This is a genomic window from Pseudomonas sp. UME65 (assembly GCF_014170225.1).
GTDB lineage: Bacteria > Pseudomonadota > Gammaproteobacteria > Pseudomonadales > Pseudomonadaceae > Aquipseudomonas > Aquipseudomonas protegens.
The window spans coordinates 561,486-616,691 of record NZ_LZZQ01000014.1 but is presented as its reverse complement, the minus strand read 5'-3'; the positions used below and the strand labels follow the sequence as shown (position 1 = coordinate 616,691).

The 55,206-nt window shown below is 62.4% G+C and carries 56 protein-coding genes (1 of these 56 cut by a window edge); 26 read left to right on the top strand and 30 right to left on the bottom strand.

Annotation, left to right across the window (positions count from 1 at the left end; all coding sequences use genetic code 11):
- Positions 1-4: the 5' portion of a bacterioferritin gene (bfr, locus tag A9971_RS22975; protein WP_011063113.1), read on the bottom strand. Its footprint begins 470 nt before the window's first position; 4 of the gene's 474 nt are visible here — the first part of the coding sequence; its start codon is at positions 2-4; its stop codon lies beyond the left edge, outside the window.
- Positions 5-216: 212 nt separating this feature from the next.
- Complete coding sequence (locus A9971_RS22970; protein WP_011063112.1) at positions 217-435, bottom strand: bacterioferritin-associated ferredoxin; 219 nt, start codon at positions 433-435, stop codon at positions 217-219.
- Between the two features lie 324 nt (positions 436-759).
- Between A9971_RS22970 and A9971_RS22965 the strand changes: the two genes are divergently transcribed.
- A complete protein-coding gene (locus A9971_RS22965; RefSeq protein WP_011063111.1) occupies positions 760-1,362 on the top strand; it encodes a peroxiredoxin in 603 nt (200 codons plus the stop codon).
- Between the two features lie 70 nt (positions 1,363-1,432).
- Here the strand turns inward: A9971_RS22965 and rnt are convergent, their stop codons facing one another.
- Together rnt and pyrC are read right to left on the bottom strand one after the other, a co-directional pair.
- Positions 1,433-2,104, bottom strand: coding sequence for a ribonuclease T (gene rnt / locus A9971_RS22960; RefSeq protein WP_183000031.1), 672 nt, complete (start codon positions 2,102-2,104; stop codon positions 1,433-1,435).
- A complete protein-coding gene (gene pyrC, locus A9971_RS22955; RefSeq protein WP_011063109.1) occupies positions 2,101-3,147 on the bottom strand; it encodes a dihydroorotase in 1,047 nt (348 codons plus the stop codon). The genes rnt and pyrC overlap by 4 nt, the downstream gene beginning before the upstream one ends.
- A gap of 156 nt (positions 3,148-3,303) precedes the next feature.
- Between pyrC and A9971_RS22950 the strand changes: the two genes are divergently transcribed.
- The 3 genes from A9971_RS22950 to A9971_RS22940 all read left to right on the top strand — a co-directional run bounded on the left by A9971_RS22950 (position 3,304) and on the right by A9971_RS22940 (position 6,578).
- On the top strand, positions 3,304-4,218 hold the full coding sequence (locus A9971_RS22950) for an OmpA family protein (protein ID WP_011063108.1): 915 nt from the start codon (positions 3,304-3,306) through the stop codon (positions 4,216-4,218).
- 129 nt (positions 4,219-4,347) lie between these two features.
- Positions 4,348-5,565: an argininosuccinate synthase gene (locus tag A9971_RS22945; RefSeq protein ID WP_011063107.1), complete on the top strand. Its 1,218-nt coding sequence runs from the start codon at positions 4,348-4,350 to the stop codon at positions 5,563-5,565.
- A gap of 386 nt (positions 5,566-5,951) precedes the next feature.
- Positions 5,952-6,578, top strand: a complete 627-nt coding sequence (locus A9971_RS22940) for a response regulator transcription factor (protein WP_011063106.1) — start codon at positions 5,952-5,954, stop codon at positions 6,576-6,578.
- Positions 6,579-6,725: 147 nt separating this feature from the next.
- On the opposite strand, the gene A9971_RS22935 is transcribed toward A9971_RS22940, so the two are convergent.
- The 8 genes from A9971_RS22935 to metG all read right to left on the bottom strand — a co-directional run bounded on the left by A9971_RS22935 (position 6,726) and on the right by metG (position 13,794).
- On the bottom strand, positions 6,726-6,905 hold the full coding sequence (locus A9971_RS22935) for a PA3496 family putative envelope integrity protein (RefSeq protein WP_011063105.1): 180 nt from the start codon (positions 6,903-6,905) through the stop codon (positions 6,726-6,728).
- A gap of 107 nt (positions 6,906-7,012) precedes the next feature.
- Positions 7,013-7,651, bottom strand: a complete 639-nt coding sequence (nth, locus tag A9971_RS22930) for an endonuclease III (RefSeq protein ID WP_015636814.1) — start codon at positions 7,649-7,651, stop codon at positions 7,013-7,015.
- A 7-nt stretch (positions 7,652-7,658) separates the two neighbouring features.
- Positions 7,659-8,255 (bottom strand): Rnf-Nqr domain containing protein, encoded by a 597-nt coding sequence (locus A9971_RS22925; protein ID WP_183000030.1) that lies wholly within the window; start codon positions 8,253-8,255, stop codon positions 7,659-7,661.
- A complete protein-coding gene (locus A9971_RS22920) occupies positions 8,248-8,859 on the bottom strand; it encodes an RnfABCDGE type electron transport complex subunit G (protein WP_125062121.1) in 612 nt (203 codons plus the stop codon). The genes A9971_RS22925 and A9971_RS22920 overlap by 8 nt, the downstream gene beginning before the upstream one ends.
- Positions 8,856-9,848 (bottom strand): RnfABCDGE type electron transport complex subunit D, encoded by a 993-nt coding sequence (locus A9971_RS22915; protein ID WP_183000029.1) that lies wholly within the window; start codon positions 9,846-9,848, stop codon positions 8,856-8,858. The genes A9971_RS22920 and A9971_RS22915 overlap by 4 nt, the downstream gene beginning before the upstream one ends.
- Positions 9,835-11,040: an RnfABCDGE type electron transport complex subunit B gene (locus tag A9971_RS22910; RefSeq protein ID WP_183000028.1), complete on the bottom strand. Its 1,206-nt coding sequence runs from the start codon at positions 11,038-11,040 to the stop codon at positions 9,835-9,837. The genes A9971_RS22915 and A9971_RS22910 overlap by 14 nt, the downstream gene beginning before the upstream one ends.
- Positions 11,037-11,618, bottom strand: coding sequence for an Rnf-Nqr domain containing protein (locus A9971_RS22905; protein ID WP_183000092.1), 582 nt, complete (start codon positions 11,616-11,618; stop codon positions 11,037-11,039). The genes A9971_RS22910 and A9971_RS22905 overlap by 4 nt, the downstream gene beginning before the upstream one ends.
- A 130-nt stretch (positions 11,619-11,748) precedes the next feature.
- Positions 11,749-13,794: a methionine--tRNA ligase gene (gene metG / locus A9971_RS22900; RefSeq protein WP_015636808.1), complete on the bottom strand. Its 2,046-nt coding sequence runs from the start codon at positions 13,792-13,794 to the stop codon at positions 11,749-11,751.
- A gap of 162 nt (positions 13,795-13,956) precedes the next feature.
- Between metG and apbC the strand changes: the two genes are divergently transcribed.
- On the top strand, positions 13,957-15,051 hold the full coding sequence (apbC, locus tag A9971_RS22895) for an iron-sulfur cluster carrier protein ApbC (RefSeq protein WP_011063097.1): 1,095 nt from the start codon (positions 13,957-13,959) through the stop codon (positions 15,049-15,051).
- Positions 15,052-15,152: 101 nt separating this feature from the next.
- On the opposite strand, the gene A9971_RS22890 is transcribed toward apbC, so the two are convergent.
- On the bottom strand, positions 15,153-15,911 hold the full coding sequence (locus A9971_RS22890; RefSeq protein WP_183000027.1) for an SDR family oxidoreductase: 759 nt from the start codon (positions 15,909-15,911) through the stop codon (positions 15,153-15,155).
- Positions 15,912-16,075: 164 nt separating this feature from the next.
- Between A9971_RS22890 and A9971_RS22885 the strand changes: the two genes are divergently transcribed.
- The 4 genes from A9971_RS22885 (at position 16,076) to groL (ending at position 19,589) form a co-directional block, all read left to right on the top strand.
- Positions 16,076-16,807, top strand: coding sequence for a HugZ family protein (locus tag A9971_RS22885; RefSeq protein ID WP_015636806.1), 732 nt, complete (start codon positions 16,076-16,078; stop codon positions 16,805-16,807).
- A 66-nt stretch (positions 16,808-16,873) separates the two neighbouring features.
- Positions 16,874-17,350 carry an FxsA family protein gene (locus A9971_RS22880; protein ID WP_011063094.1) on the top strand — a complete coding sequence of 159 codons (477 nt, stop codon included), beginning with the start codon at positions 16,874-16,876 and terminating at the stop codon, positions 17,348-17,350.
- Between the two features lie 252 nt (positions 17,351-17,602).
- Positions 17,603-17,896, top strand: a complete 294-nt coding sequence (locus A9971_RS22875) for a co-chaperone GroES (protein ID WP_011063093.1) — start codon at positions 17,603-17,605, stop codon at positions 17,894-17,896.
- 49 nt (positions 17,897-17,945) lie between these two features.
- A complete protein-coding gene (gene groL / locus A9971_RS22870) occupies positions 17,946-19,589 on the top strand; it encodes a chaperonin GroEL (protein ID WP_011063092.1) in 1,644 nt (547 codons plus the stop codon).
- A 141-nt stretch (positions 19,590-19,730) separates the two neighbouring features.
- Here the strand turns inward: groL and A9971_RS22865 are convergent, their stop codons facing one another.
- Positions 19,731-21,680: an LTA synthase family protein gene (locus tag A9971_RS22865; RefSeq protein ID WP_183000026.1), complete on the bottom strand. Its 1,950-nt coding sequence runs from the start codon at positions 21,678-21,680 to the stop codon at positions 19,731-19,733.
- Between the two features lie 204 nt (positions 21,681-21,884).
- Between A9971_RS22865 and colR the strand changes: the two genes are divergently transcribed.
- The 5 genes from colR (at position 21,885) to A9971_RS22840 (ending at position 25,661) form a co-directional block, all read left to right on the top strand.
- Complete coding sequence (colR, locus tag A9971_RS22860; RefSeq protein ID WP_011063090.1) at positions 21,885-22,568, top strand: two-component system response regulator ColR; 684 nt, start codon at positions 21,885-21,887, stop codon at positions 22,566-22,568.
- The gene (locus A9971_RS22855) at positions 22,558-23,838 is read left to right on the top strand and encodes a HAMP domain-containing sensor histidine kinase (RefSeq protein WP_011063089.1); all 1,281 of its coding nucleotides are present in this window, start codon (positions 22,558-22,560) and stop codon (positions 23,836-23,838) included. Before colR ends, A9971_RS22855 begins: the two co-directional genes overlap by 11 nt.
- A gap of 197 nt (positions 23,839-24,035) precedes the next feature.
- Positions 24,036-24,716 (top strand): class I SAM-dependent methyltransferase, encoded by a 681-nt coding sequence (locus tag A9971_RS22850; RefSeq protein ID WP_011063088.1) that lies wholly within the window; start codon positions 24,036-24,038, stop codon positions 24,714-24,716.
- 4 nt (positions 24,717-24,720) lie between these two features.
- Complete coding sequence (locus tag A9971_RS22845; protein ID WP_011063087.1) at positions 24,721-25,434, top strand: lipopolysaccharide kinase InaA family protein; 714 nt, start codon at positions 24,721-24,723, stop codon at positions 25,432-25,434.
- A gap of 2 nt (positions 25,435-25,436) precedes the next feature.
- Complete coding sequence (locus A9971_RS22840; protein WP_041119677.1) at positions 25,437-25,661, top strand: hypothetical protein; 225 nt, start codon at positions 25,437-25,439, stop codon at positions 25,659-25,661.
- Between the two features lie 62 nt (positions 25,662-25,723).
- On the opposite strand, the gene A9971_RS22835 is transcribed toward A9971_RS22840, so the two are convergent.
- The 8 genes from A9971_RS22835 to A9971_RS22800 all read right to left on the bottom strand — a co-directional run bounded on the left by A9971_RS22835 (position 25,724) and on the right by A9971_RS22800 (position 35,194).
- On the bottom strand, positions 25,724-26,821 hold the full coding sequence (locus A9971_RS22835; protein WP_053160069.1) for a DUF1513 domain-containing protein: 1,098 nt from the start codon (positions 26,819-26,821) through the stop codon (positions 25,724-25,726).
- Between the two features lie 2 nt (positions 26,822-26,823).
- On the bottom strand, positions 26,824-27,888 hold the full coding sequence (locus A9971_RS22830; protein ID WP_011063084.1) for an imelysin family protein: 1,065 nt from the start codon (positions 27,886-27,888) through the stop codon (positions 26,824-26,826).
- A 43-nt stretch (positions 27,889-27,931) separates the two neighbouring features.
- Entirely contained in the window at positions 27,932-29,353 is a 1,422-nt protein-coding gene (locus A9971_RS22825) for a di-heme oxidoredictase family protein (protein ID WP_183000025.1), read from the bottom strand.
- Positions 29,354-29,553: 200 nt separating this feature from the next.
- Positions 29,554-30,894 (bottom strand): imelysin family protein, encoded by a 1,341-nt coding sequence (locus A9971_RS22820; protein WP_011063082.1) that lies wholly within the window; start codon positions 30,892-30,894, stop codon positions 29,554-29,556.
- Between the two features lie 162 nt (positions 30,895-31,056).
- Complete coding sequence (locus A9971_RS22815; protein ID WP_011063081.1) at positions 31,057-33,108, bottom strand: bifunctional diguanylate cyclase/phosphodiesterase; 2,052 nt, start codon at positions 33,106-33,108, stop codon at positions 31,057-31,059.
- Positions 33,109-33,411: 303 nt separating this feature from the next.
- On the bottom strand, positions 33,412-34,008 hold the full coding sequence (locus A9971_RS22810) for a superoxide dismutase (protein ID WP_011063080.1): 597 nt from the start codon (positions 34,006-34,008) through the stop codon (positions 33,412-33,414).
- A gap of 176 nt (positions 34,009-34,184) precedes the next feature.
- Positions 34,185-34,787, bottom strand: a complete 603-nt coding sequence (locus A9971_RS22805) for a LysE/ArgO family amino acid transporter (protein ID WP_011063079.1) — start codon at positions 34,785-34,787, stop codon at positions 34,185-34,187.
- Positions 34,788-34,789: 2 nt separating this feature from the next.
- Positions 34,790-35,194: an ACT domain-containing protein gene (locus A9971_RS22800; protein ID WP_011063078.1), complete on the bottom strand. Its 405-nt coding sequence runs from the start codon at positions 35,192-35,194 to the stop codon at positions 34,790-34,792.
- A 110-nt stretch (positions 35,195-35,304) separates the two neighbouring features.
- Here A9971_RS22800 and A9971_RS22795 point away from each other — a divergent pair, with 110 nt between their 5' ends.
- The 4 genes from A9971_RS22795 to A9971_RS22780 all read left to right on the top strand — a co-directional run bounded on the left by A9971_RS22795 (position 35,305) and on the right by A9971_RS22780 (position 39,209).
- Positions 35,305-36,252 carry a LysR family transcriptional regulator ArgP gene (locus tag A9971_RS22795; protein WP_183000024.1) on the top strand — a complete coding sequence of 316 codons (948 nt, stop codon included), beginning with the start codon at positions 35,305-35,307 and terminating at the stop codon, positions 36,250-36,252.
- 49 nt (positions 36,253-36,301) lie between these two features.
- Positions 36,302-37,294 carry an NAD(P)-dependent oxidoreductase gene (locus A9971_RS22790; protein ID WP_011063076.1) on the top strand — a complete coding sequence of 331 codons (993 nt, stop codon included), beginning with the start codon at positions 36,302-36,304 and terminating at the stop codon, positions 37,292-37,294.
- 106 nt (positions 37,295-37,400) lie between these two features.
- Entirely contained in the window at positions 37,401-38,240 is an 840-nt protein-coding gene (locus tag A9971_RS22785) for a hypothetical protein (RefSeq protein ID WP_015636799.1), read from the top strand.
- A gap of 123 nt (positions 38,241-38,363) precedes the next feature.
- A complete protein-coding gene (locus A9971_RS22780) occupies positions 38,364-39,209 on the top strand; it encodes a cache domain-containing protein (RefSeq protein ID WP_015636798.1) in 846 nt (281 codons plus the stop codon).
- A gap of 87 nt (positions 39,210-39,296) precedes the next feature.
- Here the strand turns inward: A9971_RS22780 and A9971_RS22775 are convergent, their stop codons facing one another.
- Positions 39,297-40,814, bottom strand: a complete 1,518-nt coding sequence (locus A9971_RS22775; protein ID WP_183000023.1) for an MDR family MFS transporter — start codon at positions 40,812-40,814, stop codon at positions 39,297-39,299.
- Between the two features lie 396 nt (positions 40,815-41,210).
- On the opposite strand from A9971_RS22775, the gene A9971_RS22770 reads away from it, so the two are divergent.
- Entirely contained in the window at positions 41,211-42,125 is a 915-nt protein-coding gene (locus tag A9971_RS22770; protein ID WP_011063072.1) for a helix-turn-helix domain-containing protein, read from the top strand.
- On the opposite strand, the gene A9971_RS22765 is transcribed toward A9971_RS22770, so the two are convergent.
- A complete protein-coding gene (locus A9971_RS22765) occupies positions 42,118-42,294 on the bottom strand; it encodes a hypothetical protein (protein WP_015636796.1) in 177 nt (58 codons plus the stop codon). The genes A9971_RS22770 and A9971_RS22765 overlap by 8 nt on opposite strands.
- A 141-nt stretch (positions 42,295-42,435) precedes the next feature.
- Positions 42,436-43,341, bottom strand: a complete 906-nt coding sequence (locus A9971_RS22760; RefSeq protein ID WP_169891994.1) for a LysR family transcriptional regulator — start codon at positions 43,339-43,341, stop codon at positions 42,436-42,438.
- Between the two features lie 113 nt (positions 43,342-43,454).
- Between A9971_RS22760 and A9971_RS22755 the strand changes: the two genes are divergently transcribed.
- Positions 43,455-44,339: an MBL fold metallo-hydrolase gene (locus A9971_RS22755; protein ID WP_169891996.1), complete on the top strand. Its 885-nt coding sequence runs from the start codon at positions 43,455-43,457 to the stop codon at positions 44,337-44,339.
- A 69-nt stretch (positions 44,340-44,408) separates the two neighbouring features.
- A complete protein-coding gene (locus A9971_RS22750; protein ID WP_011063068.1) occupies positions 44,409-45,023 on the top strand; it encodes an NAD(P)-dependent oxidoreductase in 615 nt (204 codons plus the stop codon).
- Positions 45,024-45,127: 104 nt separating this feature from the next.
- Here the strand turns inward: A9971_RS22750 and A9971_RS22745 are convergent, their stop codons facing one another.
- A complete protein-coding gene (locus A9971_RS22745) occupies positions 45,128-46,009 on the bottom strand; it encodes a LysR substrate-binding domain-containing protein (RefSeq protein ID WP_011063067.1) in 882 nt (293 codons plus the stop codon).
- 159 nt (positions 46,010-46,168) lie between these two features.
- Between A9971_RS22745 and A9971_RS22740 the strand changes: the two genes are divergently transcribed.
- A complete protein-coding gene (locus tag A9971_RS22740) occupies positions 46,169-47,806 on the top strand; it encodes a 5-guanidino-2-oxopentanoate decarboxylase (protein WP_183000022.1) in 1,638 nt (545 codons plus the stop codon).
- Positions 47,803-49,251 carry an aldehyde dehydrogenase family protein gene (locus tag A9971_RS22735; RefSeq protein WP_125062112.1) on the top strand — a complete coding sequence of 483 codons (1,449 nt, stop codon included), beginning with the start codon at positions 47,803-47,805 and terminating at the stop codon, positions 49,249-49,251. The genes A9971_RS22740 and A9971_RS22735 overlap by 4 nt, the downstream gene beginning before the upstream one ends.
- Positions 49,252-49,258: 7 nt before the next feature.
- On the opposite strand, the gene A9971_RS22730 is transcribed toward A9971_RS22735, so the two are convergent.
- The gene (locus tag A9971_RS22730; protein WP_015636791.1) at positions 49,259-50,188 is read right to left on the bottom strand and encodes an AraC family transcriptional regulator; all 930 of its coding nucleotides are present in this window, start codon (positions 50,186-50,188) and stop codon (positions 49,259-49,261) included.
- Between the two features lie 330 nt (positions 50,189-50,518).
- Between A9971_RS22730 and A9971_RS22725 the strand changes: the two genes are divergently transcribed.
- A complete protein-coding gene (locus A9971_RS22725; protein ID WP_011063063.1) occupies positions 50,519-50,884 on the top strand; it encodes a putative quinol monooxygenase in 366 nt (121 codons plus the stop codon).
- A 9-nt stretch (positions 50,885-50,893) separates the two neighbouring features.
- The gene (locus A9971_RS22720; RefSeq protein WP_041119660.1) at positions 50,894-51,166 is read left to right on the top strand and encodes a hypothetical protein; all 273 of its coding nucleotides are present in this window, start codon (positions 50,894-50,896) and stop codon (positions 51,164-51,166) included.
- A gap of 9 nt (positions 51,167-51,175) precedes the next feature.
- Here A9971_RS22720 and A9971_RS22715 read toward each other — a convergent pair whose 3' ends face one another.
- The gene (locus A9971_RS22715; protein WP_011063061.1) at positions 51,176-51,805 is read right to left on the bottom strand and encodes a flavin reductase family protein; all 630 of its coding nucleotides are present in this window, start codon (positions 51,803-51,805) and stop codon (positions 51,176-51,178) included.
- 164 nt (positions 51,806-51,969) lie between these two features.
- On the bottom strand, positions 51,970-52,422 hold the full coding sequence (locus A9971_RS22710) for a hypothetical protein (RefSeq protein WP_041774451.1): 453 nt from the start codon (positions 52,420-52,422) through the stop codon (positions 51,970-51,972).
- A 376-nt stretch (positions 52,423-52,798) separates the two neighbouring features.
- On the opposite strand from A9971_RS22710, the gene A9971_RS22705 reads away from it, so the two are divergent.
- Entirely contained in the window at positions 52,799-53,554 is a 756-nt protein-coding gene (locus A9971_RS22705; protein WP_053153489.1) for a hypothetical protein, read from the top strand.
- Positions 53,555-53,647: 93 nt separating this feature from the next.
- On the opposite strand, the gene A9971_RS22700 is transcribed toward A9971_RS22705, so the two are convergent.
- Positions 53,648-54,970: an MFS transporter gene (locus A9971_RS22700; protein ID WP_183000021.1), complete on the bottom strand. Its 1,323-nt coding sequence runs from the start codon at positions 54,968-54,970 to the stop codon at positions 53,648-53,650.
- Positions 54,971-55,206 lie beyond the last annotated feature (236 nt).

Sequence of the window (55,206 nt, the reverse complement as noted above, 5' to 3'; positions counted from 1 at the left end):
TCATGATGGGGTCCTGCCCTGTATTTAGTGGAACGTGGGCAGAGTCTGAGCTGCATGAACATTACTGTCAAACCTAAGTTATTGAATAATATATGAAAATTAATCGGAATAAGAATGTTTGTGTTCCGCGTTTTGTCTCTAAGCGATTGAATTACAGGCATAAAAAAACCGGACGCCAGGTCCGGTTGTTTGTAACGCCGCTAATTATTGATTAAATCAGGCGACATTAAATTCCACAGGGTAGGGGATTGCCGCTTGGCTGCTCTGCAATTCGGTCAGGGTTTCGCGAACCACTTGCTTGGCCAGGCAGGCACATTTGCCGCACTGGCTGGCAACGCCGGTGGCCTGGCGTACTTCGCGGTAGCTGCAGCAACCTTCGTAGATCGCTTCGCGAATTTGTCCGTCGGTGACACCGGTGCAGAGGCAGACATACATAAGATGAGAACCGTCGCTGGTTAGGGCTCAATTGCGATGGATCTTAATGTTAACGAGAATGATTGTCAAAGTTGTTTCGACGCCCTTTGTTGCTGATTCTTGCTTGAGTGACGAACGGCTTTTCTTGGCATTAATGACAGATCATTCGCATTTTTCGCGTTGGAGGCCGGCCAGAGGAAAAACCACTAAGGACAGCCTAAAAACGCCGTGTATGATGGTCGGTCCTTGCGAAGAGGGCGCACGTCACGGGGCTGTCGTATCAGCATGGCAGGCTCGGGGCCAACCCTTCTTCTTCATTACTACGTCCACACCAGGAGATATCCAATGAGCGTACTCGTAGGCAAACAAGCCCCTGACTTCACCGTTCCGGCCGTTCTCGGCAATGGCGAAATCGTCGACAGCTTCACCCTGTCCTCGGCCATCAAAGGCAAATACGGCCTGGTGTTCTTCTACCCACTGGACTTCACCTTCGTGTGCCCGTCCGAGCTGATCGCTCTGGACCACCGCATGGCCGACTTCAAGGCACGCAACGTTGAAGTGATCGCTGTGTCCATCGACTCGCACTTCACTCACAACGCCTGGCGTAACACCCCGATCAATGCCGGCGGCATCGGTCAGGTTCAATACATCATGGCTGCTGACATGAAGCACGAAATCGCCAAGGCCTACGACGTTGAGTCCGAAGGCGGCGTGGCTTTCCGTGGCGCGTTCCTGATCGACGACAAAGGCGTTGTCCGCTCGCAGATCGTCAACGACCTGCCACTGGGCCGCAACATGGAAGAGCTGATCCGTCTGGTCGACGCTCTGCAGTTCCACGAAGAGCACGGCGAAGTCTGCCCTGCCAACTGGAAGAAAGGCGACAAGGGCATGACCGCTTCGCCAGAAGGCGTTGCTGCTTACCTGAGCGAGAACGCCGGCAAGCTGTAAGGCTTGGCGTCACGCATAAAAAAACCGGCCTTAGGGCCGGTTTTTTTATGGGGCAAAGGAAAGCGACTATTCAGTCGTCGAAATCCTGCCAGCCGCCCATCTGTTTCCAGCGGTTGACGATGCCGCAGAACAGCTCGGCGGTCTTCTCGGTGTCGTAGCGAGCCGAGTGGGCCTCGCGACCGTCGAAGTCGATGTCTGCGCTCTGACAGGCCTTGGCCAGCACGGTCTGGCCGTATGCCAGGCCAGCCAGAGTGGCGGTATCGAAGCTGGAGAACGGGTGGAACGGATTGCGCTTCATGTCCAGGCGCGCCACGGCGGCATTCAGGAAGCCCAGGTCGAAGCTGCTGTTGTGGCCTACCAGGATGGCGCGCTTGCAGCCATTGGCCTTCAGCGCCTTGCGCACCCCGCGGAAAATATCGGTGAGGGCGGTTTCTTCGCTCACAGCCATGCGCAGGGGATGGTCAAGCTTGATCCCGGTGAATTCCAGGGCTGCAGCTTCGATGTTCGCGCCTTCGAAAGGCTCGACCCGGAAGAAGTAGGTGTGTTCGGGGAACACGAAGCCTTTTTCGTCCATGCCGATGGTGGTTGCGGCAATTTCCAGCAGGGCGTCGGTGGCCGAGTTGAAGCCACCGGTTTCAACATCGACGACTACCGGCAGGTAACCGCGAAAGCGTGCCGCCATCGGATGGTGAGGACCGCCGCTGCTACCTTCTTGTTCGTCGTCGAAATGGTCGTCACTCACGAGTGATCCTCCAGCAGGCGCCAGCGCAGTTTTTCACCGGCGCGCAGCGGAATGACAGTCAGCTCGCCAAACGGCAGGCTGGCAGGAGCGGTCCATTCTTCACGGACCAGGGTGATGCTGTCGGTGTTGGCCGGCAGGCCGTAGAAGCGCGGGCCGTTGAGGCTGGCGAAAGCTTCCAGCTGATCCAGGGCGTTGCGTTGTTCGAACGCTTCGGCGTACAGCTCGATGGCGGCGTAGGCGCTGTAGCAGCCGGCGCAACCGCAAGCGGCTTCCTTGGCGTGCTGGGCGTGAGGTGCCGAGTCGGTGCCGAGGAAGAACTTCGCGTTGCCGCTGGTGGCCGCATCCAGCAGGGCTTCCTGGTGGGTGTTGCGCTTGAGGATCGGCAGGCAATAGAAGTGCGGACGAATACCGCCCACCAGCATGTGGTTGCGGTTGTACAGCAGGTGATGCGCAGTGATGGTGGCGCCGACGTTAGCCGAAGCCTCCTTGACGAACTGCACGGCTTCAGCGGTGGTGATGTGTTCGAACACCACTTTCAGGCTGGGGAAGCGTTCAACCACACGCCGCATGTGCTCGTCGATGAAGATTTTCTCGCGGTCGAAGACGTCGACGTCGCCGCGGGTTACCTCGCCGTGGATCAACAGCGGCAGGCCGACTTCGGCCATGGCTTCAAGCACCGGGAAAATCTTGTCGATGCTGGTCACGCCCGAATCCGAGTTGGTGGTCGCGCCGGCCGGGTACAGCTTGGCGGCGTGGACGAAACCGCAGGCCTTGGCCGCGCGGATTTCCTCCGGCTGGGTACGGTCGGTCAGGTAGAGCACCATCAGTGGCTCGAAGCGGCTGCCGGCCGGGCGCGCAGCTAGAATGCGCTGGCGATAGGCGTCGGCTTCCGCGGCGTTGCGCACCGGAGGTACCAGGTTGGGCATGATGATGGCGCGGCCAAAGGTGCGCGCGACATCTGCGACTGTATTGGGCAACACGGCCCCATCGCGAAGATGAATATGCCAGTCGTCGGGACGCAGCAGGGTCAGGCGGTCGGACATTGGAGGTTCCAGGCGGGTAAAACTCGGGGGAATGCTACCGGAAAAGACTCTTCCAGGCACTCGCTATCAAGTTTTGCGACGAGCAACCGATATCCCGAAGGTATGGCGTATTAACGCCTGTCGATTTTTCTGTTGTACACGTCAGTGGAGCCTCCCGTGCGCCAGCGTTATCTAGCCTTGCTCAGTGTGTTTGCCAGCCTGCCTGCGATGGCTCTCACTTTCCAGACTCGCCTGGAGAGCATTGAGTGGACGGTCGAAGGTGACAAGTTCGAGTGCCGCCTGATCCAACCGGTTACCGATTTCGGTTCCGGCGAATTCGTTCGTCGCGCCGGCGAGCAGGCGATTTTCCGCCTCAAGAGTTTCAACCCCATGCAGGCCGGTGGTTCCGCGACCCTGCTTGCGGCCGCCGCCCCCTGGCAGCCGGGGCGTGGCGACATCAACCTTGGGGCGGTCAAGGCCGGTACCGATGGGGTGCTGTTCAACAGCAACCAGATGCAGGCCGGACGTCTGATCGTCGGTTTGCTGGAGGGGCGCAGCCCGGTGGTCCGGCACTTCTCCCGCGAAGGCGGAGTGTCCGAGGTACGCCTGTTGCCGGTGAAGTTCAGCAAGGCCTACGGCGACTATCAAAGCTGCATGGCCAAGCTGTTGCCGATGAACTATGAACAGGTCAAGCAGGCCGAGATCGGTTTCCCCGGGGGTGGCATCGACCTGGACGCCCGGGCCAAGGCCAAGCTGCAAGTGATGGTGGACTTCATCAAGGCCGACCCCACGGTCAATCATGTCGAATTGGACGGGCACTCTGATAACAGTGGCAACCGCCTGACCAACCGTGACCTGTCGCGCCGTCGTGCGCTGGCGGTCATGGAGTTCTTCAAGGCCAATGGCCTGGCGGAAAACCAGATCGTGGTGCGCTTCCATGGCGAGCGCTATCCCCTGGCCCCCAACACCAATGCGGCCAACCGGGCGAAGAACCGGCGGGTCAATGTGCATCTGGAGCGGGTCGCTCCTGCCGAAAAGCCGGCCCCAGCGCCTCAGGCGGCTTCCGGATCCAGCGCAGCGGCGACTTCCTGATACGGCTGTCGTCGTCGCTCGCTCGACATAATCTGTCGCTTGGTCGTCATAAGCTGTCGCGCCTCTGTAAATTATCCGCGTGGATCGGTAGACTTGGCGGCTTTCCGTACAACCCCGTGGAGTGATGGCATGGCGGACGTTAACAAGGTCGTTCTGGCGTATTCGGGCGGCCTGGACACTTCGGTGATCCTCAAGTGGCTGCAGGATACTTACAACTGTGAAGTAGTGACTTTCACTGCTGACCTGGGCCAAGGCGAAGAGGTCGAGCCGGCCCGCGCCAAGGCGCAAGCCATGGGCGTCAAAGAGATCTACATCGACGATCTGCGCGAAGAGTTCGTGCGTGATTTCGTCTTCCCGATGTTCCGCGCCAACACCGTCTACGAAGGCGAGTACCTGCTGGGTACTTCCATCGCTCGTCCGTTGATCGCCAAGCGCCTGATCGAAATCGCCAACGAAACCGGCGCCGACGCCATTTCCCATGGCGCCACCGGCAAGGGCAACGATCAGGTGCGTTTCGAACTGGGCGCCTACGCCCTCAAGCCGGGTGTGAAGGTGATTGCCCCTTGGCGCGAGTGGGACCTGCTGTCCCGCGAGAAGCTGATGGACTACGCCGAGAAGCACGGGATCCCGATCGAGCGTCACGGCAAGAAGAAATCCCCGTACTCGATGGATGCCAACCTGCTGCACATCTCCTATGAAGGTGGCGTGCTGGAAGACACCTGGACCGAGCACGAAGAAGACATGTGGCGCTGGACTGTCTCCCCGGAGAAGGCCCCAGATACTCCGCAATACCTGGAACTGACCTACCGCAACGGCGATATCGTGGCACTGGACGGCGTCGAGATGACCCCGGCCACCGTGCTGGCGACCCTGAACCGCATTGGTGGCGAACACGGTATCGGTCGTCTGGACATCGTCGAGAACCGTTACGTGGGCATGAAGTCCCGCGGCTGCTACGAGACACCTGGCGGCACCATCATGCTGCGTGCCCACCGCGCCATCGAGTCCATCACCCTGGACCGCGAAGTGGCTCACCTCAAAGACGAGCTGATGCCCAAGTACGCCAGCCTGATCTACACCGGCTACTGGTGGAGCCCTGAGCGTCTGATGCTGCAACAGATGATCGACGCCTCCCAGGCCCACGTGAATGGCGTGGTACGCCTGAAGCTGTACAAGGGCAACGTGATCGTGACCGGTCGCAAGTCTGACGAATCGCTGTTCGACGCCAACATCGCTACCTTCGAAGAGGACGGCGGTGCCTACAACCAGGCGGACGCAGCTGGCTTCATCAAGCTCAACGCCCTGCGCATGCGCATTGCCGCGAACAAGGGTCGAACCCTGGTCTGATGCTTTGAATGGTTGAGGAAAGCCCCGCGATAAGCGGGGCTTTTTTTTGCCCTGGATAATTGCAGTGAGCGTCGGGGCCTAATTCAGATCAGCAAATGTCTGTTGGGCAAGGTAAGCCACTTCTTGATGGGCGAAGTACCAAGTACCGCTACCGAGAGTGCTTGTAGGTTGGAGTTTTATTAGTACGAAAAGTAGCTGATTTGACGATTGATCCTAGGCGGTTTGGATATTGAACCACTTTTATCTAGGTCGTTTTGTAAGGCAATTCGGTATTGTTTGTAAGGATCGTCCTCGTAAGGTCGTAGCCCTCTGTAGCACGGTGTCAGAGTCAATTCTCTGGGGTATTGTGCGGGCTCTAAAAAAACTCTCAGGACTGAGATGGACCTATGAAAAGAGTATTGATCGTGGATGATCACCCTGTTGTCCGTTTGGCTGTGCGCATGTTGATGGAGCGCCATGGCCTTGAAGTAGTAGCGGAAGCAGATAACGGCACGGATGCATTGAAGTTGGCTCTTGAATATGTTCCAGACATCTTGATTCTGGATATTGGAATTCCGCAACTTGATGGGCTCGAAGTTATAAACCGGCTGATGTCCAGAGGTATGTCGATCAAGATTCTGGTATTGACCCTGCAAGTTCCTGGGCCTTTCTCCATGCGCTGCATGCAGGCCGGTGCTGCCGGTTATGTGTGCAAGCAGCAGGACATCACCGAGCTGTTGAGTGCCGTGCGTGCGGTGCTTGCGGGATACAGCTACTTCCCCAACGAGGCCTTGCACACCTTTCGCTCAAGCCAGGGCATCAGCAGTGAGCAGCAGATGATCGAGCTGCTTTCAGGGCGCGAATTGATCGTATTGAAACAACTCACCAACGGCATGAGTAACAAGGAAATTGCCGAGGGATTGTGCTTGAGCAACAAGACCATCAGCACCTACAAGCGCCGGCTGCTGGCTAAGCTCAATGCTCGTTCACTGGTTGATCTGATCGAGTTCGCTCAACGGCATCGGTTGATATGAGCCTTTAGAGCACGTGCGCATTGAGACGGTGTTGCTGGATGGGCTCGCTTGAGTGCCGATGCAGCCGGTCAGTCGGGGAGGCTGACCGGCCAGATTTGCGGCTGGGCACAGGTACAAAAAAACCTCCATGGGGAGGTTCTTTTGTGACTAGAGGTCAAAGTCGTAATCGGCCAACTGTTTTTGCAGGCGCCGTTCCTCGAGGAGATTGTCGATGGTCCGGCGCTTGCTCAGATTGGTTTTCGCCACTTCGACCACCGGTTCTGCGTCATCTGTTTCAGCTGCGACGAAATCGTCTTCTACGTCCAGTTGTTCTTTGCCAGTACTCATAAGGTCGACTCCAGGCTAGGACTGCCATTGGCGCTCCTTATATCGATATTCTCCTGGCGGGTAAAAAAGATTTTTTCAATCGATCTATCGGCAAAATCAATGCTTGCTCAATCGTCGGAAGTCTTTTGCTTGTATTCGCACAGGTCTTCGATTCGACAGCTGCCACAGCGTGGCTTGCGTGCCAGGCAAACGTAGCGGCCGTGGAGGATCAGCCAGTGATGGGAGTCCAGCAGAAACTCCTTGGGCACGAACTTCATGAGTTTCTTTTCGACCTCGACCACGTTCTTTCCCGGGGCCAGCCCGGTTCGGTTGCTGACCCGGAAGATATGGGTGTCCACCGCCATGGTCAGTTGCCGGAAAGCGGTGTTGAGGACCACGTTGGCGGTCTTGCGGCCCACCCCGGGCAGAGCCTCCAGCTCTTCCCGGGTCTGTGGCACTTCGCTGTTATGGCGTTCCACCAGCAGGCGGCAGGTCTCGATGACGTTCTTGGCCTTGCTGTTGTACAGGCCGATGGTCTTGATGTATTCGGACAGGCCTTCGACACCCAGGGCGTAGATTGCCGCTGGGGTATTGGCTACGGGGAAGAGCCTGGCAGTCGCCTTGTTGACCCCGACGTCGGTCGATTGCGCCGAGAGAATCACCGCGATCAGCAGCTCGAACGGCGAGGAATAGGCCAGCTCGGTTTTCGGTTCGGGGTTGTCTTCGTGTAGCCGGCGAAAGATTTCCAGGCGTTTGGCGGCATTCATGGGTGATTCATTTCCTCGAAGGCGGTCGGTTTAAGGTCCAGGAGCCGGCCCAGGCTCGTTTTGCGGCCAGCAGCGCACCCAGCAGGATAAAACCGCCGGGGGCGAGGGTCAGCAGGCGTAGCCCCCCATGTGGCAGCACGACCCAGCCGCTGCCTGCATCCGGCTGGCCGACAAGCCAGCCCAGATGGCTGCCCAGCGTACCAGCGCCCAGCAGCTCGCGCAGGGCACCCAGGCCGATCAGGGTCACACAGAAAGCGCCGGCCAGGCGCAGTCGGTTGCGGTGCTGGAAGAAACCCGCCTGTTCCAGTACCACGCATTGCAGGGGCAGCAGGCCCAGGTACAGGCTCAATTGCTGGTGCAGCTCATAACTCCAGGCCTGCAGCGCCAGCCACAGGCAACTGCCGAGGCTGGCGCTGAGCAGCAGGCTGGCCAGCCAGTGGTGGCGGGCCTCGATGGGCGGACGCAGCAAGCGCATGCCGGCGCCGTAGAGGCCGATCAGCAATACCCAGGCCAGGGTCAGGCCGATTGCCTTGACCCAGGAGTCCGTAGCCCCGATCAGGGGTGGCAGCATCAGCAGCCCCGGCAATGACAGCGGCTTATTCATGAGGCGTTCCAGGGAGCAGTTGTCCGCGGTGTTCGTCGAAGTAGCGCAAGGCATCATGCAAGGCACTGATCACCGCACGGGAAGTGATGGTGGCGCCGGCAATCTGATCGAACTGCCCGTTGTCCTTTTTCAAGGCCCAGGCGCTGTCGCCCGGATCATTGCGGGATTTTCCTGAAAACCCCTGGAGCCAGGCATTGGGCCAGCTGGCAATATGTGCTCCCAGCCCTGGAGTCTCATCCTGCCGGAGGGTCTTGCTGCCCAGCAGGCGCCCCTGGCTGTCGATAGCGATCAGCAACTCGATGGGGCCGGCGTAGCCTGTGACCTGGCTGCGCAGCAGCACGGCGCTGGGCCGGCCATTGCGGGTGGCCAGGTAGCCATCGAGCAGGCGACTGTTGCTCAGTTGCCCATCGGCCAAGGGCAATGGCTGGTCCAGGGGCTGGTTGTCATAGCTGCCGGCGGGCAGCACATCCAACAGCTTGCGTGCCTGCAAGGCCCGTTGTTCGGCTTCTATGCGTGGAGTGGCGGCATATTGCAGCCACAGGGTGGCACCGATGCCCAGGGAGCCGAGCAGCATCAGCAGCAACAGGCTGCGAGCCCCTTTCATGAGGGGCGCTCCAGCGGTTTTTCGGAGCTCAGGCGCTCCAGGGCCGGTACCGCCAGGTTCATCAGCAGCACGGCGAATGCGAGCCCGTCGGGGTAGCCACCCCAGGTGCGGATCAGGTAGGTGAGCAGGCCAACGCCAACACCAAACAGCAGTCGGGCCTTGGCGGCCTTGGGGCCGGATACCGGCTCGGTGACGATAAAGAACGCGCCGAGCATGCTGGCGCCGCTGAGCAGGTGGAACAGCGGCGAACCGTGGGAGTCGGAGCCGCTGCCGTTCCAGCACAGAAGGCTGATCAGCAGCAGGCTGCCAAGCATGCCCACGGGCGCCTGCCAGCCGATGACCCGCTGTTGCAGCAGAAACAGGCCGCCAGCCAGAAATCCGAGGTTGACCCATTCGGCACCACGGCCGCCGAAGTGACCGAAGGCGGGGTTGCCGGCAAAGAGTTCATCGACGGTCAGGCTCTTGTTGATCCGCAGGCTGTCCAGCGCCGTGGCCTGGGCCCAGGCGTCCGGGGGCGGGTTGCCTCCCAGGCCGAATACCTGCTGCAGCCCGCCGAGCAGGTCCAGGGCATGGGGCGCGGGCCAGTGAGTCATGGCTTGCGGGAAGCACAGCAGGGCCAGTGCATAACCCAGCATGGCCGGGTTGAAGGGGTTCTGGCCGACACCGCCGTACACCTGCTTGCCCAAGAGCACGGCGCTGGCGGCAGCGCTCAGCGGCAGCCACCAGGGGCAATAGGGTGGCAGGGCCAGGGCCAGCAAGGTGGCACTGACCAGCGCACTGCCATCGCTGAGGGCAGGTTGCAGGGGACGCCGCCGCAGGAACAGCACCAAGGCTTCCATGGCCAGGGCCCCACTGGCTGCCAGCAGTAGATTCAGCAGTGGCCCCCAGGCATACAACCACAGCAGTACCAGCAGCCCCGGCAGCGTGGCCAGCAGCACGCGCTGCATGGCCTGGCGCAGGCGCGGGTCGACTGTTTCAGGGCACGTCATGGGCGTTTACCTGGCGCTCGGCTTCGCTCAGGCGGGCTTGGGCCTGGGCCAGTTGTTCGCTGCTGGTATCGGTCTGGCGTTGCAGTTTGCTCAGTTCGGCTCGGGCGTAGGCCAGTTCGGTCTTCAGTTGTCGCAGTTGTGGGGCGATCGGGCGTTTCTCGATCCGCTCCAGTACTGGTGCCGGTTTGCCACTGGCGTCTTCCGCGGCGTGCAGCGCCTGTTCGGCCGCCGCCAGGGCCGCGGCCAGGGTTTGCAGTTCGGCTTCGGGGGCTGCTGCGGCCTGGGCCTTTTTCAGTTCGGCGCGGCGCATCGCCAACTGGATCTTGGCTCGCTTGAGGTCGGCATCCCGGGCCACCGGCGCGGTCGGTGGAGGCGTCTGGGTTTCCAGTTGGGCCAGTGCCTGCTCGGCCACTTCGAACTGGCGCTGCAGGACGACCAACTGCGATTGCTGCTCGAAGGTCGGCGGATGACCGAAGGCCTTGAGGGATTTGTGCAATTGGGCGCGACTCATGGCCAGCTCGATCTTGGCCTTTTTCAAGGCGGCATCGGCCGCCGCGGCTTTCTGCGCGCGGACCCGCTCGATAGCCGACTGAACCGGGTCTTGGCTGGCGTCGCTGGCCTGGGTGGCGCGCTGGGCCCTGGCCTGACGTTCGGCCAGGCGCCGGGCCTCTTCGCGCTGCAAGCGATCATTGCGCTGCTCGAAGCGGCGCCGGGCGTGATCGCGTTTGGCGGCGCGAGCCTGCAACTGCTCGGCGCTGCTGGCCAGGCCGCCGACAATGGGCAGCACTCGGGCCATGGGCAACGGCAGCATGTCGATGCAATCCACCGGGCAGGGCGCCACACAGAGGTCGCAGCCGGTGCATTCGTCGATCAATACGCTGTGCATGAGCTTCGCCGCGCCGACGATGGCGTCCACCGGGCAGGCCTGGATGCACTTGGTGCAGCCGATGCATTCGGCCTCGCGGATATGGGCGATCTGCGCCGGGGCTTCGCCACGGCTGTGGTCCAGTTCTACCACCGGCAGCTGGAGCAGTTGTGCCAGGCCGGCGATGGTTTCCTGGCCCCCTGGCGGACACTTGTTGATGGCCTCGCCACTGGCGATGCCCTGGGCGTAGGGTTTGCATCCGGCGTGGCCGCACTTGCCGCATTGGGTCTGGGGCAGAAGGGCGTCGATGCGTTGAATCAGACTCATGTCTTGGGCAGTCCGTTGAAGCCGAAAAACGCCACTGCCATCAGGCCGGCGCTGATCAGGTCGATCGGCAGGCCTTGCCAGGGCAGGGGAATATCGTTGGTGGAAATACGCTGGCGCAGGTCATTGAACAGGCTCAGTACCAACCAGAAGCCCAGCCCGGCACCCAGGCTCATGGCGCCGAGGGTCGCCAGCCCGAGGTTTTCCCCGCTGGCGATCAACAGCAGGCCGAGCATCCCGGCATTGGCCAGCAACAAGGGCCAGAGGCCATCGAATGGCAAACCGGGCAGGGCCCGGGGCAGCCAGTGTAGCGCCGGCCTGATCAGCAGCACACTCAGGGACAGCCAGGCAAACAGCTGCAAGGACTGCAGCCCCCAGGGCACCAGCACGCCACGATAGAGGACATGGCCGAGTACGCAACTGACCAGCATCAAGACCGTCGTTGCCAGGCCCAGCGCATGGATCCGAAGCCGAGCGCCATCGGCTGGGGCCTGCAGCAGCGGGTCGATGCCCAGCGGCCACTGCAACACGAAGTTGTTGATCAGGGCAGTGCTGACAAGGGCGAGGAGGAAGTCGGTCATGGTCGGGGCCGGTACGGGCAGGCTGTCCTTCAAGAGTAGGCAAACTCCAGCGTCGGCGCAGGGCCCGCCAGATATGCAAATCCCCCCGCTGCGCCGGGCGCAACGGGGGGATGGGGTCCAGCCTGCAGCCTTACTTGATCCGCTGGCCGGGCTTGGCGCCGCTGTCCGGGCTCAGCAGGTAGATTTCTTCACCGCCAGGGCCGGCAGCCATCACCATGCCTTCGGAGATGCCGAACTTCATTTTCCGTGGCTTGAGGTTGGCGATCATCATGGTCAGGCGGCCATCGAGCTTGGACGGATCAGGGTAGGCGCTCTTGATGCCGGAGAACACGTTGCGCTGTTCGTCGCCGATATCCAGGGTCAGGCGCAGCAGCTTGTCGGCACCTTCCACGGCTTCGGCCTTGACGATCAGGGCGACACGCAGGTCGATGGCGGCAAAGGCATCGAAGTCGATTTCCGCGGACAGCGGGTCCTTCACCAGTTCACCGTTGCCTTTAGGGCCACCGGTGTCGGTCTGGCTGGCGGCCAGGTCTTCCTTGGAGGCATCGGTCATGGCTTGCACTTTTACCGGGTCGATCCGCGTCATCAGTGGCTTGAATTCGTTGAGCTGATGGTTGGCCAGCAGTTGCTGGTGGTCGTTCCAGGTCAGCGGGGCCACGTTGAGGAAGGCCTCGGCATCGGCAGCCAGCAGTGGCAGCACCGGTTTGAGGAAGATCACCAACTGGCGGAACAGGTTGATGCCAGTGGCGCAGATGGCCTGGACTTCATCCTGCTTGCCTTCCTGCTTGTTCAGCGACCATGGGGCCTTGTCGGCGATCCAGGCGTTGGCGCGGTCGGCCAGGCCCATGATCTCGCGCATGGCCCGGGCGAAGTCACGGGCTTCATAGGCGTCGGCGATGCTTGGCGCCGCGGCCAGGAAAGCCTCGGTCAGCTCGGGGGCGGCATTGCTGTCCACCATCACCCCGGCATTGCCCTTGTGGATGAAACCGGCGCAACGGCTGGCGATGTTCACCACCTTGCCCACCAGGTCGGAGTTGACCTTCTGCACGAAGTCTTCGAGGTTCAGGTCCAGGTCGTCGACACCACGGCCCAGCTTGGACGCGTAGTAGTAGCGCAGGTATTCCGGCGACAGGTGCTCCAGGTAGGTGCGGGCCTTGATGAAGGTGCCACGGGACTTGGACATCTTCTGGCCATTGACCGTCAGGTAGCCGTGGACGTTGATGCCGGTCGGCTTGCGATAGCCGGCGCCTTCGAGCATGGCGGGCCAGAACAGGGCGTGGAAGTTGACGATGTCCTTGCCGATGAAGTGATACAGCTCGGCGGTGGAGTCCTTGCCCCAGAAGGCGTCGAAATCCAGTTCCGGACGACGGCTGCAGAGGTTCTTGAAGCTGGCCATGTAGCCGATCGGCGCGTCCAGCCACACATAGAAGTACTTGCCCGGCTCATCCGGGATCTCGAAGCCGAAGTACGGTGCATCGCGGGAGATGTCCCACTGCTGCAGGCCGGCGTCCAGCCACTCGGCGATCTTGTTGGCCACGGCGTCCTGCAGGGTGCCGCTGCGGGTCCAGCTCTGCAGCATCTGCTGGAAGTCCGGCAGCTTGAAGAAGAAGTGCTGGGAGTCCTTGAGCACCGGAGTGGCGCCGGAGATCGCCGACTTAGGATCCTTCAGGTCGGTCGGAGCATAGGTGGCACCGCATTTTTCGCAGTTGTCGCCGTACTGGTCCTCGGTGCCGCATTTCGGGCAGGTGCCCTTGATGAAGCGGTCGGCCAGGAACATTTTCTTTTCCGGGTCGAAATACTGGGTGATGGAGCGCGTGGCGATGTGCCCGGCGTCCCGCAGCTTGAGGTAGATCTGGCTCGACAGCTCACGGTTTTCTTCAGCGTGAGTGGAGTGGAAGTTGTCGAAATCCACCAGGAACTCGGCAAAGTCGGCGCAGTGTTCAGCCTGCACGTTGGCGATCAACTGCTCCGGGGTGATGCCTTCCTTCTCCGCGCGCAACATGATGGCCGAGCCGTGTGCGTCGTCCGCGCAGACATAGATGCATTGGTTGCCGCGTAGCTTCTGGAAGCGCACCCACATGTCGGTCTGGATGTACTCAAGCATGTGGCCAAGGTGGATGGAACCATTGGCATAGGGCAGGGCGCTGGTGACGAGGATCTTGCGTGGCTCGGACATGGGGCTCGGCTACTTGATGAAACGGAGGTCGGCCACTATAAAGCGCCGGAGCGGAATTTTCACCCTTCCAGGCACATTGTGCGCAGCAAGCTTTCTCGCCACGAAGGAGTCGGCGGCGTAGGATAGCCGGCTGATTTTCCTGTCTTGTTATCGGAGTTGCCCATGAGCGCCGTCAATCGCGCAGCGGTGGAAGCCGTCCTTCGTCAATACACCGACCCTTACCTGAACCAGGACCCGGTCAGCGCCGGCTGCGTGCGGGACATCGAGGTCCAGGGCGACCGGGTCACGGTCCGCATGGAACTGGGTTATGCCGCCGGCCTGTTCAAGAGTGGCTGGGCGCAGATGCTGCAACTGGCCATCGAGGGCCTGGACGGCGTGAGCTCGGCCAAGGTCGAGATCAGCAGCGTCATTGCCGCGCACAAGGCCCAGGCGCAGATCCCGGGCCTGGCCAACGTCAAGAACGTGGTGGCGGTGGCTTCCGGCAAGGGCGGTGTGGGCAAGTCCACCACCGCGGCCAACCTGGCCCTGGCCCTGGCCCGCGAAGGCGCCAAGGTGGGGATTCTCGACGCCGATATCTATGGTCCGAGCCAGGGCATCATGTTCGGCATCGCCGAAGGCACCCGTCCGAAGATCAAGGACCAGAAGTGGTTCGTGCCGATCGAGTCCCACGGCGTGGAGGTCATGTCCATGGCCTTCCTCACCGATGACAACACGCCGATGGTCTGGCGCGGTCCTATGGTCTCCGGGGCCTTGCTGCAACTGGTGACCCAGACCGACTGGGGCAACCTGGACTACCTGGTGATCGACATGCCGCCAGGCACCGGCGACATCCAGCTGACCCTGGCGCAGAAAGTCCCGGTGGCCGGTGCGGTGATCGTCACCACGCCCCAGGACCTGGCTCTGCTGGATGCGCGCAAGGGCGTGGAGATGTTCCGCAAGGTCAACATCCCGGTGCTGGGCGTGGTGGAGAACATGGCGGTGCACATCTGCTCCAACTGTGGCCATGCCGAGCACCTGTTTGGCGAAGGCGGCGGCGAGAAGCTGGCCAGCCAGTACGACGTCGAGCTGCTGGCCTCGCTACCGCTGTCGATGCTGATCCGCGAGCAGGCCGACGGCGGCAAGCCGACGGTGATCGCCGAGCCGGAAAGCCAGATTGCCATGGTCTACCAGGAGTTGGCGCGGCATGTGGGCGCGCGCATTGTCTTGCAAGAAGCGGCCGCCCCGGCGATGCCCAACATCACCATCAGCGACGACTGAAGCCCCAGGCGGGTGAGTCATGTAGGAGCCGGCTTGCCGGCGAAGGCGTCCTCAAGATCGCTTTCGCCGGCAAGCCGGCTCCTACCGGTGCGACGGCAGGATCAGACCCGCAGGCCGCCGTCCATTTCCAGGATGCGCCCGGTGTAGTAGTCGTTCTCGAAGATATAGGCCGCCGAGTGGGCGATCTCTTCCGGCTTGCCCATGCGCTTGAGGGGAATACCGGCAGTCATCTTCTCCAGGGCCTCGGGTTTCATGCCCAGGGTCATCTCGGTTTCGATAAAGCCCGGGGCAATGCCCGCCACGCGGATGCCGTAACGCGCGAGCTCCTTGGCCCAGGTGACCGTGGCTGCCGCGACCCCGGCCTTGGCCGCGGAATAGTTGGTCTGGCCGAAATTGCCGGCGCGGGAGATCGAAGAAATGTTGATGATCGCGCCGTTGTTTCCGAGCTCGATCATCTTCGCCGCCACTTCCCGGGTACAGAGGAAGACCCCGGTCAGGTTGACGTCGATCACCGCCTGCCACTGGGCCAGGCTCATCTTGGTCATCTGGCCGTCCTTGACCTTGACCAGCAGGCCGTCGCGCAGGATCCCGGCGTTGTTGATCAGGCCGTGGATGGCGCCAAAGTCCTCGGCGACCTGGGCCACCATGTGGTTCACCTGCTCTTCATCGGCGACGTTGCACAGATAGGCACGGGCTTCGACGCCGTGGGTCTTGCACGCCGCGACAGCCTGGTCGAGCTTTTCCTGGTTCAGATCGACCAACGCCAGCCGTGCGCCCCTGGCTGCGAAATACTCGGCCATGGAGCGGCCCAGACCTTGGCAACCGCCGGTGATAATGATTACTTTGTCAGTGAGTTGCATTCGCATGTCCCGCTAGCTGGTCTTGAGGGGAGTCCTTTTCGGGAACCCTCGCTCGGCGGCCGGACCTGGCCTGGCTGCAGATGAGAATTGCCCTGTTGGCGTAGCTGGAACAATGCTCCAGGCGCCCGTCCGTTTTCGACGGATTCTACATAAGGAGTCATAAAGTGAGCGTTGAAGCTGCCAAGAATGCACGAGAACTGCTGCTCAAGGAATATCGTGGGGTGCTGTCCACTCACTCCAAGGCCATGCCGGGATTTCCCTTCGGGTCCGTGGTGCCCTATTGCCTGGACGCCGAGGGCCGGCCGCTGATCCTGATCAGCCGTATCGCCCAGCACACCCACAACCTGCAGAAGGATCCCAAGTGCTCGCTGCTGGTGGGTGAGCGCGATGCCGATGACGTGCAGGCAGTCGGTCGCCTGACCTACCTGGCCGAGGCTGAGAAGCTCGAGGATGAGGCTGCCATCGAAGCCGCAGCCGAGCGTTACTACCGTTACTTTCCCGAGTCACAGAACTACCACAAGGCCCATGACTTCGATTTCTGGGTGCTCAAGCCGGTACGCCACCGCTACATCGGCGGCTTCGGGGCGATCCACTGGGTCGACCAACTGACCCTGGCCAACCCCTTCGCCGGAAAGGCCGAGCTGAGCATGGTGGAACACATGAACAGCGACCATGCCAAGGCCATTGCCCACTATGTCCAGTTGACCGGGTTGCCGGACAACGCGCCGGCGCAGATGGCCGGGATCGATACCGAAGGCATGCACCTGCGCATCGGCCAGGCGTTGTATTGGCTGCCCTTCCAGGCGCCTTGCAATACGCCGACACAAGTACGCGAGGCCCTGGTTTTCCTGGCCCGAGCTGATCAATGGCCGAAAAATCCGCCCCTGGGTGCTTGAATTCACGAATTGGCGACGTCATTTACGGTCTACTGGAAGGCATTCTTCCGCAGAGGAAACCATTTGATGCGCCCTTTTCTGTTGCTCTTTTTACTTTTCCCGGTGCTCGAGCTGTTCGTCTTCGTCAAGGTCAGCGCGGCCATCGGGTTTTTCCCGGCGCTGCTGCTGATCATTCTCGGTTCGATGCTCGGTGTGCTGGTGTTGCGCGTGGCCGGTCTGGCCACGGCACTGCGTGCCCGTGAAAGCCTCAATCGCGGTGAGCTGCCGGCCCAGCAAATGCTCGAGGGCCTGATGCTGGCCCTGGGGGGTGGTTTGCTGATCCTGCCGGGTTTCATCAGCGATGTGTTCGGCCTGCTGATGCTATTGCCGATCAGCCGTCGCCTGCTGGCCAATAAAATGCGCCAGCGTGCCGAGGAGCAGGCCCTGCGCCAGCGCGCCTTTGCCGACGACATGCGTGCCGCCCGTGGCGGCCCTGCGCCCCAGCAGCCGCTGGGCCGCGAGCCCAACGTGATCGAAGGCGAATTCGAGCACCGCGACTCCTGAGTCAGAAGCTCACGTCTCACGGCACCTTCGGGTGCCGTGTTCGTTTTGGCGCCAGCGATGTAAAAAATTTCATCGGCCAGCCCTTGTAATAACCTTATGCGCCCTTATGTAACGGTCACCGCAAGGTTTCTGGTGCTGACACCAGACAGACTTCCGCGGCTCGCTTGTCGAGCCGCACCCGGCAAAGCCGGATTTGCTAACCCGCCGGTATCGACACCGGCCGTTGAAAACCACAATTAGGAGAGATCGACAATGAAGCTTCGTCCTCTGCATGACCGCGTCGTCATCCGTCGCAGCGAAGAAGAATCGAAAACTGCCGGCGGTATCGTTCTGCCTGGTTCGGCTGCTGAAAAACCTAACCGTGGCGAAATCGTCGCTGTAGGTACTGGCCGTGTGCTGGACAACGGTGAAGTACGTGCGCTGGCCGTGAAAGTGGGTGACAAAGTGGTGTTTGGCCCGTACTCCGGCAGCAACACCGTGAAAGTCGATGGCGAAGATCTGCTGGTAATGGCCGAGAACGAGATTCTCGCTGTTATCGAAGGCTGATTTCCCGCGTATTTTCCCGCTACTACACAGTATTTAAGGAATATCGATCATGGCTGCTAAAGAAGTTAAATTCGGCGATTCCGCCCGCAAGAAAATGCTCACTGGTGTCAACGTTCTGGCTGACGCAGTAAAAGCGACCCTGGGCCCGAAAGGCCGTAACGTGATCATCGAGAAGAGCTTCGGCGCTCCGACCATCACCAAGGACGGCGTTTCCGTTGCCAAAGAAATCGAGCTGAAAGATCGCTTCGAAAACATGGGCGCGCAGCTGGTCAAAGACGTTGCCTCCCGTGCCAACGATGACGCTGGCGACGGCACCACCACCGCTACCGTTCTGGCTCAGTCGATCGTCAACGAAGGCCTGAAAGCCGTCGCTGCCGGCATGAACCCGATGGACCTGAAACGCGGTATCGACAAGGCGACCATCGCCATCGTCAAAGAACTGAAGGGTCTGTCCAAGCCATGCGCTGACTCCAAGGCCATCGCTCAGGTCGGCACCATCTCCGCCAACTCCGACAACTCCATCGGCGACATCATTGCCGAAGCCATGGAAAAAGTCGGTAAAGAAGGCGTGATCACCGTTGAAGAAGGCTCGGGCCTGGAAAACGAACTGTCTGTCGTAGAAGGCATGCAATTCGACCGCGGCTACCTGTCCCCTTACTTCATCAACAAGCCGGACACCATGGTCGCCGAACTCGACGGCCCGCTGATCCTGCTGGTGGACAAGAAGATCTCCAACATCCGCGAAATGCTGCCAGTGCTGGAAGCCGTTGCCAAAGCCGGCCGCCCACTGCTGATCGTGGCTGAAGACGTTGAAGGCGAAGCCCTGGCGACTCTGGTTGTGAACAACATGCGTGGCATCGTCAAAGTCGCTGCCGTCAAGGCACCTGGCTTCGGCGACCGTCGCAAGGCCATGCTGCAGGACATCGCCGTTCTGACCGGCGGTACCGTCATCTCCGAAGAGATCGGCCTGAGCCTGGAAAGCACCACCCTGGAGCACCTGGGTAACGCCAAGCGCGTGATCCTGTCCAAAGAAAACACCACCATCATCGACGGTGCTGGCGTTGAAGCGGACATCCAGGCTCGTGTGACTCAGATCCGTCAACAAGTCGCCGACACTTCGTCCGACTACGACCGTGAAAAACTGCAAGAGCGTCTGGCCAAGCTGTCCGGCGGCGTTGCAGTGATCAAGGTTGGCGCTGGTTCCGAAGTTGAAATGAAAGAGAAGAAGGCCCGCGTTGAAGACGCCCTGCACGCTACCCGTGCAGCCGTTGAAGAAGGCGTGGTACCTGGCGGTGGCGTAGCCCTGATCCGTGCTCTGCAAGGCATCAACGACCTGAAAGGCGACAACGCCGACCAGGACGTGGGTATCGCTGTACTGCGTCGCGCTATCGAAGCTCCACTGCGCCAGATCGTTGCCAACTCCGGTGACGAGCCAAGCGTTGTCGTGGACAAGGTCAAGCAGGGTGCCGGCAACTTCGGCTACAACGCTGCTACCAGCGAATACGGCGACATGATCGAAATGGGCATCCTGGATCCAACCAAGGTAACCCGTTCCGCGCTGCAAGCAGCTTCGTCCATCGGCGGTCTGATCCTGACCACCGAAGCCGCTGTTGCTGAAATCGTGGAAGACAAGCCTGCAGCTGGCGGCATGCCAGACATGGGCGGCATGGGTGGCATGGGCGGCATGATGTAAGCCAGCCTTACCCCTGTACTGAAAAAGCCCCGCCGGTGAAAGCCGGCGGGGCTTTTTTATGCCCCGGATATGGGGGGCGCCTGGATCTTCGCGGGCAAGCCTGCTCCACTTCTGTAGGAGCGGGCTTGCCCGCGAACGACTTCAGCGCTGGCTCAGTTCATCCGCCGCTGCCTTGGGCGCCTTCCAGCCCAGCAATTGCTGCTTGAAGCCATAACTGGCGCTCTGGTAGTAGCTGATGCCGCGCTGGATCAACGGATCGCTGTCCGCTACCCGGGATTCCTGGCTGGCGCCCAGGGCCTGGTCATGCCGGCGCAACCCCTGGCGTGGGCTGAGAATCGCCAGGTCCTGGCCGTCGAACAGGCCCAGGTGCTGATAGTTGCCCACCAGCACCCGGGGAGGCAGAGGGTTGTCCTGCAGCAGGTTGCGTCCGAAGAAGGTCGACTCGTAGTCCAGGTTCAACAGGCCCAGCAGGGTTGGCGCCAGGTCGATCTGGCTGGCCAGCTGTGCATTTTCCCGCGCCGGAATCAGCTTGGGCGCATAGATGAACAACGGAATCTGATAGTTGCTGATGGGCAGGTCTTCCTTGCCCGCGCTGCCTGCGGTGTGGTCGGCGACAAACACGAAAATGGTGTTGTCGAACCAGGGCTTCTGGCGGGCTGCCTTGAGGAACTCGCCAATGGCGTAGTCGGTGTATTTGACCGCGCCGTCCCGGCCCTTGCCGGACTTGATGTCGATCCGGCCATCGGGATAGGTGTAGGGGCGATGGTTGGAGGTGGTCATCAGTTGCAACAGGAAGGGCCGCTGCTGTGCGTAGTCGGCGTCCGCCAGCTTCAGGGTCTGGGTGTAAAGGTCTTCGTCGGCCATGCCCCAGGCGTTCTTGAAGTGGATCTCGGATTCCTCGACGCTGCTCTGGTCCACCACGCGGTAGCCGTTGCCGCTGAAGAAGGCATTCATGTTGTCGAAGTAACCTCGGCCGCCATAGACAAACACACTGTCGTAACCCACGGCCCGCAGTTGCTGGCCAAGGCTGGCGAAACCACTTTCACGACCGATGCGCTTGACGATGGAGCGCCCCGGGGTGGGGGGAATCGCCAGGGTGATGGCTTCCAGGCCGCGGTCGGTGCGGGTGCCGGTGGCGTAGAAGTTGTTGAAGTACAGGCTCTGTGCGCGCAACGCATCCAGGTTCGGGGTCAGGTTGCGGTCGTCGCCGTTGCTGCCCATGTATTTGGCGCTGAAGCTCTCTATGGTCACCAGGACGATGTTGGGGGTGCGTGGAGCCCCCGGGTTGTCGATGGCGCGCCGGATATCCAGCGGGTCCTTGCCGATGAAGCGGGCATTGGGTTCATTCAGTTCGGCGCGCATCTGGCGGGCCACCACATCGGCGGGCAGGCTGCGATAGAACTGCTGGTAGTCCAGCTCGTTGTTACGAAAGGCGGCAAAGAACTGATAGGGGCCGTTGCTCGCCAGTTCGTTCTGATAGGCGTTGCCGCCTTGGCTGCGCGGGCTGTCCTGGCTGAGCAGTTGCAGGCTGGCGCCGACCACCAGCAGCAGGCCGAGGGCACTGAGCAGGCGGCCACGCAGAGGCGGCAAGGGCGCATCCAGCGCAGCCTTCAGGGGCTTGCGCAGGGCCAGGCTCAGGGCGATTGCCGCCAGGGCCAGCAGGCTCATGTACAGGCCGATCGGGTAGGACTCGAGAATGTTGTTGAGAACCTCGTCGGAGTACACCAGGTAATCGACGGCGATGAAGTTGAAGCGCACGCCGAATTCATCCCAGAACAGCCACTCCGCCACGGCCGTGAACAGCATGGCGAACAGGCTCAGACTGAACAGGCCCTGCAACAGCCAGCGGTGGCCGCGCCGACGCCACAGGGCGGGTGGGCAGAGCACCAGGTACAGGCCCAGGGGCAGGGCGGCATAGGCCAGGAAACCCAGGTCGTAGAGCAGGCCGACGCCAAACAGCGGCAGCCAGCCGCTACCGGCTTCGTCGAGGTGGGTGAGCAGCAAAATGCCGCGGGTCAGCAGGAAAATCGCCAACCAGGTGCTGGTCAGCAGCAGCACGAAACGCGCCGGAGCTGTCTTGAGAAGATCCATCAGAGGGTGTTCCTTGGGGGCAAATGGCCCGCAGTCTGAGGTTGTCCCTGTAGTCAGCTTGTGAACCGCTGGTGAAAATATTGTTAAGCCCCCAGGCCCGGGAAAACTCTGCCTGGCACCGGCCGACAAGGCTGGCGGCGAGCCGGACTTGGCCTTAAGCTGCGCGAGCCAAGATGGCCGTAACCCTGTACGGAGAGAGTGCCGATGCGAATTCTACTGGTTGAAGACAACCGCGATATTCTCGCCAACCTGGCTGACTACCTGGGGCTCAAGGGCTATACCGTGGATTGCGCCCAGGATGGCCTGTCCGGGTTGCACCTGGCGGCCACCGAGCATTACGACCTGATCGTGCTCGATATCATGCTGCCGGGAATCGATGGCTATACCCTGTGCAAGCGCCTGCGCGAAGACGCCCGGCGTGATACTCCGGTGATCATGCTCACCGCCCGCGACCAGCTCGACGACCGCCTTCAGGGCTTCAAGTCCGGGGCGGATGACTACCTGCTCAAACCCTTCGCTCTCTCGGAACTGGCGGCGCGTATCGAGGCGGTGATGCGCCGTTCCCAGGGTGGTGGCCGTCGGTCGCTGCAGGTTGGCGACCTGAGCTACGACCTCGATACCCTGGAGGTCACCCGCGAAGGCCGCTTGCTCAAGCTCAACCCCGTGGGCCTCAAGCTGCTGGCGGTGCTGATGCAGAAAAGCCCCCATGTACTGCGTCGGGAGATCCTCGAAGAAGCCCTGTGGGGCGACGATTGCCCGGACAGCGACAGCCTGCGCAGCCACGTTCACCAATTGCGCCAGGTGATCGACAAGCCGTTCGCCAAGCCGCTGCTGCACACCGTGCACGGTGTCGGGTACCGCCTGGCCGAGGGCCGAGATGGAGTTTAAGCAGAGCCTTGCCCAGCGCATCATCATCGCCTTTGCGTTGATGAGCGCACTGGTGGCGGGGGCGTTCGCCATGGGCATCGTGGCGACGGTGCACCTGGTGGAGGAGAAGCTCATCTCCGCAGGCCTGGGCGGTGACCTGCAACGCCTGTTGCTGATGGATAACGTCGGCGACTGGAGCCACCGTCCCGAGCCCGACCAGTTGTTCTACTACAGTGGCGGGCGCGGCGACTTCGAGCTGCCCAAGGATTTGCGCCATCTGGATCCGGGTTTCCACGAGGTGTTCCGCGAGGAGTTGTCCTATCACGCCATGGTCGAGGTGGTGGACGGTCGGCGCTATGTGCTGCTGCAGGACCAGAGCGATTTCGAAGAGCGCGAGCGAGTGCTGTTCGCCGTGGTGCTGGTAGGTTTTGTCCTGAGCCTGGCGCTGGCGGTGTTTCTCGGCTGGATCCTGGCTCGCCGGGTGATGGCGCCGGTGGTGCGTCTTGCCCGGCAGGTGCGCCACCGGGATCAACTGCTGGGCCTGGCTCCGCCCCTGGCGCCGGACTACGCGGCAGATGAGGTGGGAGAGCTGGCCATTGCCTTCGATGCAACCCTGGGCCGCTTGCGCCAGGCCTTGAGCCGCGAGCGGCTGTTCACCAGCGACGTCAGTCACGAACTGCGCACGCCATTGATGGTTCTGGCCACCTCCTGCGAGCTGCTGCTGGAGAATCCACGGCTGGACCCCCGTGGGCGAGCCCAGGTCGAACGCATCGCTCGCGCTTGCGACGAGATGCGCGAGCTGGTGCAGACGTTCCTGATGCTGGCCCGAGCCCAGCGTGAAGATGCCAGCATGTCGCCGCAACTGAGCCTGAGCCAGGCGGCCAGTGACTTGACCGGTATCTGGCGCGAAGCCATCGAGGCCAAGGGGCTCGAGCTGATCTTCGAGCCCGGAACCCCAGGTGACAATCGCTACAACGCCACCTTCCTGCATGCGGTGATGGGCAACCTGCTGCGCAACGCCTTGCACTACACCGAACAGGGTTTCATCCGCCTGAGCCTGGTGCCCGATGGATTCGTGGTGGAGGACAGCGGCGTGGGCATTCCCGAGGAGAAGCGCGAGGCAATGTTCCAGCCATTTGTGCGGGGCGATGAAAAGCGTGGAGAAGGCCTGGGGCTGGGGCTGTCCCTGGTGCAGCGGATCTGCGAGAACCAGGGCTGGACTGTCAGCCTCACTACCATGACGCCCAATGGCTGTCGTTTTTTCGTTCAGCTGAACTCGGCCAAGGCCTGATTGTTCTTTCCCGGCCCTGTTTTACGGGGCCGGTCACTTGTCGTTTTTCCTCTTAAGTGGCCCCAGGCCACTGTCCTCAGCCTGTAAAACCCTGAAATATTTCCTCGTTGGACGGTACGAAGTTTTCACAAAGGGATGACCTGTCGCTGACACGTCGCTGCTTAAGGTGGCGCCATCAGTTGCAGGAGACTTTGATGATGGCTACGCCGATCAAGCTGGAATTTTCCGAAAAATACGATGCCCAACACGCCCAGGAATACCTGCTCAAGCACCAGGATGGTCTGGCGCGGCAGTTGTCCCACAAGCGTGACGAACAATTGGCCCGTACTGCGCTGGCCCTGGCGGGAGAGCCCGGGCTGGTACTGGACCTGCCCTGCGGTGCCGGTCGTTTCTGGCCGCTGCTGGCAGAAAAAACCAATCGAGTGATCATTGGCGCTGACAATTCAGCAGCTATGCTGAGTACCGCCACGGTGGCCCAGCCGGCCGACGTGGTAAAACGGGTACGGCCCTTGCAGACCTCTGCGTTTGCCATTGATTTGCCGGACAACGCCGTGGACTGCATTTTCTCCATGCGTTTATTGCACCACATAGGCCAAGCGGAGCACCGCATGGCGCTGCTACGGGAGTTTCAGCGGGTCAGCCGTGACAGCGTGATCATCTCGTTGTGGGTCGATGGCAACTTCAAGGCCTGGAAACGCAAGCGCATGGAGCGCAAGCGCCAGGCTGAAGTTGGGCAGGAGGGTTACCAGAATCGTTTTGTGTTACCGGCGGCCACGGTCGAAGAAGAATTCAGGCAAGCCGGCTTTCGTGTCCAGGAACACCTGGACTTCTTTCCGCTCTACGCCATGTGGCGGGTCTACGTATTACGCAAGAGGTAAGAGGATGGCTGTTGAATGTGCTTCGGAACTGGATGCCGCGCCCACAGATTGCTTCGAATACTTCTGGAATAAACAAGGTGAATGGGTCGAGGAACCCAATCAGCGTCGAGGCGGCGAGAGCGGCGTCCAACGCATTCAAAGCAGTAGCGGCGGCCTGCTCTATGCCAAGCGGCAGATCGGGCACATTCATCGCAGTTGGTTGCACCCTTTCGGGCGACCGACGGTCCTGCGTGAGCGCGAGGCTCTGCAAGGCCTGCGCCTGCTGGACGTGGAGGTCCCGGAACTGGTGTTCTGCGGGGCCCGGCGTGGCCCGGAGCGACAATGGCAGGCGTTGCTGGTCACCGCAGCGCTGGAGGGCTTCATGGAGGTCGACAACTGGTATGCCGCCGGTGGGCGCGAGCGCCATGGTGAAGCCTTTCATGATCGTTTGTTGCAGGCGGTGGCTGCGACCCTGGCGCGCATGCACAAAGGGCGCTGGCAACATGGTTGCCTGTACGCCAAGCACGTTTTCGTACGGGTGGACGGCGAGGGCGAGCAGGCTCAGGTGCGAGTCGCATTGCTGGATTTCGAGAAATGCCGCCAGCGCTTGAGCAGCCGCCGGGCCGCCGCCCATGACCTCAAGCAACTGCGTCGCCATTCGTCGTGGAATGACGCGGACTGGCAAAAGCTCTACTACTTTTACAAGACGGTGTTTGGCAGCCCCATCAAAGGTTTATAGCGATGAAGCTAGAAATTGCACGAGGTTTGTTCCTGGCAGGAGCCTTGGCAGTCGCTTCTTTGGCCGTAGCTGCCTGGGAGCAGCCGCGCACGCAGGTCCTGAGCGCCCAGGGAGACGCCCATTGCCCGTTGCCGCGGGTGGCCAAAGCCTCTGTGGCGGTCAAGCCCGATCATGACCTGTTGCTGTTCATGTTCGGCATGGCTCAAGGATTGAAACCCCAGAGTTGAAGCTTGTTCAGCCCCTAGAAAAAGGCCTCGCAATGCGAGGCCTTTTGTTTGCCCGGAAATGATCAGATCAGATGCAGGTGGTTGTCCCACAGGCCCGCTGGAAGGTCCAGGGGCTTGGCCACGATCTGCGTCTGGCGGCAGTCGTAGAAGCGGCAGCGACCTTGTCCCGAGGTCACCACGAAGCCATCGGCTACCGCTCCGACACCGGCGCAATCGGGCAGCGGGGCGTCGACCCGCACGGCACCGCTGTCCAGGTCCCAGATAAAGAAGCGGTTGCCCCGGGGAGCGGTCAGGGCCACCAGCCGCAGGTCGCTGTGCACTGCCACGCTGGCGGTGTAGTGCCCCATAGCCTGCAATTGTTCCTGGGCTACCGGGAAGGGGGCGAAAGGCTGGCCGGGACGCTTGATCGCCAACAGTTCCGAGGATTCGTGGGCGGCGCCCATGAACTGCTGGCCGGTGACTATGGTGCCGTCGCCGGCAATGCCCATGTGGCGCACGCTGTTCATCTGCTGGGCCAGGGTTTCCTTGCTCAGCAGCGTGCCATCGCGCTGCATCAGGACCAGGCTCGGTTCCATGGCGTCGAGGTTCATCTCCACCCGGCTTTCGGCTTCGGTACGGATACCGCCGTTGGCCACCACCAGGGTTTCCCCGTCGGGCATCCATGACACCTGGTGGGGGCCGATGCCATGGGTGGACAGCTCGCTGTTGTGCACCAGGCGCTCACCCTCGAAGCGGTAGACACCCAGCAGGCCCCGGCCCGGGTCCCGGGTATCGTTCTCGGTGGCGTACAGCCATTCGCCGCTCTTGTGGATCACCGCATGTCCGTAGAAATGCCGGTCCGGTTGCGCGGTCAGGGTCTGCAGGAGCGCGCCGTTGCGCAGGTCGATCAGGTAGCTTTCGGTGCCCGGGCGCCGCGCCACGAACAGGGCGATGGGCAGTTGCGGGTGGTTGATGATGTCATGGCAACGTTGGCCGACCTGGGTGGCAAACACCTGTTTACCGTCCAGTTGATAACCGACGGCGTAATGCTTGCCGTCACCATCGTCCCTGGCCGAAAGCAGCAGGGGCTGCTTGCCCTTTTGCTTGAACAGCGTCCAGCCGCCCAAGGTCACCGCACTGAGCAGCAGGCTGCCCAGCGCCAAAGCCTGACGTCGCAGCATCATCAGTCACCGTCGTTGGCGTTGAAGCCCAGTTGGATCCCCAGCGCCTTGGCCAATTCGCCTTCATGCAGGCGGTGGACCACGTTGAGGCTGTCATACAGGTCGTTGAGTTGCTGGCGGCCAGCGTCGTCGCTGAGCATTTCGGTCAGCGAGCGCTGGGTGCTGGCGAAGAGTTTCAGCGAGGCGGCGTAGGCGGCGTCGATCTTGTCGGCCAGAGGCTTCTGATCGGCAGGCAACAGGCCGCGCAAGCCCTTGTTGTCGACCCCGGCCCAGACTGTCTGGGCAGCGCTGAGGCTGGCTTCCAGGCCCTGCAGGGACGACTGGCTGCGCCAGGCATCGGCCTGGAACGGCTGCGGGATGCCCTTGGTCTGGCGGCCCATCGGCGTGCCGAGCTTCTTCTTCAGGGTATCCAGAGCCGTGACCTGGACCCGCAGCAGGTCGGCGATGGCCTCGTGGGAATCGGCGTACCGCTGGTTGGGGAACTTGCTCATCTGCGCGAGCATGCCGTCGTTGGTGTTCCAGCTCGACAGGATTTCTTCGGCCAGTTGTTTCTGGCGCTCACCAATGGCAGTCAGCAGCGGGCAGTAGCGGGCTTTCTGCGCGCTGTCCGCCATGTCGATCTTGCTGTCGAAGAGGATGTATTCGTAGGCCGACAGCCCCTGCACCACGACGCTGGACTTGGCCAGGGCGGCGGCATCGATCTGCGGGTTGGCGGTGACCAGTTGCTCCACCTGACGGCCCACCAGGTTCTTCTTGTCCGGCCAGAACTGGACCTGCCAGGAGCGGTTGCCCTCGGCCAGTGGGCCGATCAGCAACGGCTGGAGCTCGGCCCAGGCTTTTTGCGCATGGAGGAAGTCGGCCCGGGCGGTGTCCAGGCTTTCCTTGCCTTCACAGAAGGCCAGGGCACTGATGGCCAACTGGCGGTCGGCGTCGACCCAGCGACTGTAGGTCGGCAGGATGACCTGCTTGGCGATGGCCGCCGAGGTGACGGCTTGTGGGTCCTGGGGCGAGCAGGCGCCCAGGGCGAGTGCGGCAAGGCTGGTGAACAGCAGTTTGGGGCGGAACATGTTCGGGCTCCCTTTATTGTGGAGAAAACGTGTGAGTCGAGCGTTACAGAGAATTCAGGAATGCCAGCAACGCGGCGCGCTGCTGGGCATTGAAGGTCAAGACCTGTTGTTTCGCGCCTTCGGCTTCGCCGCCGTGCCAGAGCACCGCCTCCATCAGGTTGCGGGCGCGGCCGTCATGCAGGAACTGGGTGTGGCCGCTGACGGTTTCGGTAAGGCCGATGCCCCACAGCGGCGCGGTGCGCCAGTCGCGGCCACTGGCCTTGAACTCCGTGCGGTGGTCCGCCAGGCCTTCGCCCATGTCATGCAGCAGCAGGTCGCTGTAGGGGCGTATCACCTGGTTGGCCAGCTCGGGTTCGGCGGCGTTGGCCGCGGTGGTGAAACTTGGGGTATGGCAGGACTGGCAGCCGGCCTGGAAGAACAGGTTCTTGCCGGCCAGGACCTGGGGCGAGTCGACATCGCGACGTGCCGGCACCGCCAGGTTGCGGGTATAGAACAGCACCAGGCGCAGGATGTTGTCGCTGACCTCCGGCTCGCCATCCGGGCCGTTGCCATTGGGGGCCTGCCTGCAGGCGGTTTGCGCGTCGGTGCAGTCATCGAAAGGCCTCAGGCGAGTGGTCAGGCCCATATCACCAGAAAACGCGTGAACATTTTGTTGATTGAGGTTGGGTTGGCCGGCTTTCCAGCCAAAACGTCCGAGTACGGTCTTTTGCAGGGCGTCATCCCAGACCCAGTTGGGCCGGCCGGCGATGGCATTTTTATTCGCCGGCCTGGCATTGGCCAGGATCGCCTCTTCGGGAATGGCTTCCAGCAGCCCCAGGCCGATCATCGGTGGCGCCACCCGGGCGGAAAAACGCGTGTCCGGGTGCATAGGCCCGTAGCCCAGGTCGGTGATCTGCAGCTTGGGTTTGCGCAGCTCCACTTGGGTGCCGTCCTGGAAGCGTACCGGCAGGGGATCGTAGTCCACCCGTACCCGGCCTTCCGGAGCGACCCCGGGAATGGCCATGTCCTGCAACTGGCCGCCGTACACCGGCTCCGGAACGATGCCTGCCTGTTCGATGAGCCTGGCAAAGGCCGGATCGTCGGGGATCGACAGGCGCACCAGCATTGACACCGCGTTCAGCGCATCCGGCGCCGGGGGATGGCCGCGCCCGTCCTTGATGTGGCAGTTCTGGCAGGCGTTGGTGTTGAACAACGGGCCGAGGCCGTCGCGGGCGGTGGTGGTGGAGGGGGCGATGACCCAGGGGCTGCGGAAGAAACTGTTGCCGACGCTGAAGTCCAGGCGCCGGGTGGGTGGCAGGTTGGCCGACGGCAGGGAGAAGGCATTGCGATCGCTCTTGTTGACCGTGGTCGCGCCGCCCGCCCGGGCTTCTCCAGGTTCGGCCTGGGTAAAGCGCGGCGCGTCATCGCAGGCACTCAGGCTCAGGGCCATGAACAGAGCGGACCAGCGAAGCGGCAACGAGGGCATCGGACATCCTGCAAGACGAGCAAAACAAGGGCGCAAAGTCTAACAGGGCGGCCTGGATTGAATAAGAGGAATTATCGTTTGGTTTGACCCAGGACAAGCTGGACGGGGCGCAGGCAACGATGTTGTAGGTTGTGCAAACGGCTGCGGCGGGCACAAAAAAGGCGACCCGAGGGTCGCCTTTCTGCCTGGCGCAATGTGGATCAGAATTCGTGATCGGCGTTGTCCGGGTTCAGGTCGCTGATGCCCAGCTTGCCGGCGGCCTGCTCGATCGAGCCGGTCTGCTTGACCAGGGCGGCGATGGCGTCACGCACGATCTGGTTGCCGGACTCGTTGCCCGCCGCAATCAGCTGGTCGTAGTGCTCGCCCTTGTTGGCGTGGTCGACCATGACCTGGATCTTGGCTTCGGTGGCCGCCAGGTCGGCTTTCAGGGCCGCGTCGGCGGCCGGGTCGGCCTTGGCCACCAGGGACGACAGGCTGGCGCCGCTCATCTTGGTGCCGTCGGTACGGGTGTACTCGCCCAGGTAGACGTTGCGGATGCCCTTGGCGTCGTAGAAGTGCGAGTTGTGGGTGTTGTCGCTGAAGCAGTCCTGCTCGTCTTCAGGGGAGTTGGCTTCCAGGGAAACCTTCATCCGCTCGCCGGCCAGTTCACCCAGGGACAGGCTGCCCATGCCGAACAGCATCTTGCGCAGGCCGGTCTCGGCCGGCTCGGCTTCCAGGGTGGCGCGGTAGTTGTCGGCCACGTCCGGCTTCCAGTTGCCGACCATTTCTTCCAGGTCGTTGACCAGCAGTTGGGTCACGGCCTTCAGGTAGGCACGACGACGATCGTTATGGCCACCGGTGGCACCGGCACCTTCCAGGTAGTCCGAAGCAGGGCGGGCGCCGGCGCCAGGGCCGGTACCGTTGAGGTCCTGGCCCCAGAGCAGGAATTCGATGGCGTGGTAGCCTGTGGCGACGTTGGCCTCGGCACCGCCCAGCTCGTTCAGGCTGGCGAGTTTTTCCGGGGTGATGTCTTTCACGTCGACCTTGTCTTCGCCGACCTGGATCTCGGTGTTGGCGATGATGTTGGCGGTGGCACCTGGGTTGCCCAGTGCGTGCTCGTAGCTCTTGTCGACGTAGTCGATCAGGCCTTCGTCCAGGGGCCAGGCGTTCACCTGACCTTCCCAGTCATCGATGATGGTGTTGCCGAAGCGGAACACTTCGCTCTGCAGGTAAGGCACGCGAGCGGCGACCCAGGCAGCCTTGGCGGCTTTCAGGGTGTCGTCGTTGGGCTTGGCGAGGAAGGCATCGATGGCGGTCTGCAGGGTTTTCGCGGTGGATTCGGAGTCGCTGTATACGGCGAAGACCATGTCGGCGTAATGCGCGACCACGGCCTTGGCAGCCGCTTCGTCGACCTTGCCGGCTGCATCGGCCGCTGGGGTGGCAGTGCTGGTGGCCGGGGTCGGCGCTTGGGCGGCAGCCTTGTCGTCTTTGCCTTCGCCGCAGCCGGCGAGGGAAATTGCGATGGCCAACAGACTGGCGGTAGCCAGAGGCATACGAATCATGGCGAACATCCTGCTTCGAGAGGGGAGTGGACGGCGCGGGGGCGCGCAAAAGCTGCGACATAATGCGAAAGATTTGCATTATGTGTAAAGGGTTGTGCCTGGAAATATTTCTTATTCAACAGGGGATTGCGCTGGGTCAGGTTCGCCAGCGCCGTGCCTGGCTCAGAGGATTGCCGCATTGCTGCGCTGGGCCTGTTTCAGGTAGGCCCCCAGCTCCCGGGCGGGCAGGGGTTTGCTGTAGTGGTAGCCCTGACCTTCGTGGCAGCCTTCGGAGATGATGTAGGCCTCCTGCTCGGCAGTTTCCACGCCCTCGGCGATCACCTGCATGCCCAGGCTCTTACCCAGCTGGATGATCGCGCGCACGATGGTGGCATCGTCGTCGTCATCCAGCAGGTCCTGGACGAAGCTCTTGTCGATCTTGATCTTGTCCAGGGGCAGGCTCTTGAGGTAGCTCAGGGACGAGTAGCCAGTACCGAAGTCGTCGATGGCAATCAGGGCGCCGGAGCGGCGCAGGCTCAGCAGGTGTTGGGCGGCGGTGCTGATGTCTTCCATCAGGCCGGTTTCGGTGACTTCCAGCTCCAGGCTGCGGGGCGGCAGGCGGTAGATCTGCAACAGATTGTTGACCACCCGTGGCAACTCGGCGTGGTGCAGTTGCACGGTGGACAGGTTGACCGCCATGCGCAGGTCGCTGAAGCCCATGTCGTGCCATTCCCGCAGCTGGCGACAGGCCTGGTCCAGCACCCATTCGCCGATGGCGATGATGGTGCCGTTCTGTTCCGCCAGGGGAATGAACAGGTCTGGCGGCACCAGGCCATGCTCGGGGTGCTGCCAGCGGATCAGCGCTTCGACGCCCACCACACGGTGGTCGCGATAGCTGATCTGCGGTTGGTAGACGAGGAAGAACTGATCCCGGGCCAGGGCCTCGCGCAGGTCTTTTTCCAGCTCGCGGCGGCGACGCATCTCGCTGTCGACGCTGGCGATATAGAACTGATACCGATTGCGTGACCGGGTCTTGGCCAGGGTCATGGTCTGTTCGGCTTTTTGCAGGAGCTTTTCCGTGCTGTCGCCGTCTTCCGGGAACAGGGTGATACCAATGGTGGCACGCAGGCGGATTTCCTGGTGATCCAGGGCGAAGGTGGCCTCCAGGTCATCGAGGATGCTCTGGGCCAGTTCCGCAGCTTCGTAAGGCTGTTCGATATCGGCCTGGACCAGGGCGAACTGATCGCCCCCCAGGCGCGCCAGGGCGCCAAGCCGGCCGCTGTGGCCGCGCAGGCGGTCGGCCAGGGCCAGCAACAGCTGGTCGCCGGTCTGGTAGCTGAACTGTTCGTTGATGCCCTTGAAATCATCCAGGCCGACACAGAGCACCGCCACCCGGCGTTGCAGGCGCCCGGCGTCCACCAGGATCTTGTCCAGTTGCTGTTGCAACTGCTGGCGGTTTGGCAAGCCGGTGAGGAAGTCGTACTGGGCCATGCGCAACAGGCTGTTTTCCGCCTCGTGACGCAAGTGGGTGTTGCGTTCGATGGAGGCCAGCAACTGGTTGGCGGTATTGATCCAGATACCCAGCTCGTTCTTCTCGTGGCCCTTGAGCAGGGGCAACTGGTGTTCGCTGGGGCGGTCGGGGTTGATGGTGGTCAGGTGCTCGATGATTCGCGACAGCGGCTTGGTCAGCAGCCAGTGATAGACCAGGTACAGCACCAGGCCCATGGCCAGGGCCCGCAGGACTCCGGAAATGAAGATGATCACCGAACTGACGATGAAGCCCTGGCCATAAGTGGCGGTGTCGAGGGTGATGCTCAGGTCGCCGTAATATTCGCTGTAGGGGCCACGGCCCACCAATTGCGTAGTGAAGGTGCGTTCCTGACCGAGGATCAGGTCGGTCAGCCAGCGGCTGGAGGATTTCTGCAGGTCGCGGGATTTCTCCGCGAGCATGGTCTCGTTCGGGTGGCCAATGGAGGCCATGCGCACAGCGTCATCCTGGAACAGGCCTTCAATGACTTGCATGCCCATTTCCCGGTCCAGGCTGTAGACCGCCTGTGTCGATGGGTCGCGAAACATGTCGAGAATGCGCTGGGCATCGCTAGCTACCGCCTGCCGAGTCTTGTAGGCATCGAAGACGATCTGGGCGCAGCTCAGGACCACGCCCACTATGAGTGCCGACAGCAGCACAACCCGGAGCAACTTCACCGACAAGCTGTTTTTGAGTTCCAGCTTCAAAGGGCTATTCCTTGTTCCGTGCGTGTAGCGTCAAGTTGCCATGAGTATTGGCAATCCCGTGATGGCCGTCAAAGTGACATTAGTGCCGAGAACAGGATGTCTGCGGGCCAGGCCCGGGTGATCAGAATCAGGATTGCTCGTGCTGTGGATAGTGTGTCGGTAGCGACGCCTTGCAACTTGAGGGGCGGCGTTGTTTTTTACCTGCCATGAATCTTAGCGCTTCAGGTGGGCGGGACAAGATCCCGGCTTTGCCACAGGCAAAAAAAACCCGGCCAGGCCGGGTTTTTTACACTGCAAACGGACTTAAGCGACGAAGTTCTTGCCTTCGAACTGCTCAGCCACGAATTTCCAGTTGACCAGGTTCCAGAACGCTTCGACGTATTTTGGGCGAACGTTGCGGTAGTCGATGTAGTAGGCGTGTTCCCAGACGTCGCAGGTCAGCAGCGGGGTGTCGCCGCTGGTCAGCGGGTTGCCGGCGCCGATGGTGCTGGCCAGGGCCAGGGAACCGTCAGCCTTTTTCACCAGCCAGCCCCAGCCGGAACCGAAGGTGCCAACCGAAGTCTTGGTGAATTCTTCTTTGAACTTGTCGAACGAACCGAACGCAGCGTTGATGGCTTCAGCCAGGGCGCCGGTAGGTTGGCCGCCGGCGTTTGGCGCCAGGCAGTTCCAGTAGAAAGTGTGGTTCCAGACCTGGGCTGCGTTGTTGAAGATGCCGCCCGAAGAGGTTTTGACGATCTCTTCCAGAGTCTTGCCTTCGAACTCGGTGCCTGGCACCAGGTTGTTCAGGTTCACGACGTAGGTGTTGTGGTGCTTGTCGTGGTGGTATTCCAGGGTTTCCTTGGAAATGTGCGGCTGCAGAGCGTCGTGTGCATAGGGCAGCGGCGGCAATTCGAAAGCCATGATGATTCTCCTAATCAGGTCAGTTGCGGTGAGCGCAAGGCCGATCACGGGCGGCCAGACAAGCGCCGGGGAGTTTGTACTCTTTGCGGCGCAGGGTTCGGATCATAGCACCGGGGGTGCGGCTTAACCACGCAACAACTGTGTGGGATAGAGGTTCCAGAGCCTTTTGGAATAAGTCACGCGGCGCTGATCAACTGCAGGGCGACGCTGAACATCATCACCGCCACCAGCAGGTCGAGTATCCTCCAGGTGCTCGGGCGCGCCAGCCACGGAGCCAGCCAGGCGGCGCCCAGCGCCAGGGTGAAGAACCACAGCAGCGAAGCGCTCGCGGCCCCCACCACATAGGCGCCCGGTTCGGTCTGCTGAGCCCCCAGCGAGCCGATCAGCAGCACCGTATCCAGGTACACGTGGGGGTTGAGCAGGGTCACCGCCAGGGCGCTGAGCATCACCGCCCGCAGCGAACGCACGGTCTGTCCTTCGCCCTGCTGCAGGCTCTGTTTCGAGCAGGCCCGGCGCAATGCCTGGGCGCCATACCAGATCAGGAATGCCGCGCCGCCCCAGCGTGCCACCGCCAGCAGCATCGGGCTCTGGGTGAGCACGGTGGCCAGGCCGAACACGCCGGCCGCCACAAGCAACGCATCACAGGTGACGCAAAGCGCCGCCACCGGCAGGTGGTGCTCGCGGCGCAGGCTCTGGGCCAGGACGAAAGCGTTCTGAGTACCGATGGCCATGATCAGGCCGAAGGCCACCAACAGGCCATTCACATAGCTTTGCCACATGGTTATTGCTCCTCGCCGGCGGCCAGTTGTTGCAATACCTGCATGGCCCGCCCGGCATCCGCCTGGCCGACAAACAAGTGGTCGTGGTAGTAGCCGGCGATCACGTTGCAACTGATCCCGGCCTTGCCCAGGGCCCCGGCGAAGGCAGCGGTCAGGCCCACGGCTTCGAGCGCCGAATGCACGTTGAGGGTGATCCAGGCGGCTACATAGTCGAAGCCCAGGCCCAGGCGCTCGGCCTGCTGGCGCGGGAGAATCACGGTCAGGCCTTCGCGCTCGCGAAAACTGCCCAGCACTTCGCAGTCCTGCAGCAGGCTGCGGTCGGGGAGGGAGCAGAACACGTACTCGCCGTCATTGAGCTGCGGGCTCATGCTGCGCAGCAGGGTTGCGAGGGAGGTTTCACCGGCCATGAACGGAATCCTTGAACGAAGAGGCATTGCTGAGGCTTTACGCTGGCTATTTTCCCGGCCCAGGTTGTATAAGAAAAACCAATATTACTGATCTCTCATTAGGAAAACTGATGTTCGACTACAAGTTGCTCTCGGCCTTGGCCGCAGTGATCGAGCAGGCAGGGTTCGAGCGGGCGGCCCAGGTGCTGGGTTTGTCACAGTCGGCGATTTCCCAGCGGATCAAACTGCTGGAGGCCCGGGTCGGCCAGCCAGTGCTGGTGCGGGTGACGCCGCCGGCGCCGACGGAAATCGGCCGGCGCCTGCTCAACCATGTGCAGCAGGTGCGCCTGCTGGAGCGCGACCTGCAAAGCCTGGTGCCGGCCCTGGACGAGGAGGGCCTGCCGGAGCGCTTGCGCATCGCCCTCAACGCCGACAGCCTGGCCACCTGGTGGGCGGGCGCAGTGGGCGATTTTTGCGCCGAGCACCATCTGCTCCTGGACCTGGTGGTGGAAGACCAGACCGTCGGCCTCAAGCGCATGCGCGCCGGGGAAGTGGCGGCCTGCGTCTGTGCCAGCGAGCGCCCGGTGGCCGGGGCCCGCAGCCTGCTGCTGGGGGCCATGCGCTACCGGGCCATGGCCAGCCCGGAATTCATCGCTCGGCATTTTCCCCTGGGCGTGCGTGCCGAGCAGTTGCCGCGCACACCGGCGCTGGTGTTTGGCCCCGACGATTTCCTGCAGCATCGCTACCTGGCTTCCCTGGGCGTGGACGGTGCTTTCGAGCATCATCTGTGCCCGTCTTCCGAGGGCTTCATTCGCCTGACCGAGGCCGGCCTGGGCTGGGGGCTGGTGCCCGAGTTGCAGGTCCGCGAGCAGCTCGAGCGGGGCCTGCTGTTGGAACTGTTGCCGGATAAACCCATCGATGTGCCGCTGTACTGGCATCATTGGCGCAACGGCGGCCAATTGCTGGGGCTGCTCACCGAGCACCTGGCACGTTTGTCGGCACAATGGCTGGTGCCCTGGGAGCAGCCGTCAGCGTCAAGCGACAAGCTGCAAGTAGACAGCTTGCGCACTGATTTTTAACTTGCAGCTTGTAGCTCGTAGCTCGTCACTGCTTTCTTAGGAATATTTCATGAAGATTCTGGTTACCGGCGCAAGCGGCTTCATCGGCGGGCGCTTCGCCCGCTTTGCCCTTGAGCAGGGCCTGGAGGTGCGGGTCAATGGCCGTCGCGCCGAAGCCGTGGAGCATCTGGTGCGCCGTGGCGCTGAGTTCGTCCAGGGTGACCTGAGCGATGCCGATCTGGTGCGCGAGCTGTGCCGCGACGTCGACAGCGTGGTGCATTGCGCCGGTGCCGTGGGCTTGTGGGGGCGCTACCAGGACTTCCACCAGGGCAATGTGCTGGTCACCGAGAACGTGGTCGAAGCCTGCCTCAAGCAGCGGGTGCAGCGGCTGGTGCACCTGTCTTCGCCCTCGATCTACTTCGACGGCCGGGATCACCTGGGGTTGACCGAGGAACAAGTGCCCAAGCGCTTCCGGCATCCTTATGCGGCCACCAAGTACCTGGCCGAGCAAAAGGTCTTCGGCGCCCAGGAGTTCGGCCTTGAAGTGCTTGCCCTGCGCCCGCGCTTCGTCACCGGCGCCGGCGACATGAGCATCTTCCCGCGGCTGTTGAAGATGCAGCGCAAGGGCCGCCTGGCCATTGTCGGCAACGGCCTGAACAAGGTCGATTTCACCAGTGTGCACAACCTCAACGAGGCGTTGTTCAGCAGCCTGCACGCCAGCGGCTCGGCCTTGGGCAAGGCCTACAACATCAGCAACGGCACACCGGTGCCTTTGTGGGATGTGGTCAATTATGTGATGCGCCAGATGCAGGTGCCGCAAGTCACCCGTTATCGTTCCTTCGGCCTGGCCTATGGCGTGGCGGCGCTCAACGAAGGTTTCTGCAAGCTCTGGCCGGGGCGACCGGAGCCGACTCTGTCGCGCCTGGGAATGCAGGTCATGAACAAGAATTTCACCCTGGATATCAGCCGTGCCCGGCATTATCTCGGCTATGAGCCCAAGGTCAGCCTGTGGGCGGCCCTGGATGAGTTCTGCGCCTGGTGGAAAGCCCAGGACATAAGCTGAAACCAAAGACTGAACCGAGTTTGCCCGGCCCGGTCCATTGGCCGGGCGGATTAGCGGTTTATACTCGCCGCACTCAGCCACCACCGCGTTTCACAAAGGTTGCCCCATGCGTAACGATGCAAACGATGACTTCGACGACGTTCCCAGTCTGCGCGCCGATCCTCTCGACGACGATGTCTTCCCCACCACCAGCGCTGCCCGCGAGCGTACCTCCGTGCATTCGCGCGGCACGCCGGTAGTCAAGGTCAAGAGCCCCAGCACCGGCCCGCTCTGGGCATTGGTGGGCGCCTTGTTCTTTGCCTTCATCGGCCTTGCCTGGTGGAGCTTCCAGCAGATTTCGCTGATGGAACAGCAATTGGTGGCGACCCAGGAAAGCTTCGCCAGGATCAGTGAGGAAGCGGCCGGACGCCTGCAGGACATCTCCGGCAAGGTGGTGGCCAGCCAGACCAATGTCACCACGGACAGTGAAGCGCTGAAGCTGCAGATCAAGCAACTGGAGAGCCGCTTGCAGGACCAGAGCCGACAGCAGCAGGGCGTGGCGGGGCAGGCCACCGATCTGGACAAGCGCCTGGCGCAGATGAGCGCGCAGACCGCCGAACAGCAAGCAGCCAACAGCCAGTTGCAGGCTCAGGTGAAAGCCTTGAGCGGTGAACTGGCGAGCCTGAAAAGCGCCCAGATCGACAATGGCAAGGTCGATGCCCAGCTCAAGAGCCTGGGCGCCGACCTGGCCACGCTGAAGAAACAGGGCAATCCGAGCGCCGCCATCGAGCGTCTGGAACAGGACCTGATCGTGCTCAAGAGCCAGCAGGACAACCGTCCCGCCGCTGCGCAAAACGGTGCCAGCACTGCCGAGTTCGACGCCTTTCGCGGCCAGGTGACCCGCAACATCAACACGCTGCAAAGCCAGATCCAGAACCTGCAGCAGCAGATCAACACCCGCCCTTGATGGGGGCCGCCTTCCCACGCCTGGCGTGGGAAGGCGTCGGTTCACCCCCCGTGTGCTGAATGTTTCCGCATATCCTGCAGCCGTCTACGCTCTTCGAACGCCAACACGAACGAGGAGCGGGCGATGAGACTGTGGCTTGGAAATACCTGGGTGGGCTGGCTGCTGCTGTTGTGCTTGGGCCCGCTGCAGGCGGCGCCGTCGGTGGATGATGGCGCGGCGGCCCGGGCGCTGCTGGAAAAGGCCCTGGGCTACTACCACGATCAGGGCGACAAGGCATTCGCAGCCTTCAGCCGCCAGGGCGAGTTCGTCGACCACGACCGCTATGTGTTCGTGGTGGATACCCAAGGCGTGATGCTGGCCAGTGGCGGTCCCTCGTCGGCGTTGATTGGCCGTGATGTGTCGCAAGTCCTGGGGCCGGACTTGCGCAAGGCGTTCAAGCAAGCGTTGAAGACGCCCGAGGGCAATGGCATCCAGCAGGCCGAGTACCGCTGGCAGAACTGGGCCGACGGCAAGATCGAGCGCAAGCATGTGTATTTCCAGCGGGTCGGCGAACGCATCCTGGCGGTGGGTTACTACCAGCCCCGGGCGTCGGCCGAGCAGGCCAGGGCATTGCTGGAGAGGGCAGCCACGGCCTTGAGCACGGACCGCAACGGCACGCTCAAGGCGATCAACCAGTTGCAGGGCGGTTTTCTTGAGGACGATCTGTACGTGTTCGTGGTGGACATGGACAGCCGGCGCTACCTGGCCCATGGCACCAACCTGCGTTTGCTCAACACCGACTTCGCCAAGATCAGGGATCCCGAAGGCAAGCCGGTGGGCGAGCCGATGCTGGCGCTCATGGCTCGCGAGGATCAGGGCGAATACCAATACCGCTGGAAGAACCCGGTGACCGGCAAGGTGGAGGACAAGCATGCCTACCTGCGCAAGGTAGGGAATCTGCTGGTTGCGGTGGGCTACTACAGCCCTTGATCATGCTGCCCTGCAGCCGCTGCCGCAGGCTGCTTCAGCAAAGGCTGGAGCGCTTCGACCAAAGCGGCTACAGGAGCCCGGGGCGGGTTAACGCGCCTTGTCTTCACGACCGCGCAGCAGGCGATTGGGCATGGCGATCGCCGCTGCCAGCCCCAGCAGGGATACCCCGGCACTGACCAGCAACAGATGCTTGAAGGTCGTCAGCAACTCGGCTCGCAAGGCGTCCCGCGCCGGGCCGGGGGCGGCGTTCAGGCCTTCCAGCAGGGCATTGCCGGAGTGCCCTTCAACCATCAGCCCGGCGCCACCGAGATGGGCCAGGCTGGAATCCTGGAGCAAGGCCAGCAGCAACGCCGACATCAGCGCCACGCCCACCGCCCCGCCGAGGGCGCGGAACAGGTTGGTGGTGCTGGTGGCCACGCCGATATCCCGTTGCTCCACCGAGTTCTGCGTACCCACCAGGGAGGTGGGGAACTGCATGCCGCCAGCGATCCCGCAGAGCAGCATGAACAGGCCGCTGAGCAGCTCCGACTGCGGCGGCACCAGGGCCATGCCGAGGATCGACAGCGGCATCAGCAGCGCGCCACTGAGGATCATCGGCTTGTAGCGCCCGGTGACCGAGGTCAGGCGCCCGGCACAATAGGCGCCCATTGGCAGACCCATGGCCAGCGGCAGCAGGTGCAGGGCGGCACTGTCGGCCCCGGCGCCGGTGATGCTCTGGAAGCGCAGCGGCATCAGCACGATCAGGGAAATGGCCTGGAAGCTGGTGAAGAAGATCGTGCACCAGCACAGCAGCGCGTTGCGGTTGGTGAACAGGTGCATCGGCAGCAGGGGTTCCCGGGCCCGGCGCTCATACCAGACGAACAGTGCCAGGACGATGACCGCGATGGCCAGCAGATCGAGCACTTCGGCGCTGCGCCAGGAATAGCCCTGGCCTACCTGGGTGATACCCAGCAACAGGGCGGTCAGGCCAATGATCATCAGCACGGTGCCGAGGTAGTCGATGATCGGCTTGCGCTGGGGCACCGGCAGCCCGATCAGAGTGCGATGCGCCACCCACCAGGCGCCCAGGCCCAGAGGCAGGTTGATCAGGAACACCCAGCGCCAGGAAAGGAATTCGGTCATGTAGCCGCCCAGCACCGGGCCGGCGACGCTGGCCACTGCGTACATGCTGCTGAAGTAGCCCTGGTAGCGACCGCGCTCCCGAGGCGGAACTATGTCGCCAATAATGGCCTGGCTCACGGAGATCATGCCGCCGGCGCCGATACCCTGAAAAATCCGCGCCAGTACCAGTTGCTCCATGTTCTGTGCTATGCCGCAGAACAGCGAGGCCAGGGTGAACAGCCCCATGCCGAACAGCATCAAGCGGCGGCGGCCGTAGAGGTCGCCGAGCTTGCCGTAGATGGGCACTGCCACGGTCATCGCCACCATGTAGCCGGAGATCACCCAGGCCAGCAGGCCGACGTCCTTGAACTGGGCGGAAATGGCCGGCATGGAGACGGCGACGATGGTCTGGTCCAGGGCGCCGAGAAAGATCGCCAGCATCAGGGCGATCAGCACGCTGCGAATGGCCGGTTTGGGCGAGACGGGCTGTTGGAAGTGGGTCACGAAAGAACCTGCGGGCAGAGATTGACCCGGCGGAGCAAGGCCGGTGGAAGTGCGCTTCAGTGTACTAGATAGGAGCCTACTAGATAGCCATACAAGGAAGTCTCCGGGGATTTTTCATCTGGGCTTAACTGATGGGAACGATGCTCTGTGAAGACCTGGGCGGTCAGACGAAAACGCAGATTATTCGGCGGTAATTAGCTGGTAATGGGACGCATTCTGTATAGTGCCCGGCACTGGGCTGGTGCTCTGAACACCGGCCCGGTCAATGTCCATTGATGTTGCTGTTGCTTGCATTTCGCCCGGGCGTATTCGTTTATCGAAGAGCCCTGGCGGTTGTCTGATGGCTCGCCCGCTGGCGCCCCCGTCGCCCGTCACACTGAGGCCTGGACTGTAGTGATGAACAAGCCTGCCCTTGCGTCGATTCCGGTGTTCAAGCTCTATGGCGAGAGCCTGGACTGGCCTACCCCGGACCTGCTTCATTGCGAGCCCATCAGCCAGCGCAGCCGCGAGCACCATTGGGAAATCAAGCCCCATCGGCATGCCGACCTCTGCCAGTTGCTGTTTGTATACCGTGGGCAGGCGGAACTGGAGATCGAAGGCCAGCGTACCCTGCTGGACAAATCGATGGTCCAGGTCCTGCCGCCGCTGTCGGTCCATGGCTTCCGGTTTTCCGAAGACATAGAAGGTTATGTGGTGACGCTGGCAGCGCCGCTGGTAAGCCATCTGCAAACCCAACTGGGGCAGGGGCAAAATACCCTGGCCAGGCCCGAGGGATATCCGACGGGGGCAGACGAGGCGTACCTGAACGGTTTGTTCGCCGCCTTGCAGCAGGAGTACCAGGGGCAGCAGCCGGCTCGGGAAATGCTCATGCATGCGCTGGTCAGCATGATTGTGGTCTGGGTCGGGCGCCAGGCGTTGCAGCGCAGCAGTGCCAGCCGGCGTCCCCAGCGGGCCCGTGAGTATTTCAATGGCTTCATCCAGTTGGTGGAAGCCCATTACCGCGAGCATGTGAAGGTCGAGGACCTGGCCCACAAGCTGGGCATTTCCGTGTCGCACCTCAACGGCACCTGCCGTGAACTGGCAGGGCAGCCCGCGCTGCAGATCATGCACGAACGCCAGCTACTGGAAGCCAAGCGGCTGCTGACCTACACCGGGATGACCATCTACGAGATTTCCGCGGACCTGGGGTTTTCCGACCCCACCAACTTCACCCGGCTGTTCCGGCGCCGGGAGGGGATCTCGCCCAAGGTATTTCGCGACCGCCTGAAGGCCGATCAGGCCGGCGACGCCGATTCGCTGACGCTCACCTGAGGGCGTTCAAGGTGGCGTTGTGGGGCATGCAGCGCTCCAGGTTGCAACTGGCGTAGTTGCGCGGTTGCATGCGCGCCTGCTCCACGCGATAAGCGGCAGTACCGTATAGCGCCAGGGTCACGGTGCAGGTCATGAAGATGGCCAGGTACCTTCTTGTCTTGACGTTCATGGCAACGACCTCTGAACCCATACCCCTTTGGTTTAAAGGGGTACTGTTATCAGCATAGGTCAGTTGCGGGGGCTTGCCCGGCCTGTTTGGCAGGGTATTCAGCAGTTGGATCGAGCAGCCCGGCCAGCGCCGTGCATCTATCTACAAACCTTTGTCCCAGAGCGGTTGCTGGGGAAACCTGAGGACCAGGAAGTCGAGCATGCTGCGCAAGGTCGCCGGCATGTGCTTGCGCGAGGCATAGACCGCGTACATGTTCATCGTGCGCGGTTCGGCGTGGGGCAGCAGGCGTACCAGCTCTCCACGCTTGATGTACTCACCGGCCTGGTAGCTGGGCAGCATGGCGATCCCGGCGCCGGCCATGGTGGTGCGCAGCAGCGTGCTGGCCTCGTTGGCGCTGATGTTGCCCTGCACCGGTACCGATACCTGTTCGCCATCCTGTTCGAAATGCCACAGGCTCTTGCCGAAGTAGGAGTGGGTCAGGCAGTTGTGCCGGTTCAGTTCCTCCACCCGCTGGGGCGCGGGGTGCTCTCGCAGATAGGCCGGCGAGGCGCAGATCACCGAGCGGCAGACCGTCAGGCGCCGGGCGATCAGGTTCGGGTCCAGGTCATTGCTGGTACGGATCGCCAGGTCAATGCGTTCATCCACCAGGTTTACCGTGCGATCGAGCATCTGCAGGTCGATGCTGACCCCCGGGTAGCGCTTGACGTAGTCGGCCACGGCATCCGCCAGTTGCGACTGGCCGAACGAGGTACTGACGCTGATGCGCAGCAGGCCGCGGGGTGCATCGTCCGGCTCGCCAACCGCGGCCTGCATGTCGCTGGACAGCTCCAGCATCTGCCGGCAGCGGGGCAGGATCTCACCGCCGGCGGCGGTCAGGCTGAGCTTGCGCGTGGTTCGGTGCATCAGCCGGGCGCCGACCCAGTCCTCCAATTCCGCCAGATAACGTGACACCACCGGACGCGACAGGTCCAGGTGATCGGCGGCGGCCGACTGACTGCCCAGGTCGACGACGGTGACGAAGACCCGCATTGCTTGGAGACGATCCATGATTTGCCCGCTTTCAGAAACAAACTATGTTCAAGCATCGCATTTTTTGTAACGAGTCTGGCAACTAAGCTCTGTCCATCCCAACCCAGCCAACAGATGCCGGAGCTGCCCTCATGATCGGATTCACTTCACTCAAACGCTTGCTGCTGGCCACTGCCACCCTGGGCTTTGCCGCCCATGCCGCGGCCGCCGAGCCGACCCTGAGCCTGGATGTCTACAACCCGGGCGCCAACGCAATCTTCCCGGTGACCTCGGTGCTGGTCAGCGGCAAGAAGGACGCGATCCTGGTGGACGCCCAGTTCGGCAAGTCCCAGGCCCAGCAACTGGTGGACAAGATCCGCGCCAGCGGCAAGCACTTGACCACCATCTACATCAGCCATGGTGACCCGGACTACTACTTCGGCCTCGACACCCTGACCGCCGCCTTCCCCGACGCCAAGGTGGTGGCTTCGCAGCCGACCGTGGATCACATCAAGGCCACGGTGGACGGCAAGCTGGCGTTCTGGGGCCCGAAAATGGGTGCTGACGTACCGGCCAAGACCATCGTGCCGGGCGTGCTCAAGGGCCACAGCCTGACCCTGGAAGGGCAGAAGCTCGACGTCATTGGCCTGGACGGCAAGCAGCCGGACCGCAGCTTTGTATGGATCCCGTCGATCAAGGCGGTGGTCGGTGGCGTGGTGGTCGCGGAAAACATCCACGTGTGGATGGCCGACACCCAGACCCCGCAGTCCCATGCGGACTGGCTGGCTACCCTCAAGACCATCGACAGCCTGCAACCCAAGATCGTGATCCCCGGGCACTTCCTCGGTGACAGCGCGCGTTCCCTGGCCCCGGTGCACTTCACCGCGGACTACATCAAGGCCTTCGACGAGGAAACCGCCAAGGCCAAGGATTCCGCCGAGCTGATCGCGGCCATGAAAAAGCGTTACCCGGACCTGGGCGAGGACAGCTCCCTGGAGCTGAGCGCCAAGGTCGCCAAGGGCGAAATGAAGTGGTGAAAACGGTTTGACCCGCTCCCTTGTGGGGGCGGATGCCTCTGTACTCTCTTAGCCAACTGGAGACATGTCATGAGCAAGATCGCAATCATTGGTGCCACCGGCCGTGCCGGTAGCCAACTGCTGGAAGAAGCCCTGCGTCGCGGCCACAGCGTGACCGCCATCGCCCGCAACACGGCGAAGATCGGTTCGCGTGCCGGCGTGGTCAGCCGCGATGTGGATGTGGCCGACAGCGCCGCGCTGCAAGCGGCGGTGGCCGGTCACGATGTGGTGATCAGCGCGGCGCATTTTTCCAGCATCGCTGCCAATGCCATCATCGACCCGGTGAAAAAGGCCGGGGTCAAGCGCCTGCTGGTGGTAGGCGGTGCCGGTTCGCTGTTGCTGCCGGGTGGCAGCAAGGTCATCGATAGCCCGGGCTTCCCGGAGGAATACAAGGCCGAAGCCAGCGCCGGCGGGGTGTACCTGGAGACCCTGCGCAAGGAGCAGGACCTGGACTGGACCTTCCTTTCGCCATCGGCGGAGTTCGTCGAGGGTGAGCGTACCGGGCACTTCCGCCTGGGCCAGGACGACCTGCTGGTCAGCGCAGAGGGCCGTAGCTGGATCACTTTTGCCGACTACGCCATCGCCATGCTCGACGAGGTGGAAAAGCCGGCCCATAGCCGTCAGCGTTTCACCGTCGGCTACTGATCACTGGCCGATTGACCCGTTAGCCGCCTGTTGCAGGCGGCTAACGGGTTGTTCCGGCAAGCGTTGAAGGCCCCTCGCGGGGCTTTTCGCTGTCTGCCGGTATTTCAGCGCTGCCGGGCCTGTTCCACCAGCCAGTCCAGCAGTTCCTGCAGGGCCGGCGAAGGCCCCGGGCGCTCCGGGTACACCAGGTAATACGCCTGCCCTGTCGGCACCTTCAATTCAAAGGGCATGACCAGCCGCCCGGCACTCAGGTCATCGCCAATCAATGCCCAGTCGCCAATCGCCACGCCTGTGCCCTGGGAGGCCACGGACATCGCCAGGTCCAGGGTCTCGAAGTGCTGGCCCTTGCCCAGGGTGTCCAGGGGCGTGCCAGCGGCCTTGAGCCAGGTCTGCCAGTCCCGTTGATCATGGGAGGGGTGCAGCAGCAGGTGCTGTTGCAGGTCTCTGGGGCTCGTCAGCGGCACCGGGCCTTCCAGCAGGGGCCGGGAACAGACCGGAGTCAGCTGTTCATTGAACAGGTGTCGCGAGCCCAGGGTCGGTGCCGGTGGCGCGCCGTACATGACCGCGGCGTCGAACGGCTCGCGGCCGAAATCCACGCCATGGGCAATGGTGGTGGTCAGTTGCACCGGCACATCGGGGCGCTCCTTCTGCCACTGCAGCAACCGCGGCAGCAGCCAGCGCATCACGCAGGTCGGGGCCTTGAGCCGCAGGTTGCGCTTCTGGCCGCCGATCTCGTCCACCGCGCCATTGATCATTTCGAACACCTGCTGCACCCGTGGCAGCCATTCCAGCCCCTCGGCGGTGAGGCTCAGGCCCCGGGCCTGGCGCAGGAACAACGGATAGCCCAGGTGACTTTCCAGCCCGGCGATCTGCCGGCTCACCGCTCCCTGAGTGATGTGCAACTGCTCGGCGGCGCGAGTGAAGTTGCAGCACTGGGCGGTGATCAGAAAAGTGTGCAGCGCGGGTAAGGGAGGAAGGCGTTTCATGGCTGGCCGAGGCATGACGTGGGGACATGGCTAGTATGACTTTTTATCCATTGTTGCGGCTACAGGCCCACCGTTCCAATAGCCCCTCTATCGGCGCCCGCAGGCGTTTTCCAGCCTGTGGCCGACGTGCGGTTTTCCTCCAATAAGAAGGGCGATGAGATGGCGACGTGCGGTGAAGTACTGGTCAAGCTACTGGAAGGTTATGGCGTCGAGCAGGTGTTCGGCATTCCCGGGGTACACACCGTGGAGCTGTATCGCGGCCTGGCCCGTTCGCCCATCCATCATGTGACTCCGCGCCACGAGCAAGGCGCCGGCTTCATGGCCGACGGCTACGCCCGAACCAGCGGCAAACCCGGTGTGTGTTTCATCATCACCGGCCCCGGCATGACCAACATCACCACCGCCATGGGCCAGGCCTACGCCGATTCGATTCCCATGCTGGTGATCTCCAGCGTGCAGGCTCGTAGCCAGCTGGGGGGCGGGCGCGGCAAGCTCCACGAACTGCCCAACCAGAGTGCGCTGGTCAGTGGCGTGGCGGCGTTTTCCCACACCCTGATGTGTGCCGACGAGTTGCCAGCGGTGCTGGCCCGGGCCTTTGCCCTGTTCCAGGCCGGGCGCCCACGCCCCGTGCATATCGAGATTCCCCTCGATGTGCTGGTCCAGGACGCCGACCACCTGTTGACCAGCGAGCCGGTGCAGATCGCCCGCGCCGGCGCCGACCCGGCCGCTGTCGCGCAGATGAGCCAACTGCTGGCCAGTGCCAAGCGGCCGCTGATTCTCGCGGGCGGGGGCGCCATCGATGCCGCCTCGGCCCTGACCCGCCTGGCCGAGCTGTTGCAAGCGCCGGTGGCCCTGACCATCAATGCCAAGGGCATGCTGCCTTCGGCGCATCCGCTGCTGATCGGTTCCACCCAGTCCATGGTGGCGACCCGGGCCCTGGTGGCAGAGGCCGATGTGGTCTTGGCCATTGGCACCGAGCTGGCGGAAACCGATTACGACGTGACCTTCGCCGGTGGTTTCGAGATTCCCGCTACCCTGCTGCGTATCGATATCGATGCCGACCAGACCGTGCGCAACTATCCGCCGAAAGTGGCACTGGTGGCCGACGCCCGGATCGCTGCCGAAGCGCTGCTGGCGCAACTTGCCGGGCTGGAATTGGCAGCGCGTCGCAGCGACTGGGGCCAGGTCCGCGCCGCCGCCTTGCGCAGTGAGCTGAGCCAGCTCTGGGACGGCCCGACCCAGGCCCAGACCCTGTTTCTGCAGACCGTGGTCCAGGAACTGCCGGAGATTGTCCTGGTGGGCGACTCCACCCAGCCGGTGTACAGCGGCAACCTGACCTTCAACCCCGAGCAGCCACGACGCTGGTTCAACTCCTCCACCGGGTACGGCACCCTGGGTTATGCCTTGCCGGCGGCCATTGGCGCCTGGCTCGGCGGCGGTTCGCACGCCAGCCAGCGACGGCCGGTGGCCTGCCTGATCGGCGATGGCGGCTTGCAGTTCACCCTTTCGGAACTGGCCTGCGCGGTGGAGGCTCGCACCCCGATCATCGTCCTGCTGTGGAATAACCAGGGCTACGAAGAGATCAAGAAATACATGGTCAACCGCGCCATCGAGCCGGTGGGCGTCGACATCTACACCCCGGATTTCATTGCCGTGGCCAAGGGCCTGGGCTGCGCCGCCGAGCGCATCGACAGCGTCGAGCAACTGCGCGCGGCGCTGCGCTCGGCGGCGGATCGCCAGGGCCCGACCCTGATAGAGGTCGATCAGAACCGCTGGACCCAAGGAGTACAGGCATGAGCGCGCACCCCCTGTTGAACGGGCTGTACATCGACGGCCAATGGTTGGCGGGCAGCGAGCATCTGCAGGTGATCAACCCCAGCACCGAGGGCGTACTGGCCCAGGTTGCCGGTGGCGGTCCCGAGGCCGTGGAGCAGGCGCTGTGCGCTGCCAGCGCTGGCCTTGCGCGTTGGTCGCACAGCAGCGGGGCTGAACGTGCCGCGGTCCTGCGACGGATTGCGGCCGGGGTGGCCGAACGCCGGGAGCAACTGATGCACCTGCAGTCGAGCAACAACGGCAAGCCGCAATTCGAGGCCGCCATGGATGTGGACGATGTGATTGCCACCTTCGAGTACTACGCCGGGCTGGCCGAAGGCCTGGATGCCGCTCAGGACGCCAACGTGGCACTGCCCAGCGAGGCCTTCAGTGCCCGCCTGCGCCGCGAGCCCTGTGGCATCGTCGGGCTGATCGTGCCGTGGAACTTCCCCATGGTCACCACCGCCTGGAAGCTCGCTCCGGCCCTGGCTGCGGGTTGCAGCGTGGTACTCAAGCCTTCCGAAGTCACCCCTTTGCCGGAACTGGAACTGGCGGCAATCATCGCCGGCAGCGGCTTGCCCCGGGGCGTGTTCAACCTGGTCTGCGGCACCGGCCTGGCAGTGGGCGCGCCCCTGGCAGCCGACCCGCGAGTGGCGAAAATCTCCTTCACCGGCAGCAACGCCGTGGGGGTCCAGGTGATGCAACGCGCGGCGGAAACCGTCAAGGGCGTGAGCCTGGAGCTGGGGGGCAAGTCGTCGTTGCTGGTGCTGGCGGATGCCGATCTGGATCTGGCGGTGGAGCTGGCCTGTGGCGGCGGCTTCTTCAACGCCGGGCAGATGTGCTCGGCCACCAGCCGGGTGCTGGTGGCCGATGAGTTGGCCGATGAGTTCCTGTTGCGCCTCAAGGCCCGGGCCGAAGCCATTCGTGTGGCCGACCCGTTCGACCCCGAGGTGGAAATGGGCGCGCTGGTCAATCAGGTGCAATACCGGCGGGTGCAGGCCCATATCGAGGAAGGTTTGAATGTGGGGGCCAAGCTGGTCTGCGGCGGTGGCCGCCCGGCCGGCTTGCAGCAGGGGTATTTCATCCAGCCCACGGTGTTCACCGAGGTGCCGCTGGACAGTGCGCTATGGCGTGAGGAGATCTTTGGCCCGGTGCTCTGCGTGCGCAGTTTCAGCAACGAGCAGCAGGCCATCGAAATGGCCAATGACAGCGAGTTCGGCCTGGTGGCCAGCGTAGTGGGAGCGGATGCAGCGCATGCCGAGCAAGTGGCCAATGCCCTGCAGGCCGGTCTGGTGTGGATCAATGCGCCACAGGTGATCTTTCCCCAGACGGCGTGGGGCGGCTACAAGCAGAGCAGCATCGGTCGTGAACTGGGGCCCTGGGGGCTACAGGCCTTTCAGGAAATCAAGCATGTGATCCGCGCTCGTTAGGCAGGCCTCAGTTGCTCACCCGCAGGCGCGCCATATCCCGCAACGGCGGCGCGCCGAACAAGCGGCTGTACTCGCGGCTGAACTGCGACGGGCTTTCATAACCCACCCGATAGCCCGCCACCGAAGCCTCCAGCCCCTCGGCCAGCATCAGCCGCCGGGCTTCTTGCAGGCGCAACTGTTTCTGGTACTGCAGCGGGCTCATGGCGGTCATGGCCTTGAAACGGTGGTGCAGGGTCGAGACGCTCAGGTTCACCTCCCGGGCCAGATCATCGATGCGCAACGGGTGCACGAAATTGCCGTTGAGCCACTTGATGGCCTGGTTGACCCGGTGGCCCTGGCTGTTGGCGGTGGCGATCTCATACAGGCGGTGGCCTTGGGGGCTGCGCAGCAGGCGATAGAGAATTTCCCGGCGTACCAGCGGCGCGAGCATGGCGATGTCTTTCGGGGTATCCAGCAGGCGGGTCAGGCGCAACACCGCGTCGAGCATTGCCGGGTCCAGGCGCTCCACGTACAGGCCGCGCCCGGTAGGCCGGGCGGGTACGCCGATGGGGCCGGCATCGGCAATCAATGCATTGATTTCCCCGGGGTCGATGTCCAGGCGCAGGGCCAGGATCGGCTCCTCTGGTGAAACGATCGCCACCTTGCCGCTCAGGGGGACGGAAACCGAGACCACCAGGTAATTCAAGGGGTCGTAGTTGTAGCTTTCATCGGCCAGGCGTACTTCCTTGCGGCCCTGGGCCATGATGCACAGCGCCGGCTGTGCCAGCACCGAACCGAATTGATGAGAGCTGCTGTGGCGCGAGACGAACAACGAGTCGATGGCCGTGGCGTAGCTGCCGTCCTCGGCGGTGTTGCGTGCAATGATCGCGGCCAGTTCCACGCGCTGCCGTTCCATCTCCGGGGCCAGGGGCGGTGGCGGGGTTTCCAGTGATGGCATGGGGCAGCCTCCGAGTGTTTGCAGTCGGCACAGCTTAAGTTTGTGCAAGAAGCGCGGGTAGGCGAATCCTGCGTAAAACTTGCCTGATCCTGCTGCTTGCGCGCGCGATAGGCAAGATCAGCCGATGCTCCTGAGCTTCACTTGCTTGAAACACCGTTGTCATGCTTTTGCCCAATGGCGCGGAGTCGGGGAGGGAGCAAAGGGCTTGTCGCAGGATTGGGCAAATCAACGGCAGAAATCGACTAACGCGCGCGAGGGCCTGCCCCGTATCGTTGATCCTGTCGCAGCCCGTCCCATGGCTGCCTCGACAACACCCTGGGAGGGTCGCACATGTCCACGCATATTCCCGTCAGTCACATGGCCTTTGTCCGAGCCCGGGCCGGGCGTTCCAAGGAGCTGGGTGCGCGTTTGAGCAGCCTGATCGAACCGTCCCGCCAGGCCTGTGGTTGCCTGCATTTTGCCCTGCAGCATTCGCAGTGCGATGCCGACCTGTGGCTGGTGTCCGGTTTCTGGAGCAGCCAGCAGGCGATGACGGCCTATTTCAATTCCCCGGCCATGGCGATCTTTGCCGAGCTGGTGCAGGACCTGGTGGTCAACAGCCTGGATTTTCATACCTTCAGTACCGTGTCGGCGCTGCAAGCCCATGGCGAATATCCGCAACTACAGCAGGCGCCGGTGCACAAGCTGGCCAGTTGAAGGTTTAGAATGGCCGACTTTTCATTGGCCAGGACTCGCAACATGGCACGCAAAGAGTTTGCACACTACGAAGCAGTTTCCGCTGTGGTTCCAGGGGAGGGGGGATACAGCGCCGCCATCGCCGTCAAGGCTCTCGGCGCATCAAGCGCACCACGCTTTCATAAAGTCCTGGATGAGCAGAAATTCAAGACGGCGCATGACGCCGACCAGGCTGCCGCACAACAACTCGAACAGTTGGCCGACGTCGATCAGGACGGCGAATTGAGCTGGAAGAGCTACTGAGTCCAAGCGCTATTTGACTGCCCCCGGGCGGTGCATCCTGAACAGAGCCTCTGGCCCCAGTTGGAAGTAATCCGCCGGCCCGCCGCCGCGCAGAATCGGCTCTGCCGCGGCGGTGTCGTAGATCCCGTCCTTGAGCAGCCACTTGGCGATATGCACGGCGACCACTTCGCCGAGGATCAGCCAGCTCGGCACCAGTTCCTTGTCCGCCCGCTGCAATTGAATGATCTGGGTGACCTTGCACTCGAAGGACACCGGGCTCTCGGCTACCCGGGGCACGCTGATGACTTTCGACGCCACGGGGGTCAGGCCGGCCAGTTCGAACTCGTTTACCTCGGCCGGGACTGCGGCGCAGCTCTGGTTCATCTGCTCGGCCAGAGGTCGGGTGGCCAGGTTCCAGGCGAACTCGCCGGTCTGCTCGATATTGTTCAGGCTGTCTTTGCGCCCGACGCTGGAGAAACCGATGATCGGTGGAATGTAGTTGAAGGCGTTGAAGAAGCTGTAGGGCGCCAGGTTCAGGCGCCCCTCGCGATCCTGGGAAGAGATCCAGCCGATGGGGCGCGGGCCGACGATGGCATTGAACGGGTCGTGGGGCAGGCCGTGGCCCAGGGCAGGTTGGTAAAAGTGGATATCGTCGGGCATGGCTCAAGGTTCCTGCTTGGGGCGAGTTAAGGGCGTCATAGTGCAGTGCGCAATCGCCCAATTCCAGCGTCCTGGCCCTTGAGCGTTCCACGCTGTGGGTGTTTTCCCCTGGCCAGAAACGACTAAGCCCGGCCAAGGCCGGGCTGTGGTGTCAGGTGCATCAATCAGCTGATGCTGGCGGAACCGGTGCGGTCGTAGCCATCGGCGGCGAAGGTAGCGGAACCGGTGCGGTCGTAGCCATCAGCGGCGAAGGTGGCGGAGCCGGTGCGGTCGTAGCCATCAGCGGCGAAGGTGGCGGAGCCGGTGCGGTCGTAGCCATCAGCGGCGAAGGTGGCGGAGCCGGTGCGGTCGTAGCCGTCAGCGGCGAAGGTAGCGGAACCGGTGCGGTCGTAGCCATCGGCAGCGAAGGTAGCGGAACCGGTGCGGTCGTAGCCATCAGCGGCGAAGGTAGCGGAACCGGTGCGGTCGTAGCCATCGGCGGCGAAGGTAGCTGAACCGGTGCGGTCGTAGCCATCGGCAGCGAAGGTGGCGGAACCAGTGCGATCGTAGCCATCAGCGGCGAAGGTGTTGGCAGCCAGTACCGAGAGGGTCAGGGCGAGGATCAGTTTGCTTTTCATGATGGTGACTCCGGGTTCGTTGAGGTGAATGCGTTGGGCTTGGGATGAATCCTACTCCGGTAAAGTTGATATAAAAGCGCAAATTAATGCTTATAAATATCTACTTTATCGATGTTTATGAGGTCAGCCCTCGCCGCCAAATACCGCGTTCAAGCCTCACTGCATAGACGAGCCAAGTACCCACTTGGATTCATTAGCAGGCTATTCATCCAGCATTAACTGATCATTAATTGAGCAGATTGCTTGTAAGAAAATATTTCAACGATTTTTTCATCCGCGCCTTACCTGTTTTTCACCCCTTGACGTTCAGCCTCCGCGCAGGCCTGCAGTCCATAGACAGGCCGCCTTGAATGCGACCTTTGGAGCACCTTTGCGAATGAACAAGCTACCCCAGATCACCCTGGCCTTCTGGGTCATGAAAATCTGCGCGACCACCCTCGGCGAAACAGCGGGGGACCTGCTGTCGATGACCCTGAATGTGGGTTATGCCATCAGCTCGATGATTCTGATCAGTGTGTTCCTGCTGACCCTGGTCACCCAGCTGTGGTCCAAGACCTACAACCCGGTGCTGTACTGGATCGTGATCCTCTCCACCAGTACCGCCGGCACCACCATGTCGGATTTCATGGACCGCACCCTGGGCCTGGGCTATGCCAGTGGCTCGTTGATACTGATCGGTATTCTGCTGGCGATCTTCGCGCTCTGGCGTCTGAGCGGCGACTCGCTGAACGTCAACAAGATCCAGACCTTTCGCGGCGAGATGTTCTATTGGATGGCGATCCTGTTTTCCAACACCCTGGGCACCGCCCTCGGTGACTACCTGGCGGACGATTCGGGGCTGGGCTTTGCCGGCGGGGCGCTGTTGATCGGCTCGACCATCGCCGTGGTGGTGCTGCTCAAGTACTTCACCAGGCTCTCGTCGGTGCTGTTGTTCTGGGTCGCTTTCGTATTGACCCGGCCGTTCGGCGCAACCTTGGGCGACTTCCTCACCAAACCCCACGAAAAAGGCGGCCTGGATTTCGGCACCATCGGCTCGTCGGCGGTATTGGCGGGAATCCTGCTGGTGATGATCGTGGGGGCGGCCTGGGCCCAGAACCGCGATGGGCGCCAGGGCGCTGCCGAACTTTCCTGACCTGTACAGCCTCTGTAGGAGCCGGCTTGCCGGCGAAAGCTTCCCCACAGATCGCGAAAAGCGCCCGGGCCTTGCACCCGGGCGTTGTTGTTTTCAGTCAGCCTCGATCCGCGAATGCTTGCGGGTGTCTTTCATGGTCGCGTAGACCAGCAGCGAACAGGCGATGCAGGCGGTGACGTACCAGTAGTAGCCGGTTTCCATGCCGATGCTCTTGAACCACAGGGCGATGTATTCGGCGGTACCGCCGAAGATCGACACGGTCAGTGCGTACGGCAGGCCCACGCCCAGGGCGCGGATTTCCGTAGGGAACAGCTCGGCCTTGACCACCGCGTTGATCGAGGTGTAGCCGCTGACGATGATCAGCGCCGCCATGATCAGGAAGAACGCACCCCACCAGGTCTGGATGGTGTGCAGGGTGGTGAGGATCGGCACGGTGAACAGGGTGCCGAGGATACCGAAGGCAATCAGGATCGGGCGCCGGCCAACCTTGTCCGAGAGAGCACCGATCACCGGTTGCAGGCACATGAACAGGAACAGCGTGGCGGCGGAAATGGTGGTGGAGTCGGAGATGCTCATGCCGACAGTGTTCACCAGGTATTTCTGCATGTAGGTGGTGTAGGTATAGAAGGCCAGGGTGCCGCCCATGGTCAGGCCGACCACGGTCATCAACTCCTTGGGATGACGCATCAGGGTGCGCATCAGGCTTTCCTTGGGCTTTTCCTTCTTCTTGGTGAAGGACTCGGTTTCTTCCATGCCGCGACGCAGGTACAGGGCTACCACGGCGCAGAGGGCACCGATGCCGAACGGAATCCGCCAGCCCCAGGACTGCAGTTCCTCGGTGGTCAGAATGTTCTGCAGCACGATCAGCACCGCCAGGGCGATGAGCTGGCCGGAGATCAGGGTCACGTACTGGAAGCTGGAGAAGAAGCCACGACGTTCCTTGGTCGCCATCTCGCTGAGGTAGGTGGCCGAGGTACCGTATTCACCGCCTACCGACAGGCCCTGCATCAGGCGCGCCAGCACCAGCAGGATGGGGGCGCCGACGCCGATGGTTTCGTAACCCGGGGTCAGGGCGATGATCAGCGAGCCGAAGCACATCAGCAGCACCGAGGCCATCAAGGCGGCCTTACGCCCTTTGCGGTCGGCATACAGCCCCATCAGCCAGCCACCGATCGGGCGCATCAGGAAGCCCACGGCGAAGATCGCGGCGGTGTTCAGCAGTTGGGCGGTGGTGTCGCCCTTGGGGAAGAAGACTTTGGCGAAGTACAGCGAGAAGGCGGCGTAGACGTACCAGTCGTACCACTCGACCATGTTGCCCACGGAACCGCTGAAGATCGACTTAAGGCGGCTGGCGGTGGTCTTTTCTGTGGCGGGCGCAGCCGCCGACCCGGCAGGCAGGGTATTAGAGATATCCATGAAGGACCCTTCTATTCATTGTTTTTGTGGAGTGCGCGCGAGCGCAGCCTGCTGGGGCTATAGCAGGACCTGTGCCAAGGGCGAGAAGCCCGGGCTAGAGGAGGGGAGGCGGGAGTGATGAGCGGAAATCCGCCTATCGGCACCTTGCGGGTAAGCGGGAAATTGCCGAAAGCGGCCGTGCCCCTGGGCATGTGGGCGAAGGCGTCGATGGGGGGCCGGGCTTGAGGGCTGATTCT

Coding starts and splice junctions, on each gene's coding strand:
- A9971_RS22970 (WP_011063112.1), bottom strand. CDS start 435: ATGTATGTCTGCCTCTGCACCGGTGTCACCGACGGACAAATTCGCGAA.
- A9971_RS22965 (WP_011063111.1), top strand. CDS start 760: ATGAGCGTACTCGTAGGCAAACAAGCCCCTGACTTCACCGTTCCGGCC.
- pyrC (WP_011063109.1), bottom strand. CDS start 3,147: ATGTCCGACCGCCTGACCCTGCTGCGTCCCGACGACTGGCATATTCAT.
- A9971_RS22945 (WP_011063107.1), top strand. CDS start 4,348: ATGGCGGACGTTAACAAGGTCGTTCTGGCGTATTCGGGCGGCCTGGAC.
- A9971_RS22940 (WP_011063106.1), top strand. CDS start 5,952: ATGAAAAGAGTATTGATCGTGGATGATCACCCTGTTGTCCGTTTGGCT.
- A9971_RS22935 (WP_011063105.1), bottom strand. CDS start 6,905: ATGAGTACTGGCAAAGAACAACTGGACGTAGAAGACGATTTCGTCGCA.
- nth (WP_015636814.1), bottom strand. CDS start 7,651: ATGAATGCCGCCAAACGCCTGGAAATCTTTCGCCGGCTACACGAAGAC.
- A9971_RS22925 (WP_183000030.1), bottom strand. CDS start 8,255: ATGAATAAGCCGCTGTCATTGCCGGGGCTGCTGATGCTGCCACCCCTG.
- A9971_RS22920 (WP_125062121.1), bottom strand. CDS start 8,859: ATGAAAGGGGCTCGCAGCCTGTTGCTGCTGATGCTGCTCGGCTCCCTG.
- A9971_RS22915 (WP_183000029.1), bottom strand. CDS start 9,848: ATGACGTGCCCTGAAACAGTCGACCCGCGCCTGCGCCAGGCCATGCAG.
- A9971_RS22910 (WP_183000028.1), bottom strand. CDS start 11,040: ATGAGTCTGATTCAACGCATCGACGCCCTTCTGCCCCAGACCCAATGC.
- A9971_RS22905 (WP_183000092.1), bottom strand. CDS start 11,618: ATGACCGACTTCCTCCTCGCCCTTGTCAGCACTGCCCTGATCAACAAC.
- metG (WP_015636808.1), bottom strand. CDS start 13,794: ATGTCCGAGCCACGCAAGATCCTCGTCACCAGCGCCCTGCCCTATGCC.
- apbC (WP_011063097.1), top strand. CDS start 13,957: ATGAGCGCCGTCAATCGCGCAGCGGTGGAAGCCGTCCTTCGTCAATAC.
- A9971_RS22890 (WP_183000027.1), bottom strand. CDS start 15,911: ATGCAACTCACTGACAAAGTAATCATTATCACCGGCGGTTGCCAAGGT.
- A9971_RS22880 (WP_011063094.1), top strand. CDS start 16,874: ATGCGCCCTTTTCTGTTGCTCTTTTTACTTTTCCCGGTGCTCGAGCTG.
- A9971_RS22875 (WP_011063093.1), top strand. CDS start 17,603: ATGAAGCTTCGTCCTCTGCATGACCGCGTCGTCATCCGTCGCAGCGAA.
- groL (WP_011063092.1), top strand. CDS start 17,946: ATGGCTGCTAAAGAAGTTAAATTCGGCGATTCCGCCCGCAAGAAAATG.
- A9971_RS22865 (WP_183000026.1), bottom strand. CDS start 21,680: ATGGATCTTCTCAAGACAGCTCCGGCGCGTTTCGTGCTGCTGCTGACC.
- colR (WP_011063090.1), top strand. CDS start 21,885: ATGCGAATTCTACTGGTTGAAGACAACCGCGATATTCTCGCCAACCTG.
- A9971_RS22855 (WP_011063089.1), top strand. CDS start 22,558: ATGGAGTTTAAGCAGAGCCTTGCCCAGCGCATCATCATCGCCTTTGCG.
- A9971_RS22850 (WP_011063088.1), top strand. CDS start 24,036: ATGGCTACGCCGATCAAGCTGGAATTTTCCGAAAAATACGATGCCCAA.
- A9971_RS22845 (WP_011063087.1), top strand. CDS start 24,721: ATGGCTGTTGAATGTGCTTCGGAACTGGATGCCGCGCCCACAGATTGC.
- A9971_RS22840 (WP_041119677.1), top strand. CDS start 25,437: ATGAAGCTAGAAATTGCACGAGGTTTGTTCCTGGCAGGAGCCTTGGCA.
- A9971_RS22835 (WP_053160069.1), bottom strand. CDS start 26,821: ATGCTGCGACGTCAGGCTTTGGCGCTGGGCAGCCTGCTGCTCAGTGCG.
- A9971_RS22830 (WP_011063084.1), bottom strand. CDS start 27,888: ATGTTCCGCCCCAAACTGCTGTTCACCAGCCTTGCCGCACTCGCCCTG.
- A9971_RS22825 (WP_183000025.1), bottom strand. CDS start 29,353: ATGCCCTCGTTGCCGCTTCGCTGGTCCGCTCTGTTCATGGCCCTGAGC.
- A9971_RS22820 (WP_011063082.1), bottom strand. CDS start 30,894: ATGATTCGTATGCCTCTGGCTACCGCCAGTCTGTTGGCCATCGCAATT.
- A9971_RS22810 (WP_011063080.1), bottom strand. CDS start 34,008: ATGGCTTTCGAATTGCCGCCGCTGCCCTATGCACACGACGCTCTGCAG.
- A9971_RS22805 (WP_011063079.1), bottom strand. CDS start 34,787: ATGTGGCAAAGCTATGTGAATGGCCTGTTGGTGGCCTTCGGCCTGATC.
- A9971_RS22800 (WP_011063078.1), bottom strand. CDS start 35,194: ATGGCCGGTGAAACCTCCCTCGCAACCCTGCTGCGCAGCATGAGCCCG.
- A9971_RS22795 (WP_183000024.1), top strand. CDS start 35,305: ATGTTCGACTACAAGTTGCTCTCGGCCTTGGCCGCAGTGATCGAGCAG.
- A9971_RS22790 (WP_011063076.1), top strand. CDS start 36,302: ATGAAGATTCTGGTTACCGGCGCAAGCGGCTTCATCGGCGGGCGCTTC.
- A9971_RS22785 (WP_015636799.1), top strand. CDS start 37,401: ATGCGTAACGATGCAAACGATGACTTCGACGACGTTCCCAGTCTGCGC.
- A9971_RS22780 (WP_015636798.1), top strand. CDS start 38,364: ATGAGACTGTGGCTTGGAAATACCTGGGTGGGCTGGCTGCTGCTGTTG.
- A9971_RS22770 (WP_011063072.1), top strand. CDS start 41,211: ATGAACAAGCCTGCCCTTGCGTCGATTCCGGTGTTCAAGCTCTATGGC.
- A9971_RS22765 (WP_015636796.1), bottom strand. CDS start 42,294: ATGAACGTCAAGACAAGAAGGTACCTGGCCATCTTCATGACCTGCACC.
- A9971_RS22760 (WP_169891994.1), bottom strand. CDS start 43,341: ATGGATCGTCTCCAAGCAATGCGGGTCTTCGTCACCGTCGTCGACCTG.
- A9971_RS22755 (WP_169891996.1), top strand. CDS start 43,455: ATGATCGGATTCACTTCACTCAAACGCTTGCTGCTGGCCACTGCCACC.
- A9971_RS22750 (WP_011063068.1), top strand. CDS start 44,409: ATGAGCAAGATCGCAATCATTGGTGCCACCGGCCGTGCCGGTAGCCAA.
- A9971_RS22745 (WP_011063067.1), bottom strand. CDS start 46,009: ATGAAACGCCTTCCTCCCTTACCCGCGCTGCACACTTTTCTGATCACC.
- A9971_RS22740 (WP_183000022.1), top strand. CDS start 46,169: ATGGCGACGTGCGGTGAAGTACTGGTCAAGCTACTGGAAGGTTATGGC.
- A9971_RS22735 (WP_125062112.1), top strand. CDS start 47,803: ATGAGCGCGCACCCCCTGTTGAACGGGCTGTACATCGACGGCCAATGG.
- A9971_RS22730 (WP_015636791.1), bottom strand. CDS start 50,188: ATGCCATCACTGGAAACCCCGCCACCGCCCCTGGCCCCGGAGATGGAA.
- A9971_RS22725 (WP_011063063.1), top strand. CDS start 50,519: ATGTCCACGCATATTCCCGTCAGTCACATGGCCTTTGTCCGAGCCCGG.
- A9971_RS22720 (WP_041119660.1), top strand. CDS start 50,894: ATGGCCGACTTTTCATTGGCCAGGACTCGCAACATGGCACGCAAAGAG.
- A9971_RS22715 (WP_011063061.1), bottom strand. CDS start 51,805: ATGCCCGACGATATCCACTTTTACCAACCTGCCCTGGGCCACGGCCTG.
- A9971_RS22710 (WP_041774451.1), bottom strand. CDS start 52,422: ATGAAAAGCAAACTGATCCTCGCCCTGACCCTCTCGGTACTGGCTGCC.
- A9971_RS22705 (WP_053153489.1), top strand. CDS start 52,799: ATGAACAAGCTACCCCAGATCACCCTGGCCTTCTGGGTCATGAAAATC.
- A9971_RS22700 (WP_183000021.1), bottom strand. CDS start 54,970: ATGGATATCTCTAATACCCTGCCTGCCGGGTCGGCGGCTGCGCCCGCC.